Source organism: Bradyrhizobium sp. WBOS07 (genome assembly GCF_024585165.1).
Taxonomy (GTDB): Bacteria; Pseudomonadota; Alphaproteobacteria; order Rhizobiales; family Xanthobacteraceae; genus Bradyrhizobium; species Bradyrhizobium japonicum_B.
In genome coordinates this window covers 282,349-339,833 of record NZ_CP029008.1, presented here as the reverse complement: position 1 = coordinate 339,833, position 57,485 = coordinate 282,349, and the positions used below count along the sequence as shown (strand labels likewise).

Here is a 57,485-nt window from a genome sequence, read left to right as displayed (position 1 = left end):
GCGCCGCGGTGCGACAGCGTCGTGGCGCAAGCCTCGTTGGTGCGCTCAGCGCTTGTCAGCCCGCCATCGTAGCTGAAGGCGCAGCTTCCGCGTCGCGAGGCGGGCTGCTATGGTTCGGCCATGTCCTGGTCCTTCCTGCTCACCTCGCTCATCGTCGTCGCCTCGCCCGGCACCGGCGTGCTCTACACGCTGGCTGTGGCGCTGACGCGCGGCTCGCACGCCAGCCTTGCCGCCGCCTTCGGTTGCACCCTCGGGATCGTGCCGCATATGTGTGCCGCGATGTTGGGGCTCGCCGCCGTGCTCCACACCAGCGCGCTCGCCTTCGCCGCGCTGAAATGGGGCGGCGTCGCCTATCTGCTCTACATGTCCTGGCAGGCGCTGCGCGAGAGCGGGGCGCTTTCGGTCGAGGGCGGGATCAGCGAGCGTTCGAGCGGCCGCGTCGTCGTCACCGGCTTTCTGATCAACATCCTCAATCCCAAGCTGTCGATCTTCTTCCTCGCCTTCCTGCCGCAGTTCATCGCCGCGGACGAGGCCCATGTGCTGGCGCGCATGCTGGAATTGAGCGGCGCCTTCATGGCGATGACCTTCGCGGTGTTCGCCGTCTACGGCCTCTGCGCCGCCTCGGTGCGCGAGCGCGTCATCTCGCGCCCCCGCGTCATGGCCTGGCTGCGCCGCAGCTTCGCCGCCGGCTTTGCCGCACTCGGCGCCAAGCTGGCGTTCGCGGAGAGGTAGCCTCCCGGCCAATAAAAAAGCGAGCTCGCGCCCGCCACATCAAACCCTCACCCGACGCCCGGGCGGAGCGAGGCTCCACCCGGGCAAAGAACAAGCCTCGTTACTTCTTCTTCGCCTTCTTGGCCTTCTTCGCCTTCTTCTTCGTCGCCTTCTTCGCTTTCTTAGCCATAGGATCCTCTTAAGGGTTAATGGTGAAACGCGACACGAGGGATGCTCGGCGGAGGGCCAGCCTCGCAACATCCTCAGGCGCAAGCTCAGCAGATTCGCAGGTCTCTGCCCCGCGCTGTCACATCGATGTCATCGCGTTATCCACAGCTCAGATGCATTTTCAGGTGATTTTGCCGCGCGAATCCGCTTCGCACCCCCGCCGCGGCGCGGCCCACGCGTGCGCGGCAGGGCTTGATTAACGATGCCGGAGGCCGCTTTTGGGATTCATCAATCCAAAACCAACGCCGGAGTTTGCGCGATTGCGGTGAGACTCCATTAAGCGCGTCGCGCACATGATCCTCCGCAAGAACACGGGGGCGGGTAATGTACGGACGTTTGCCAAACGAAGAGGGCGGGACCATGCGCGTCCCGCAGTCGCCATGCTGAGCGTGCCGACACTCTGGACCGTCATCGTCATCAACTTCCTGGCGCTGGGCATGGTCTGGGCCTATGTGGCGCGCGCCTATCCCAAATTCGAGGCGGCGCGGTACTGGACGGCGGCCGCGTTTCTGGCCGCATCGGGCGCGGCGATCTCGATGCTGCGCGACGTGATGGACCCGCGCTTCCCGCTGATCGCCGGCGGCGGCATCATGATCTTTTCGTCCTGGCTCGCCTGCATGGGCGTGGCGCGGTTCTATCACCGGCCGGTATCCTGGCCGGCCGCCATCGTCAATTCGCTGCTCGCGACCGCCGGGCTCGCGTTCTTCCTGGTCGTCACCGACAACATGCCGATGCGGGTCGTGATCTACTCGCTGGCCCAATCGACCCCGATCCTGCTGACGCTGCCGCTGCTGATCGGCGAGCAGAGCGGCCGGGAGAATCCCGGCGCCCGGCTCGCGGCGATCGTGGGATTTCTGCTGCTGTCGATTCACGCCGTCCGCTCCGGCGCGGCGCTGCTCGGCTATGGCGGCGCCATCACGGCGATCAACTTCAACGGCTTGCAGTCCATCATGATCCTGCTGCTGGTGTTTCTGGCCATGGGCTGGAATTTCGCCTGCCTGCTGATGGCGATCGAGCGGCTGCGCAACGAGGTCGCCGACCTCGCGCTGCTCGACGACCTCACCGGCGTCGCCAACCGGCGGCATCTGTTGCAGCGCCTGACCGAGGAATGCGCCCGCTCCGAGCGCAGCCATCAGCCGTTCTCGCTGCTGGTGATCGATCTCGACGGCTTCAAGACCATCAACGACACCCACGGCCATGCCGCCGGCGATGCCTGCCTGAAGCACTTCACCCTGATGGCGCAGACGCGGCTGCGGCCCGGCGACATGCTCGCCCGCACCGGCGGCGACGAGTTTTGCGTCGTGCTGCCGTCCTCGTCGCTGCGCGAGGCCGCGATGATCGCCCGCCGCGTGCTCGAGGTCTGCCGCCAGGATGCCGAGGCCTGCACCGGCAACGACATCCCGATCGCGATCTCGATCGGCGTCGCGCAATGGGATCACGGCATCGGCGCGTTCCCGGACCGCCTGATGGCCAATGCCGACCACGCCCTCTACGCCGCCAAGAAGAACGGCAAGAACGACTTTGCCGTCTACGATCCGGCGCCGCCGCTGTCGCCCGAACCGAACGACTCGCGCGAGGCCTCGCACCATTTCGCCTGAGGCCATGCTAGATTGCGGCCGCCCTTGGACCCCGCATGATGATTGCCCGCCTGCTCGCGGCCGCTCTCGCCGCTCTCTGCCTGATCTTCCCCGCGGTCGCTGAGGACGCCGAACTGACAAGGCTCGCGCGCGGCTCCGGCACGCCGGAGATTCCCGGCCTGAAGATGGTCTGGCTGGCGCCGTGGGGAGACGTCCGCGACGCAAGACCCTGGCGCAACATCATCGTGCACCAGACCGAAGGGCCGGCGGGCTCGGCGCGCGGCGGCGCGCTGGCGCAGGCCAAGGCTCCGACCCGCCGCGGCGTCACGGTGTGGGTCGAGACCGACGGCACAGTCTATTGGGCGGTCGCGGAAAACCTGGTGCCGACCCATGGCGACGGCGCCAACCGCAACGACAACAAGTACATCGACAACGGCCCGACCTACCGCCAGGTCGTGCGCGACAATTCGATCGGCGTCGAGTTCGCCGGCAATTATCCCGACGTCGCCGCAGGCCCGACCGAGGCGCAGGTCGCGGCGTGGAAGATCCTCGTGAAGGTGCTGCGCGCGCGGTACGGCATCCCTCTCGACCGCGTCTACGCCCACAACTGGATCGACTACAAGGACGCGCGCTATTGCGAAGGCTGCTGGCTCGCGACCCTGGCGCGGATGTGGGGAGAGTAGAGTTGGCGGCGGCGCTCTTCCTTCTCCCCTTGCGGGAGAAGGTGGCGCGGAGCGCCGGATGAGGGGTATCTCTCCCCATGTACAGACGTTGAGAGTTTCGTTCGCGGAGGGAACCCCTCACCCGTCTCGCCGCTGCGCGGCGAGCCACCCTCTCCCACTGTTCAGACCGGGGAGATGGTGGACGGGTGTTCGGAGACATCGTGGACACTTTCTGGGCTCCCGTCGAGAGGTCGGATGTCGACGGTTGCAATCGTTTGGGTTCTGAACACGACGTCGAAGACGCCAGACAAACTCCAATCTCGCGTCCATCCGAGACACCTCGCGGAACGGCATCCGACAGCCTCCTTACTGAGCTGTCGAAAGTGTCCACGATGTCTCCGAACACCCGTCCACCATCTCCCCGGTCTGAACACCCACAAGGGGAGAGGGAAAGCTCACATCGGCTGCGACATCCAGCCGAACAGCCGCGTCATCAGTCCCGGCCGGCGCGGCAATTCCGGCGGCGCGTCCGCGGCCAGTACGCGCTTGAAGAGGTAGTCCAGGAACACCATGTCGTTCGGCTCGGTGACGGTGAACTGCTCCTCGCCGAAGAACACGCTGTAGCTGTAGAAGAACGGGCCCATCAGCGGGATCGTCGCCGTGCCGGCATAATCCTTCGAGATCACGAACTCCGACGGCTCGAGGCCGTGCTCGCGCATCGCCTGCTCGACCAGCGGCAGCTTGCGCATGAACTCGCCCGAGAAGCCGCCCACGGTGGATTGCAGGATGATCGACACGGCGCTTGTCCACTCGCTGCTATCGGTCCGGTCATTCTGGGTCGGTCGATCGGCAGCGCGGGTTCAAGGCAGGCCGGCAGACGCGGCGTGCTGGATGCCCGGTCAAGCCGCGGCAGGACAGCGGGGGTGGGCTGGCTTCGCGTCCAAACGATGCTCACGCCACAAACAAAAAAGCCGGCGTCACCGCCGGCTTTCTGTCTCTTTCGATCCGCCAATCTCTCTTCGCGGCGAAGCCCCGCTCAGTGCGCGGCTTCCAGCGCGGCCTGTTCGGCCTTTGCGATCGTGCCCTTGACCGCGGACTGCACCTTCTCGAAGGCGCGGACCTCGATCTGGCGGACGCGCTCGCGCGACACGCCGAACTCGGCGGCAAGGTCTTCCAGCGTCATCGGCTCATCGGCGAGGCGGCGGGCCTCGAAGATGCGGCGTTCGCGCGGGTTGAGCACGCCCATGGCGCCGTTCAGCGCTTCACGGCGGTGATCGTACTCCTCGTGCTCCGCCATCATGGCTTCCTGGTTGGGCGTGTTGTCGACCAGCCAGTCCTGCCATTCGCCGGCCTCGCCGTCGTCGCGGATCGGCGCGTTGAGCGACGCGTCGCCGCCGAGGCGGCGGTTCATGTCGATCACGTCCTGATCGGTGACGCCGAGGCGCTTGGCGATGATCTTCACCTGGTCGGGGCGCAGATCGCCTTCGTCCAGCGCGTTGATCTTGCTCTTCGCCTTGCGCAGGTTGAAGAACAGCTTCTTCTGGTTCGCGGTGGTGCCCATCTTCACGAGCGACCAGGAACGCAGGATGTACTCTTGAATCGACGCCTTGATCCACCACATGGCGTAGGTGGCGAGACGGAACCCCTTCTCGGGTTCGAAACGCTTCACCGCCTGCATCAGGCCGACATTGCCTTCCGAGACGACCTCGGAGATCGGCAAGCCGTAGCCGCGATAGCCCATGGCGATCTTGGCGACGAGCCGGAGATGGCTGGTGACGAGTTGGTGCGCCGCGTCGCGATCGTCATGCTCGCGCCAACGCTTGGCGAGCATGTATTCCTGCTGGGGTTCCAGCATTGGGAATTTGCGGATCTCGGCGAGGTAGCGAGATAGGCCGGATTCTCCATTGAGGACCGGCAAAGCAGCGGTACGGGCCATGGTGCGCCCTCCAAAGGTTCAGGCCCCCGATAGCGGCGGGCCAGGCAGACGACCGCTGTGTCAAAGCCGGTCGGGCTGCGATGTTCCGCGTCGGTCATTCCAACGCAGGCGCAATATACTCCATCGCGGGGCAAAAAGGGAAGGATTGCTGACGTCACGTCCCCGTGTGGCCGCTATAACTTTTTGTAATGTAACGCCTTTCTTAAACGGGCTGCGTCATAGCGCCGCTTTCAGGGTGCTTTGCAGGAGAAGCAAATCCTCTGGTAGAGCCGCCTCCCAGTGCAGTAATTCTCCGCTCCTCGGATGCTCCAATACCAGAAGGTAAGCATGTAGGGCCTGCCGTCCGAGCGCGGCCAGGGCGGCCTGCGACTCGGGGCCGAGCTGGTTCGCCTTGGTCTTGAAATGCGGGCCATAGACCGCGTCCCCCATCAGGGGATGGCCGATATGGGCGAGGTGCACGCGGATCTGGTGGGTGCGCCCGGTCTCGAGCTCGCAGGCGAGCAGCGAGGCCACGGGCTTGCCGTCGCGCCCGGCAAAGCTCTCCAGGATCTCCCAATGTGTCACCGCCTCGCGGCCGCCCTGGCGCACCGCCATCTTCTCGCGCGCATGCGGATGGCGGTCGATCGGCGCATCGACCGTGCCGCGGTGCCGGCCGGGCACGCCCCAGGCAAAGGCCATGTAGCCGCGCCGCATCTCGCCGGTGCGGCCGTGATCGGCGAACTGGGCCGACAGCGAGGCGTGGGCCATGTCGTTCTTGGCGACCACCATCAGCCCGGTGGTGTCTTTGTCGAGCCGGTGCACGATGCCGGGCCGGCGCACCCCGCCGATGCCCGACAGCGAGGCGCCGCAATGGGCGATCAGGGCGTTGACCAGCGTGCCGGTTTCGTGGCCGGCGGCGGGATGCACCACCAGTCCCTTCGGCTTGTTGATCACGACGATGTCGTCGTCCTCGAACACGATGTCGAGGGCGATCTCCTCGCCCTTGGGCTCGGCGGGCGCTGCCTCCGGCACGTCGATTGTGATCGTATCGCCGGATGCGACGTGATAAGCGGGGTCGCGGACCGGGGCCGCCTTCAGGCTCACCGCGCCCGCCAGGATCAGGGTCTTGAGCCTTGATCGCGACAGCTCCGGCAGCCGCGCCGCCAGCACGCGGTCGAGCCGGGCCGAACCCTCGTCGCCGGCGACCACGACCTCTAACCTCTGCGCTGAATCCGGGCTTTCCATGACGACGTCTGACACCGCTGTTCCCGAACCGACCCCCGAGCAGGCCGCGCTGTTCGCGCGGGTGCGGCGGATGATGCTGATCGCGGGGTTGACCACGGCGCTGGCGATCTGCGCCGTGCTGATCGCGGTGGGCTACCGCCTTTTCAAGTCGGAGGGAAGGGCGCCCGAGGCGGCCGGCGACGTCACCGCCACCCTGCCGAAGGGCGCCAGGATCGTCTCGACCGGGGTTGCCGGCGACCGTCTCGTGGTCACGCTGGATCTCGGCGGGGTGATCGAGATCCGGACCTTCGACGCCCATACCCTGAAGCCTGTCGGACGGCTGAAATTCGCCAATGAGCCGTAAAAGGCCCGCCGGGGTCCTTGCGGCGGACAAATTTCGAGGCTATTGGCTAGCCCTCACGCTCCCTTCGTCTAGCGGTTAGGACGCGGCCCTCTCAAGGCTGAAACAGGGGTTCGATTCCCCTAGGGAGCGCCAGATACATCCTAAGCCATTGAAAACCTGCATGCTCTAGGCAACCATGTTAGCCTGGAGAAACCGCCTGCTACTTGCGTAGCTCACGAGGCGGTCCGCATTGGTCGTGCAATGGCAATCCTGATCCCCAGCCTCGGCTTCGCGCGCTTCGACAGCCGTGGGGAGCTTCGACTCGCCGAACGCCTCAAGGACTTTCTCGAAGAGAACGCCGTCGTTTGGCACAACCTTCCCGTCGGCCCCCTCAACCGGCATCCGGATTTCATCATCGTTCATCCCGCGAACGGCCTGCTCGTGCTCGAGGTGAAGGACTGGCGTCTGGAGACGATCGTCTCGGCGGACAAGACGCAAGTCGAGCTGCTGACACAGCGTGGCGTCGTGCGGGAGAGCAATCCGCTCGAGCAGTCGCGCAAATACACGTTCGAGGTCTTGCGCACGCTGGAGCGGGACGGGCAGCTGCTGTTTCCGCCCGGTCATCGCTTCGCGGGCCGCACACTGGTGCCGTTCGGCTATGGCGCCGTGTTCACGAACATCACGCGCAAGCAGTTCGACCAGACCGACCTCAAGGAGGTGTTTCCCGAGCAGCTGTGCGTGTTCAAGGACGAAATGACGGAGGGCGTCGATCCCGAGGAATTCCGGTCCAGGCTATGGCGCATGGTCTATCCGCGTCTCGGAGAGCCGCTGTCCATGCCGCAATTCGACCGGCTGCGTGCGCTGCTGTTTCCCGAGATCCGCATCCGGCAGATCGCCCTGCCTCTGGACGATGCGCCCAAGGCCGATCCTTCGGACCGGACGCTTGCGGTCATGGACCTGCATCAAGAGCAGTTCGCGCGCAGTCTCGGGGAGGGACATCGCATCATTCGCGGCGTGGCCGGATCGGGCAAGACCCTGATCCTGGCGTTTCGAGCCGAGTATCTGGCGCGCGCGGCGGCCAAGCCGGTGCTGATCCTGTGCTACGCCAATGGCATCGCAGGGCGCCTCGAAGATGCCATGCAGAGCCGGGGCGTGGAGGACCGCGTTCAGGTTCTCACCTTTCACTCCTGGTGCTACCGGATGCTGCGCACCTACGGACTCCCCGCGCCCTCCGAGCGGGACTATCCGGATTACGCCGAGCGGCTGGCCGCCAGCGTTGCCGCGGTCGTGGCGGCGGTCGATCAGGGCCACATCCCGCCGGAGCAATATGACGCCGTCCTCATCGACGAGGCGCACGATTTCGAGCCGCGTTGGCTCGCGCTGGCGGCCAAGATGGTGAACCCCCGCACCAAGGCGCTGATGGTCGTCTACGACGACATCCAGGCGATCTACAAAGGGCGCGAACGCCCGGTGTGGAGCCAGCTCGGGATCGAAGCCAAGGGCAGAACCACCGTGTTGAAGGTCAACTACCGCAACACCGCGCAAATCGTCGCCTTCGCGAGACGCTTCGCTGCGGACGTCATTGGCGCTCCCGGCACGACGGCCGATGACGAGCACGCCATCCTGCTGCCCGAAGATGCCGGCCGGCAGGGACTGGAGCCGGACGTGCGTCGATGCGTGAGCATCGACGCGGAAGCGCACTGCGTCGCCGAGTGGTTCCTGGATCGGAAAAAGGCCGGCTACGAGTGGTCGCAGATGGCGTGCCTCTACCCCGAGCACTGGATCGGGGGGAAGGTCGCACAGATTCTGGCCAAGCATAAAGTGCCGATCGATATGGCCAAGGACAACCGCAACCGGGTCTCGATCAAGCGCGTGGCCGTGCGATTCCTGAGCATGCATTCCGCCAAGGGTCTCGAGTTTCCCTGCGTCGCCATGGCCGGCCTCGGCCTGCTCGGCCGCCATGGCGAGACCGTCGAGGAGTGCGTGCGACTGACCTATGTCGGCGTGACCCGCGCGACGCACGAGGCGCTGCTGACGTACTCGAGTGAAACGGCGCTGGTGCAGCGTTTGATCGCGTGAGCCTGTTGCTCTCCCTCACGCCGTCGTGCCGTCGATTAAGCGGCGGATCACCTTCTGCACCTCCGTGAAACTCGGCTTTGTGATCGGGAGGCGATGGGCGCAATGACAACGCTTGCCCGCCGCCGGCAGATCAAAATGTGCCTTTCGCTTGATCTACCTCAAGACGAAATTGCGCTCAGCTTGCAACTTATAGCTTATTAAGAGAAGTCCGGCCATGAAATATTTGTCGCATGCAGCAGTATGCCTAGTTGCCGCCGCCTTCATGTTTCTGCCATTCGCATCTAAGGCGCATGCCGCTAACTGTCAGACATTAACTGCACCCGGCTCGTGCGTTGGTGGCGTGTGGTACGAGTGCGAAAGGACACTATGCTGTGAGTGGGTGGTAGTGAGTTCGCCATGGCCTCCACACTACGAGAACCGATGCACTTCAGACATTTCTTGTTCGCCAATCGGAGGTTCCTGCAAAAAGACCCGCGGCCATCGGCGAGCACCTCGACCGTAAGCAGCCTCACCTAACCAGCGCCGCGCCGTGCGATTCCTGAGCATGCATTCCGCCAAGGGTCTTGAGTTTCCCTGCGTCGCCATTGCTGGCCTCGGCCTGCTCGGCCGCCATGGCGAGACCGTCGAGGAGTGCGTGCGACTGACCTATGTCGGCGTGACCCGCGCGACGCACGAGGCGCTGCTGACGTACTCGAGCGAAACCGCCTTGGTGCAGCGTTTGATCGCGTAGACTGACGCCTTCAGCCTCTCTCTTACGCCGTCGTCCCGTCGATCGACCGCCGGATCACCTGCTGCACTTGCCCGTTCGACAGGAACAGGTCGTGGTTGACGATGCCCCAGCCTTCCGCCGAGGCATCGACCACGCGGACGCCGAGGCGGGCGATGGCGGCCTTTTCGGCGGCGCCGACGCGGGTCATGCCGCCGGCGAGCTGGCCTGACAGCGCCAAAGCGCGATCGTTGGTCGCGGCGATCACGGTGATCTTGCCCGCCAGCGGGCCGATGCGCTGCACCGCCGACGAGAACACGTCCATGTCGATGTCGGGGGCGGCAAACACCACCGCGCCGATCTTGCCCGTGACCGTCTCGCCGTATCGCGCATGGAGCTGGCGCAGGCTCTCTAACGTCAGCATGGTTCCCATGCTATGCGCAACGATGTGGACGCGGCCCGTCCCCGGCGCCGACACCAGCGCAGAGAGCACCCGCTCGAATTCGTCGCGCGACCACATCGCGCTGTCGCGGTCATAGGCGTAGTCGAACAGCCCGGCCTTGGACGGCCATGCGAACACCATGGTCCGGCCGCGGAACCTGATCGCATCGGAGAGATAGGCGCCATCCAGCACCGCCGTCTCGAACGTCTGCTTGAAGCCGTGCACATAGATCAGCACGTCGCCGCCGCCGGTCTGCGCGGCGAGGTCGCCGGCGTCGGCCGGCACCGGTTCGATCCGATCAAGACGCCAACCGCCAAGTCCGACCGAGGCGAGCGACAGGCGGCTCTCGTCGGGCGCCGCCAGCTTGGCCCGCGCCACGGTCATGCTGGTCGCGCGCTCCGGACCGAACCAGGGTTTGCTGCGCGCCCCGTTCGCGGGCTTGCGCGTGGTGGCGACGAGCAGAGTGGGATCGACCGAGAGCGACGAGGCATCGTAGCGCGCGCCGGTCGCGCCGAGGCCGGCGCAGCCGCCGAGCGCGAGGGCGCTGCCTGCGGACATCAGCCCGCCGAGCAAAGCGCGGCGCGATATGGAAGGATTTGTTTGTAGAGGACGTCGGCTTATCACAAGGAACCCATGGGAACTTTGCCCCCGACGGCGCCGCCCCATCTGCTCTCTGAATGACAATGGGGGCGAGATAGCGGCGGAGCGGCGTCGCGTACCTCGTGGCGTTCAGGTGAATGCCAAGGTCAGTCGACGATCTCGATGGAATGGACCTCGCACCAATCGCGCAAGGCCCGCTCCGTCGCCTTGTTCCGGTAGTCATGCCAGGCACCGATCGCTCTTCGTCGTGACAGAAGGGCCTTGAACTTCTGGTAGGCGCCGCGTTTGCTGAAGAAATAACGAACCTCGTCCAAATCATCGGGCAGCAGCTCGCGGACAAAGGCGATCACAAGAGGCTTGCCGAGGTCGAAATCTCGAGAGTTCGGGATCCGTAAGTACTTGGCCTCGTCTTCGATATCGTCAGGCAGTTCGTCTTCCTCTAGGTCTTGCAGACTGTCGTCGTCGAATTGGTAGTAGATCTTTCCCGTCTGCCTGCAGACGAAGGTGTGGCACTCCCCCATGCCGCCGCTGACGTCGGCGAACTCGAAAGCCTGGAGGATGTCTTTGAACGTGACGGGCATTGGGTGCACACGATCCTATCGCAGTTGCAGTTCCTTCAAACGGCCTCGTAAGATGCGATCTTCTTGATCTGAGGTGCGAGCGCGTCTTCCGCCGTTTCGAGGTCGAAGCGGGTTTGAATACTCATCCAGAACGCCGCACCCGTCTTGAAGAATTTTCCCAGCCGCAGCGCGGTGTCGGCCGTGACGGGCTTTTCTTCGCGCGCAATGCGCTCGATCCGCGTGCGCGGCACATTCAGCGCGGCGGCGACCGTGTAGGGTGTCAGCTTGAGCGGAACGAGAAATTCTTCGCGCAGGATCTCGCCGGGATGAATCGGCGGAAGTTTCCGTGCCATCTGCGAACTCCTTTTCGGTTGGCAACACTTGGCCCGTCGAACTAATGATAGTCCATGATCTCGACGTCTTCTGGGCCCGCGTTCGTCCATCTGAACACGATCCGCCACCGATCGTTGATGCGGATCGAGTGTTTGCCCGCCAACTCGCCCTTGAGGGCTTCGAGACGGTTGCCGGGCGGCGACCTGAGGGCTTCGAGAAAATCGGCGGCGTATCTTGTTGGGATACCAATTCCGACCCTTCGTCAGGTCGGCCTGGGGCCCCGTCGGGCAAAACACCCCAATTCCCTGTCAACCCCTCTCGGCAAAAATATTCCACTTTACCGAAATTCGGATTTGTCGTATGTGTCGGCCATCCCAGCCCACCAAAGGGGCGGTCGTACGTCGTTTCGAGCGCGGGCTGGGAGTTGCGATGGACGCGGGCGGCGTTAAAGGCGGAGCTTGCGCGTGCAGGGCGAGATCAACCTCGTGAGCAGGCGTGACCCGCAAAGACGAACGGCGCTGCTTGCGTACGGCGAAACCGTGTGGTCCTGGCCGTCGTTGCTACGGTCAAGCTTTCGCGGAGATGCCGGCGAGCCCAACCGGGCAGGCTGCATCATCCAATTCGCGGGGCGAGGGAGGCCAGAAGGAAAGTTCGGCTCCCGGGAGAGCGCGGCATAGGCCGTCAAACCATCGCGCAGGGAAGGCCTGGTTTCGGCTGCCCTGTGTCTCCCCTGTGCATTGCGTGTGCATCTGTTCAGCACGGGGGTCTTTACGGGTGCCGGCCGGCGCCCGGCCTTCCCTGCGCCCTTTCCGTCGAAAGGGTGTGAAGAGAAGCACAGCTCGGGCAAATCATGCCGCGAGAGCGCGAACGCGTGCCCGATCGACCTGCGACAATCGTGCAGGGTTCACGGGCCGGTTTCAGCCTGGCGCAACCGAATCTCAACCGTACCCGTGTAGGCCTCTCTTTTGTCATCCACGGTCTCCTACCACGGGTCTCTTGCATGAAATCGGCTTGGCGTTTCTCTCTCCTGCTTGTCGTCCAATTCCTCATGGCGGTTTCCGCCCATGCGCAGGAAGGCCAGGTCGTCAAATTGTCGGCCGGCATCGAATACCAGCGCATCGCGCGCTGGGATGCCGATCAGCTCAACAAGATCCTGCAGGTGGGTACGCCTGCTTTTGCCGGCATCACGACGGCCTACAGCCCGGCGCGCAATGCCGTTCGCCTCTATCGCGTAACCTATTCGTCCGTCGTGCCCGAGCGCGGCAACAAGCCGACGATCGCGTCCGGACTGCTCGCGATCCCCGAGGACAGCGGTACCTCGTTCCCATTGGTGTCGTATCAGCACGGCACCGTCTACGGGAAGCAGGAGGTTCCCTCCTTTCCGCAGCAATCGCCGGAAACGCAATTGATGATCGCCCAGTTCGCAGGGCAGGGATACGCCGTGATCGGCGCCGATTATTTCGGGCTCGGAACGTCGTCGGAGCCGGAAGGCTACATGGTGAAGGCGAGCCACCAGCAGGCAACCTACGACATGTTGATGGCAAGCCGCGCCGTGCTCGATCATCTCAAGCTCGCCACGACCAAGCTGTTTCTCGCGGGCTGGTCGCAAGGCGGGTTCGTGACCATGGCCATGCTCGAAAAGCTCGAGCAGGCCGGGGTCAAGGTCGACGGGGCCGTGACCGCGAGCGCGCCGGCCGACGTGTTCGTCGCGTTGAACGGCTTTCTCAATTTCCCGCGCAAGAACGATGCGAGCTGGGTCAACTCGCTGTTCATCCTCTCGGCCTTTTCCTTCGAAAACTATTACGGCGTGCCGGGACTGGCGCGCTCGCTGATCGCCGAACCCTATTATGAGCTGGCGCGCAAGGCCTACATGCGCGAGCCCTTCAATCCCGCCGACGTGCCGGCCGACCTGCACAAGCTGCTGCGGCCCGATTATTTCGATCCGCAGTTCTTCGCCGCCTCCGCCTATGGCCGCCTCGTGGCGCAGACGCAATCCTATCGCTGGCTGATCAAGAGCCCTGTGCGCAACTATTATGGCGAGAGCGACGAGGCCATCAGCGTCGGCCTCGGCCAGCTGCCCATGACCTACCAGCGCGCGATCGGCAGCGGCAACCCGGTGGTGGAGGCGGTCTCGACCGGCAAGACCAGCCATCGCGGCACCTTCGCCACCGCCGTGCCGCAATGGAAGACGTGGTTCGACGGGCTGTAGCGCGGATCGTCGGGCCTTCATGGTTTGAGACGCCCGCGTTGCGGGCTCCTCGCCATGAAGGTCGATGATCTCTCGCAACACTCACTGCCCTCGTGCTGAGAAGACTGCGCAGCAGTCGTCTCGAAGCATGGCTGCACACGATGATGCATGCCGCACGAGCGTCTCCGGAACTAGTCGTTGCCGCATAAATCTGCCTTGATGGGCGACGTTCCGATTTTCTGGAGTGACGACATGAGCGGCTTGGTGATCTCTGGCGGCCGGGTGGTGGACCCCGCAAGCGGCATGGATGCCGTGGCGGATGTGGCGGTGGTGGACGGCAGGATCGCCGCGGTCGGCGCATCGCTCGGCAGCGCCGAGCGGGTGATCGACGCCACCGGGCTCGTGGTCGCGCCCGGCTTCATCGATCTGCACGCGCACGGCCAGTCGATCCCCGCCGACCGCATGCAGGCGTTCGACGGCGTCACGACCACGCTCGATCTCGAGGCCGGCGTGCTGCCGGTCGGGTCCTGGTATGAGCGGCAAGCGAGGAAAGGCCGCGTGCTGAACTACGGCGCCGCCACCAACTGGGCCTTCGCCCGGATCGGCGCGATGACCGGCTCCAATGCCGAGAGTTCGCTGGAGGCGTTCGGCAATGCCATGCGCGACCGCCGCTGGATGGACAATGTCGCGACCGACGCCGAGGTCTCGGGCATTCTCGAGCGCCTCGGGCGAGGACTCAACGAAGGCGGCATCGGTATCGGCATCCTCAATGCTTACGCGCCGGGCGCCGGCGTGCAGGAGCTGACCGCGGTCTGCCAGCTGGCCGCGGCCAGGAACGTGCCGACCTTCACCCATGTCGCCTTCATGTCGCGGATCGACCCCGAGAGCGCGGTGGAAGCCTATGTCCGCCTGATCGGCTATGCCGGCGCCACCGGTGCGCACATGCACATCTGCCATTTCAACTCGTCGAGCAAGACCGACGTGGAGCGCTGCCGCGCGCTGATCGAAAAGGCGCAAGGACATGGCCTGCCGATCACGGTCGAGGCCTATCCTTACGGTACCGGCTCGACCGTGCTGGCCGCCGCCTTCTTCAGCGACCCCGAATTCGTCGAGCGCAACGGCACCGGCTACGATTCCGTGCAGCGCGTGACCGACGGCTATCGCTTCCACGACCGCGAGGAGCTGCTGAAGGCGCAGGCCGAGGAGCCGTCCTCGCTGGTGCTCTGGCATATCCTCGACACCGAGCACAATGCGCATCACCGCGACCTGCTCGACATGTCGGTGCTCTATCCCGGCGGCGCCATCGCCTCCGACGCGATGCCGTGGACGACCTCTGACGGCAAGACCTACACCGGCGATGCCTGGCCGCTGCCTGACGATGCCACCTCGCATCCGCGCTCGGCCGGCTGCTTCACGAAATTCATCCGCGAATGGGTGCGCGAGCGCAAGACGGTGTCGCTGCTGGAAGGCGTGCGCAAATGCGCGCTGATCCCGGCCGAGATCTTGTCGCAGAGCACGCCGGCGATGCGCAGCAAGGGCCGGCTTGCTAGAGATGCCGATGCCGACATCGTCGTGTTCGATTACGAAAAGCTCTCGGACCGCGCCACCTTCACGGCGATGAACCGTCCCTCCGACGGCGTGCGGCACCTGATCGTCAGCGGCGAAGTGCTGATCAGCGACGGCATTCTCGACGTCGCGGCGCGGCCGGGCAAACCGGTGCGCCGCCCCGTCGTCGAGGGCTGACCCATGCCGGTCCCCATTCTGCTGGTCACGGGCTTTCTGGGGGCGGGCAAGACCACTGTCGTGAACCATCTGCTGGCGCATGCGCAAGGACGACGCATTGCCGCTGTCGTCAACGATTTCGGCGCCATCAACATCGATGCGGAGCTGATCGCGGGCGCCAGCGACGGCGTGGTCAGCCTCGCCAATGGCTGCATCTGCTGCTCGCTGGAGGGCGATCTCTTGCGCACGCTCTCGACGTTGCTGCGGCGCGATCCGAAGCCCGACTATATCGTGATCGAGACCAGCGGCGTCGCCGATCCCGCCGATATCGTCCGCAATCTGATGGATCCGGTGATCCTGCGCGAGGCGCTGCTGGAGACGGTGCTGTGCGTGATCGACGCCGGCACACCGCCGGCCGCCCTCGACGATGCCCTCCAGCGCTCGCAATTGCGCGTCGCCGACATCGTGGCGCTCAGCAAGCTCGATCTGGCGGACCAGGGCGCGGCGACGCGGATGCGCGCCGCCATCCGCGCGCAACGCGTTCCCGCCGTGGTCGTCGATGCACCACACGGCGCAATCCCGTCCGCGCTGCTGTTTCCCACCCATGTCGACCGCGCGCCAACGCCGCGCAGCCCCGGGCCGAAACGGCCGGCGGAGGACCGTTTCGAGACGCTGAGCTGGACCTCCGAACGCCCGCTCTCGCTGCCGCGCCTGCAGCAGGCGATCGCCACGCTGGCGCCGAAGCTGGCGCGCGCGAAAGGCCTGTTCGAGACGGTCGAGCAGCCCGGCCGCCAGATGGTGTTTCAATTCGCCGGCGGCCGCGCCACGCTGGCCCCCGGCGATGCGCCCGCGCCGGACGTGCCGCGCGCGCGGATCGTCTTCATCGCCGAGCTCGGGGTGCTCTCGCGCGCCGAGCTCGACGGGATCATGGCGGCGTGCGTTGCGAACGAGTAAGGCTCTGAACGCGGATCAGGATTCGGATGAATCGATGCAGGCCGAGAATGTGCGTCCAGGGCCCGTCGAGGCCTCAGCACAGCGCAAGCGCGTTGACCGCCCGTGTCGCCGCGTCCTCCTTGCCGGAGCCGACCAGCTGGCAGACAATGGATTCGAGCTCGCCCGGCTGCGTGCGGCGCGCGACTGCCAGCAATTGCATCAATCCGGCCTCGTCCTTCGACAGCCGCCGGCAGGACGGCGGCATGAAGCACAGCTCGCATGGCCGGCCGCTGCGCAGGATTCGGACCAGCGCGGCAGCGCGTGCCACCAGCAGCGGACTGTCGGAGACGCCCGGCGCCTCGTCGGCAAAGCGATAGGCCGCTTCCCAGCAATCGGACGCGCCGGTCGTATAGGCCGCCCCGATAAACCGGAACAACGACAGCGCGACCCGGCAGAACTCGTCGCAGCTTTCGACGCAAGGGTGTGCCGCAAGTGCGGCCCTGAGCGGACAGAGCCGCGGCTGGCCGCCGTCCGGGGCCGTCGCAGAACCGCAAATATCGGAGCTCATGAACAATCTCGTCAGTGCAGCGTCGGGCTTCCGACCAGCCAGCTCTTCATCGCCATGGTCCGGTCATGGTCGAAAGACCTCACCTGGCGGTCGGGCAGGATGAGGCCGGCCATGCGGAAGATCGTCGCGAGCCCCCGCACGGGCGGTAGGGCCCAATCGGCGCCGACCGGCGGCAGCCAGCTCTCGAACCGCTCGCGCACGATGTCGATGCGTTCCTGTTGTGCGGCGGCGATGGCATGCAGGATTTCCCGCTCGCTGTCCGACACGCGCGGGCAGGTCGGGCAGTGCACCTCGATGGCCGTATGGGCCGTGCAGGCGAATATCTCAATGATGGATTCCAGCGAGGCCACGGCATCGCCCACGCGAAAATGGTTGTACACCTCCTGGATGTCGGTGGCGGTCGGAACGGCACCTCCGCTGCGTGCCTTGGCGCGGAATCCCCAGAGGAAGAGCCGTTCCGCCGCGCTGAGGGCGGGCAGGTCGAGAGACCTTGGTGATGTCGATGGATGCATGGAGCCTCTGGCCCTTGGCTGCTCTCACGCCACGGCTGGCGCTGGTTGTCTGCATCGATCGTTCTGCCAGAGCCCCCGCCAAGTCAACGCGCGGAAGGCCGATATCGAGGTGTTCTAGATTTGAAGAGGTTTACATTCGAATGCAGGGGCCAGGTCGTCGGACGACGACAGCGATGCGCGGCGGCGGGCCCGCGGCGGCCGCCGGCGGAATCGGAATGCTTAAGGCTTTGCTAAGGGGGGCAGGATAAATTGGCATATCTGTACCGCCAATTTTGCGAGCCCCGATGATTTTCTCCCGCATCAGTTTCAAGCTGATCCTCATTGTCGGCATCAGCCTGCTTGGCATGATCGCGCTGGCACCGATCGCGCTGTCGACCCTGCGCGCCCAGATGGTGGCCGATCGCCAGGCCAAGACGCAGCAGATGGTCGACGTCGGCTACGGCATTCTCGCCCATTATCAGAAGCTCGAGAGCGAAGGAAAACTGTCGCGCGAGCAGGCCCAGGCCGCCGCAACGGCCGAGATCAAGAGCTTGCGTTACGACAAGGTCGAGTATTTCTGGATCAACGATATGACCCCCAAGATGGTCATGCATCCGATCAAGCCGGAGCTCGACGGCAAGGATCTGTCCGGCATGAAGGATCCCGCCGGCAACGCCCTGTTCCTGGGCTTCGTCGACGTGGTCAAGAAGCAGGGCGCGGGCTTCTACGGCTATCTCTGGCCCAAGCCAGGCTTCGACCAGCCGGTCGGGAAAATCTCCTATGTGAAGGGCTTTGCGCCCTGGGGCTGGATCATCGGCACCGGCATCTATCTCGACGATGTCGACACGGCGTTCCGCCAGAACGCGATGACGTTCGCCTATGTATGCCTGGCGGTGCTGGTCGTGGTCCTTGCAGCCTCCTTCCTGATCGGCCGCAGCGTCACCGGACCGCTGGCCCGGATCACAGCGCTGACCGAGCGTCTCGCCGCCGGCGACAGCTCCTTCGAGGTGCCCTATATCGATCGTCGCGACGAGGTCGGCGGCCTCGCCAAGGCACTCGCCGTGTTCAAGGACAATGCGTCGGCCGTTCGTCAGATGCATGCCGAACAGGAAGAGATGAAGCGGAAAGCCGATGACGAGAAGCGCAAGGCGATGACCGACCTCGCCGGCAAGTTCGAGGCGAGCGTCCAGGCCGTCGTCCGCGACGTCTTCAACGAGGCGCGCGCGATGCAGCAGGCCGCGCAGGGCATGTCGGAGACCGCGAACAAGGCGAGCGACCGCGCCAGCTTCGTCGCATCCGCCTGCCAGCAGGCATCGACGAACGTGCAGACCGTGGCCTCCGCCGCCGGTGAGCTGTCATCCTCGATCTCGGAGATCAGCCAGCGCGTCGCGCAGGCAGCGACCGTGGCCGACAAGGCCGCCGCCGACGGGCAGCGCACCAACGACACCGTGCAGGGGCTGGCTGCGGCCGCGCACAAGATCGGCGAGGTCATCGACCTCATCAACCAGATCGCCTCGCAGACCAATCTGCTCGCGCTCAACGCCACCATCGAGGCGGCACGGGCCGGCGAGGCCGGCAAGGGTTTTGCGGTGGTCGCGAGCGAAGTAAAATCGCTGGCGAGCCAGACCGCGAAGGCAACCGACGAGATCGGCGCGCAGATCACCGCGATCCAGGCCGAAACCAACCAGGTCGTCGGCAACATCGAAAGCATCCGCGCCACCATCATGGAGGTCAACGAGATCTCCTCGTCGATCGCCGCCGCCGTCGAGGAGCAGGGTGCCGCCACGCAGGCGATCGCCCACAGCGTGCAGGAAGCCGCGTCCGGTACCGACCAGGTCTCGCAGAACATCTCCGGCGTCACCGAGGCCACCGCGGCGACCGGCCAGGCCGCCGGGCTCGTGCTGCAATCGAGCGGGCGGCTGACGCAGAAGCTGCAATCCCTGGAAAACGAGGTCAGCACCTTCGTCGCGGGCGTACGCGCGGCGTAGCGAAACGTACTGCGTGGCGCCTGATATTTCCGCGCCGCGGCATCGGGCCGCGACGCCGGTGCTGTTTTTCTTGACATGACCTCTGCCGTGCTCGACGTGTAACGACGTCGATCGACGGCACCTGCGTGCCATCGCGAGAAGAAAAGCAACACGGGAAGAACGTCATGAACGCGGGCTGCGACGAGAACAATGACCTCGCCATCTTTGCGCGGCATGATCTCGATCCCAATCGTTCCGCTGCGGCCTGAGTGAGAGATACCATGTCGTTCAAGAAGCTCCTGATCGCCAATCGCGGCGAGATCGCCATCCGCATCGCGCGTGCTGCGGCCGATGCCGGCATCGCGACCGCTGCGATCCATCCCGCCGACGACGCGCTGTCGCTGCATGTGCGGGTTGCGGACGAGGCGGTCGAAATCCCCGGCCGCGGCGCGCGGGCCTATCTCGACATCGACGCTGTGGTGACGGCGGCGAAAGGCGCCGGCTGCGACGCCGTGCATCCCGGCTATGGCTTCCTCAGCGAGAACGCGGCATTTGCCAAGGCCTGCGCCGATGCAGGTCTTACCTTCGTCGGCCCGAAGCCGGCGGCGCTCGAGCTGTTCGGCGACAAGGTCGCGGCACGACAATTGGCAAAGCGCTATGGCGTGCCGATCATCGCCGGCACCAGCGGGCCGTCGAGCCTCGAGGAGATCACGGCATTCTTCACCTCCCTCGGCAGCAACGCGGCGATCGTGATCAAGGCGATGGCGGGCGGCGGCGGCCGCGGCATGCGCGTGGTGGAGAACGCCTCCGATCTCGCGGAGGCCTATGCGCGATGCCAGTCGGAGGCCAGGGCCGCCTTCGGCTTCGACGGGGTCTATGCCGAGCGCCTGATCCGGCAGGCGCGCCATATCGAGGTGCAGATCATCGGCGATCGCCATGGCGCCATCTCTCATCTCTGGGAGCGCGAATGCACCATCCAGCGCCGGCACCAGAAGTTGGTCGAGGTGGCGCCGAGCCCCTCGCTGAGCGATCCCCTGCGCGGCCGCATCATCGATGCGGCGAGGCAGCTCGCGGCGGCCGCGGCCTACGACAATCTCGGCACGTTCGAGTTCCTGGTCGACGGCACCGCCGAGGACAGCTTTGCCTTCATCGAGGCCAATCCGCGGCTTCAGGTCGAGCACACCGTGACCGAAGAGGTGCTCGGCCTCGATCTCGTCCGCGCCCAGCTCGCCGTCGCCGCGGGGGCTTCGCTGGCGTCCCTCGGCCTCGCGCAGGAATCCATCCCGAAGCCGCGCGGTCATGCCCTGCAGCTTCGCGTCAACATGGAGACGCTGGACGTGTCCGGCGCGACGCATCCGACCGGCGGTGTGCTCGCCGTTTTCGAGCCGCCCTCCGGGCCCGGCGTCCGCGTCGACAGTTTCGGTTACGCCGGCTACAAGACCAGCGCCGCCTTCGACTCGCTGCTGGCAAAGGTCATCGTGCATACGCCGGGCCAAGCCTGGCACGACGTGGTCGCCAAGGCATCGCGTGCCTTGCGCGAGTTCCGGATCGACGGCGTCGTCACCAACATCGCCTTCCTCCAGGCGGTGCTGGCGCATCCCGATTTCAGGACCAACCGCATCGCGACCGATTTCATCGACCGCAACATTGCAAAGCTGGTCGAGGCCGCCGATGGCGCAGCCAAGCCGCTCTACTTCGCGGCGGCGGAACGAAGCGGCGCGCACGTTGAGGCACATGTCGCGCAAGCGGTGCCCGAGGGCGCGGTGATGGTCGCGGCGCCCTTGCAGGGCACCATCGTCACCATCCAGGTGAAGGAAGGCGAGATCGTGCGCCCGGGCCAGCAGCTCGCGGTGATCGAGTCCATGAAGATGGAGCATCTCGTCATGGCCGAGCAGGGCGGCCGGGTCATGAAGCTCCTTGCCGCCGATGGCGTCACGTTGCTGCACGGCGAGCCGATCCTGTATCTGGAGCCGCTCGACGTCGCGGCTGATCGCACGACGGCCGAAGCCGATATCGATCTCGATCACATCCGCCCGGATCTTGCCGAGCTGATCGCCCGCCAGGCCAACACGCTGGATGCGAACCGCCCGGCCGCGGTCGAGCGCCGCCGCAACACCAACCAGCGCACCGCGCGCGAGAACGTCGCCCAGCTCGTCGACGACGGCTCGTTCATGGAGTACGGCAGTCTCGCGATCGCCGCGCAGCGCCGCCGGCGCAAGCTCGACGATCTCATCAAGAACACGCCGGCCGACGGCCTCGTCATGGGCGTCGCCACGGTGAATGGCGAGAAGTTCGGCCCCGAGGGCGCGCGCTGCATCGTCGTGGCCTATGACTACACCGTGCTCGCGGGCACGCAGGGCCACATGAACCACAAGAAGATCGACCGCATGCTGACGCTCGCGGAGGATTGGCGCGTGCCGCTGGTGTTCTATGCCGAAGGCGGCGGCGGCCGGCCCGGCGACACCGACCGGCTCGGCATGACCGGGCTCGACGGCCCGTCCTTCGTGCAGTTCGCAAGGCTGTCCGGTCTCGTTCCCGTGGTCGGCGTCGTCTCCGGCTATTGCTTTGCCGGCAACGCCGCGATGCTCGGCTGCTGCGACGTCATCATCGCCACCAAGAACGCCTCGATCGGCATGGGTGGTCCGGCCATGATCGAGGGCGGCGGCCTCGGCGTCTATCATCCGGCCGAGGTCGGCCCCGTCTCGTTCCAGTCGCCGAACGGGGTCATCGACATCCTGGTCGAGGACGAGGAGGAGGCGACGCGTGTCGCGCAGAAATATCTGTCCTACTTCCAGGGCGCGGTGACGGAGTGGGAGGCCGCCGACCAGCGCCTGCTGCGCCGCGCCATCCCCGAGAACCGGCTGCGCGTCTACGACATCCGCAGCGTGATCGACCTCGTCGCCGACAAGGACAGCGTGCTGGAGCTGCGCCGCGACTACGGTGTCGGCATGATCACCGCGCTGATCCGTATCGAAGGCAAACCGTTCGGCCTGATCGCCAACAATCCGCGCCATCTCGGCGGCGCCATCGATGCCGATGCCGGCGACAAGGCCGCGCGCTTCCTGCAGCTCTGCGATGCTTTCGATCTGCCGATCGTCTCGCTCTGTGACACGCCCGGCTTCATGGTCGGCCCGGAGGCCGAGAAGACCGCGATCGTGCGCCACGTCTCGCGCATGTTCGTCACGGGCGCGAGCCTCACCGTGCCGCTGTTCGGCATCGTGCTGCGCAAGGGCTATGGGCTCGGGGCGCAGTCCATGATCGGCGGCGGCTTCCACGCCTCGTTCTTCACCGCGGCGTGGCCGACCGGCGAGTTCGGCGGCATGGGCCTGGAAGGCTATGTCCGCCTCGGCTTCCGCAAGGAGATGGAGGCGATCTCCGATCCCGAGGAGCGCGAGGCTTACTACCTCAACAAGGTCGCCGAGCTCTACGCCAACGGGAAGGCGGTCTCGATTGCCTCGGTGTTCGAGATCGACAACGTCATCGACCCCGCCGAGACCCGGCGCTGGATCATGGCCGGCCTGCGGACGGTGCCGAAGCCGCCGGCGCGGACGGCGAAGAAGCGGCCGTGCATCGATACGTGGTGAGGGCGGTGCAGCAATCGGTTCTGCCTGAGCATCTAGGCATTCTGCTTCGATACCATCCACGTTCTTTCGCAGGCGCGGCAATACGTGGATGGCCGGGACGAAGCCCGGCCATGACGGCGTTGAGGCAGTGTGCCTTCATTCCCCAAACCGGTTCCCGATTGACATCCCCGCCTGTGGTGCCAGACTTTGCACAATAATACAGGGTGGAGACGTCCGCGATGGCCAGCCTGTCGGCCTCGAACCATGTCGCCCGTGTCTTGTCCGTCGCCAATCATGTGGCCGACGTCGATGCCTCCTCGCGAATTGCCAGTTCCTGGCGGCGGTGCCTCGTCAACCACAAGCTCGATCCGGCGCGGCAGGGACCGCCGCAGACCTTCACCGAGGCCGAGGTCCGTCATGCCGCCGAGCCGATGGAGGAGACGATCAGGCTCGTAACACCCGAGCTCGATGATCTCGCCTGTGCGCTGCGCGACGCCGGCTATTGCGTCAATCTCGCTGATGCCAACGCAACCATGCTGTTCAGCCGCCTGCCGGGCGAGGCCGACGCCAGACAGTTCCTCGACTGGAAGATCTACACCGGCTCGAATTTTGCCGAAACCTTTGAGGGCACCAATGGGCTCGGCACCGCGCTCGCGGAGCAGAAGCCGATCCTGGTGCATCGCGACGAACATTTTCGCGCGCAGTGGCACATATTCTCCTGCGCCGTGGCGCCGCTGTTCGACCAGGCCGGCCGGCTCGCTGGCGCCGTCAACATCACCTCCTGCCGCGAGGATCTGGAGCGCACCGCGCACCAGCTCGCGCTCGCGGTGACGATGCAGGCGACCCGGCGAATGGAGGGCGCGATCTTCCGGACCCATTTCCGCAGCGCCTGGATCGCCACCGTGCCCGGTGACGGTGGCAGCGGCCTCATCGCCTATGACGACGACCGCCGCGTCGTCGGCGCCTGCCGCTCCGCCCGTGCGCTGCTGGGACTCACCGACGGCATGATCGCCTCCGGCATCGATGTGTCCCGCTACGTCCGTTTCGATCATCAGGCCGTGCGCGGCACGGACGAGCTCGTCGAGCTGCGTCGGGCGGATGGCAGTCCGTTGGGCCAGGGGCATCTGGCGCCGCCCATGCGCGCAAGGCCCATCGCACCGCGCCGTGACGCGCCCGTCGATCGCTTCGACGCACTGCATCGTCTCGCCGGCCGCGATCCCGAAATGGTCAAGAGCGTGAAGCGGCTCGGGGCCGTCATCGATCGCGATCTGCCGGTGCTGCTGCAAGGCGAGACCGGCGTCGGCAAGGACGTGTTCGCGCGCGCCATTCACGCAGGCAGCAACCGGGCGCGCAGCAATTATATCGCGCTGAATTGCGCGGCGATGCCGGAGAGCCTGATCGACGCCGAACTGTTCGGCTACGAGGCCGGCGCCTTCACCGGTGCGCGCCGCGACGGCTCGAAGGGACTGATCGTGCAGGCCCATGGCGGCACGCTCTTCCTCGACGAGATCGGCGACATGCCGATCGCGTTGCAGACGCGGCTGCTGCGCGTCCTGGAAAACCGCGAGGTCTGGCCGCTCGGCGCGCTCAAGCCGGTCGCGGTCGACATCCGCCTGATCAGCGCCACCCACCGCGATCTCGGCCGCATGGCCGAGGAGGGTGCCTTCCGCGCCGATCTCTACTTCCGTCTGCGCGGCATCGCGGTGCGCCTGCCGGCCCTGCGCGAGCGGGCGGACAGGGACGATATCATCCGCCAGATCGCGCGCGAGGAAGCGCCGGGCTGCAGGCTATCGGATGAAGCATGGTCGCAGCTTGCGGCCTATCCGTATCCCGGCAACATGCGCCAGCTCCGCCACGTGCTGCGGCTCGCCGGCTGCACCGCGGAAGACGGTGTCATCACGGATGCGGATCTCGATTTGCCGCCGTTCGGTGGACGGGCGGCGGAGTCCGATCTCGCGGCCGCCGAACGCGCCACGATCGTCGGCGCCCTGCGCGCGCATGGTGGCCGCGTCGCCGAAGCGGCTCGCGCCCTGAAGCTCAGCCGCGCGACGCTGTATCGGAAGATCAAGCAATTGAAGATCGAGTCCGTCTGATCCTTGGCCCGGCGCGACGTCCCACTTCCGCCGAAACAGGTTCGGAACGTGGGCGGCGCTTGAAACGCCCGCGCCGGATCGGTCGCCGCGAACGGGCATTGCCGCAAATTGCGAGAGAGGAGACGGCTCGATGGAGGAGATCGAAGTCTTTCTGGCTGTCGTCGAGGCCGGCAGCCAGACCGCGGCTGCGCGGCGGTTGGGGCGCTCGCTCCAGTCGGTCAACCGGGCGCTGGCTGCGCTGGAACGCAGCGTCGGCGTCGAGCTGGTGCGGCGGACCACGCGGCAGTCGGTGGCGACGGAGGCGGGGCTTGCGTTCTATCGCCGCGTCAAGCCAGCCTTTGCCGAGATCGGCGAAGCGCGTCTGGAGGCGGCCAACCGGCGTATCGAGCCGTCGGGGTTGCTCAGGATCGCCGCGCCGATCCAGTTCGGGGCCACCCATGTCGTGCCGGCGATTGCCGAGTTCATGGCGCGCTTTCCGCAGATCGAGGCTGACGTCAACATGTCCGACCGGCCCGTCGACGTCGTCGGTGACGGCTTCGACCTCGCCGTCCGGATTAGGGAATTGCCGGACTCCTCGCTCAAGACTCGGCGGCTGGGAGAGTTGCGCACGGTCGTCTACGGTGCGCCCGATTATTTCAAGCGCCACGGCCGCCCGCGCCAGCCCAATGATCTTGCCGATCATCAATGCATCCTGCGCAGGACTACCCAGGGCGAAGCCGATATTTGGCGGTTTCGGATCGACGGCCGCTTGACCACCGTGCAGGTGAATGGCCGATTTCGCACCGACAGCACCACGGCGGCGCATGCTGCCGCTCGTCATGGCATCGGTGTCGGATATGGTCCGTTCTGGCAGATCCGCGATCTCGTCGACCAGGAGGCTCTCGAAATCGTGCTCGCGGATTTCGAGGCACCGCGAACGCCGGTGCGTGCAGTGTTTCCACCCAGCGCGATACCGCCGGCCAAGACGCATCTCTTTGTCGATCTCCTGGCCGAGAGGCTGAAGCTCGAGCGGCTTTGAGCGACGTCCGGAACGCATTCTACCGATTGGTGGGAATGTCTATCTCGCGCCGCGCCCGTTGTCCCGGCGCCGGGGCCATCGCAGCTTGACGCGCAAGGGCACTTTCGCCCTGCGAGAAGGACTGCGCCATGACTCCCAACAGACGGACACTGCTCCATGCGGGCGTCGGCGTCACCGCGACGCTGGCTTCCGCTGCCATTGCCGGACAGCCGTCCGGCACGCGCGATTCGCAATCGCCCGAGCCCTTGCTCGCGAACGACGCAGAATCTCGCGCGGCGGCCGCGCAGGATTTCGGCCACATCGTGGATAGACGGCCGCGGGCCGTCTGCAAGCCTGCGGCGGGCGGCGAGGTCGCCGACATCGTGCGCTGGGCCAAAGACCAGGGGCTGAAGGTTGCGGCGCGCGGACAAGGGCACGCAACCTACGGCCGGGCCATGGCCGAGGACGGCATCGTGATGGATCTTGGCATGTTGGCCACGATCCATCGGATCGAGCCGGATCGCGTCGTGGTCGATGCCGGTGCGACCTGGCACAAGGTGGTGGATGCGACCTTGGCCAAAGGGCTCGTTCCGCCGGTCCTGACCAATTACCTCGAACTGTCCGTCGGCGGCACGCTTGCCGTCGGCGGAATCGGGGGATCCTCATCCCGGCACGGTCTCCAGACCGATCAGGTTCTGGAACTCGACGTCGTCACCGGCGAAGGCGTGGAACTGACCTGTTCGCCGACCTCGCATCCCGAGCTCTTCGATGCGGTTCGAGCCGGCCTTGCGCAATGCGCGATCATCGTCAGAGCGACGCTTCGCTTGATGCGCGCGCCCGAGCGGGTCCGCCGATTTCAGCTGTCCTATCCCGATCTTGCCTCACTCACGGCAGATCAACGTCGCGTTCTGGAAGAGGCGCGCTTCGATCAGTTGCAGGGGGCTGTCGTGCCCGACGGCACAGGCGGCTGGCGCTATCAATTGGAGGCGGGCGTCTTCTACGACGGCAAGTTGCCTGACGACGAGGCCTTGCTCAAGGGACTGGCGGACAAGCGCGAGACCGTCTCCGACCTGACTTTCGGCGAGGACGCGAACGCGTTCGCCAAGCTCGAGAAAATCCTGCGGGCGAACGGCCAATGGCTCAATCCGCATCCCTGGCTCCTGACTTATCTGCCGGGCAGCAACGCGCTGAAGATCGCGAGCGATGTCATTGCCGAACTGAACAGCGATGATCTGGGCCCGTTCGGGCGCATCACCTACTATCCGATCTTCACCGACCGATGCCGCACGCCTCTGCTTCGGCTTCCTGACGAACGCGTTGTGTTTCCGTTCAATCTGATCCGTATCCCGGCGTCGGCAGACAGGGCGAATGCGGAGCGGCTGGTCATGCGAAACCGCGAGCTCTATGAGCGTGTTCGCAGCGCAGGTGGGGTGTTGTATCCAGTGAGCGCGTTTCCGATGTCGTCCAGCGATTGGACGGATCATTTCGGTGCGCGATGGTCGCTCTTGCGCGAAGCCAAGGGTAGGCATGACCCTGGCAGCCATCTCACTCCGGGCTATGAGCTGTTCTAGATCGCCGGATCCGGCATCGTCAGGAGAAATCCGTCCAGCTCAGATGCCGCGCGTCGAGGTCGCCGATCGTCACGCCCTCGCGCATCTCCCGCGGCGTATGGAAGTTGCTGCGCAAGTACACGAGCGGCGTCGCCATGGCCGAATGCGAGACGTCGCGCACCTCGCCGACGAAGATCGAATGCGTGCTGGTCTCGAATTCCTGCGCCAGCACGCAGTCGAACGCGGCGACCGCGTCGCTCAGCACCGGTGCGCCGGTCGCGCCGCGCCTCCACTGCCCGAAGGCGAAGCGGTCGTCGCCGTTGACGCCCTTCTGACCGCTGAAGGTAAGCGCGAGCAGCGCATGATCCTCGTGCAGGAAGTTGATCGCAAACGCGCCTTCCTCGCGGATGCGCGCATGGGCGCTGGCATTGCGGTTGACGCAGACGATCAGCGAGGGCGGATTGTCCGACAGCGAGCAGGCCGAGGTCACCGTCAGCCCGGTGCGCTTGCCGTGCTCGGCCCCCACCGTCACCAGTGCCACCGCGCCTGCGCATTGGCGCATCGCCTGCTTGAAGTCCTTGGCATCGACCGTCACGCCGACATCTCCGAAATGAATGCGGGTGCGGCACGATCGCGCCGCACCCGCGATGCGTCAAGCCGCCTTCTTCGCCGAGCCGAGATGCGTAAGGCGCGGCATCACCTCGTTCTTCAGCAGCGAAAGCGAGTGGTGCCAGGCTTCCGGCTTGTGCTTGTAATCGAAGCCGAACACGCAGAGCACGCCGAAGCCGCCGACCTCGTCGTAGATCTTCTCGATCTTCTCGGCGACCGTCGCGGGCGAGCCGACGATCCAGTTCCGCTTGGCGCAATATTCGACCGTGACGTCGCTGTCGGGCACGTCGGGCGCGTGCTTCAGATAGTCCTTGAAGCCGAAATGGCCGAGCAGCGGCAGGAAGTACTCGCTCATCATCCGGCCCATCATGTCGCCGGTCGAGAGCTTCCAGGCCTCTTCATCGGTATCGGCAACGAACACCTCGCGTACCAGCCGCCAGTCCTGCCGGTTTGGCTTGCGCCCGGTCTTGGCGGCCCCGATCTCGACCGAGTCCCAATGGCTGGAGACATAGGCCGGGTTGAGGTTGAGGCTCATCGGGATGAAGCCGCGCTCGCCGGCGAGCTTCAGCGTGTCCGAGTTCTTCGACAGCCCGGCGACGCCGATCGGCGGATGCGGTGCCTGCAGCGGCTTGATGTGCGGCTTGAGGAAGTCGAACATCGTGTCCGGCTTGGAGACCGTCCAGAACTTGCCTTTGTAGGTCCAGGGCGCGGGATCGCTCCACATCTTCAGGATGATCTCCAGCGCCTCGCGCGTCATGTCGCGGTTCTGCCCGCTCATGCCGTCGACGTTGAACATTGCCCAGTCGCTCGGCAGGCCGGATGCGGCGACGCCGAAATTGAGCCGGCCCTCGGAGAGATGGTCGAGCATGGCGACGCGGTTGGCGAGCTCGGCCGGGTGATGATAGGGCAACAGGAAGCCGCCCGGTCCGATGCGAAGCTTCTTGGTCTGCATCAGCGCCTGCGCGATCAAGAGGTCGGGCGTGGGATTGGGTTCCCAGGGCGCGGTGTGATGCTCGCCGATCCAGGCTTCCTGATAGCCGAGCTCGTCGAGCCAGCGCAGGACCTGCAGATCCCAATCGTGTCCTTCCTTCAGGCCGCACTCCGGCGGATGCGAAGGCATCGTGAAATAGCCGATCTCCATGGGTTTCCTCATCTGATGTTGACGCGTCTTGTCGCGCGTTGACGGAGTTGAGCGGAGAGGCTTCAGCAAGCGCTGTGCCAGCGCCATGGAGGCTCGAATTGGAGAGAAAGGGCTGGTTTGCCCGCTCAATAGCCGGTATCTCGATCAAGGCCCGCACGAGATCGTCTCATTGTCGCGAGACGTCGTCTTGCAGGTGAGACAAGAACTTGTAGATGAGACAAGAACCTGACCGTGGACGAGGGCAGTTTCGCATGACCGAACCCGCTTATGTCGCGGTGGACTGGGGCACCAGCAGTTTTCGCCTGTGGCTGGTCGATCGTGCCGGCCAGGTGCTGGCCGAACGCCGCAGCGATGAAGGCATGCTGGCCGCCGCCAAGACCGGCTTTCCCGCGGTGCTGCAATCGCATCTCGCGGCGGTCGAGGCGCCGGATCATCTGCCGGTTCTCGTCTGCGGCATGGCCGGCGCCAAGACCGGCTGGGTCGAGGCCGGCTATGTCGACACGCCGGCGCCGCTTTCCGCCGTCCTGAATCAGGCCGTGCGCGTGCCCGGACAGGCGCGCGACATCCGCATCCTGCCCGGCATCGCCCAGCGCGATGCAGCCGCGCCCGACGTCATGCGCGGCGAGGAAACGCAGCTGCTCGGCGCGCTCGGCCTCGATGCGGTGGGCGAGGCGCTGGTCTGCATGCCCGGCACGCATTCGAAGTGGGTGCGCGTCAGGGGCGGCATCGTCGAACGCTTCTCCACTTTCATGACCGGCGAGCTGTTCGGCGTCATCGCGCGCGAGACCATCCTGTCGCTCGCGATCGCGGGCGCCGACGAGGCCGAGGATGTCGCGAGCCTCAAGGCCGCGGTCAAGGCCGCGTACGCGGCGCCCGCCTTCGCCGCGAATCTCCTGTTCACGGCGCGCTCGCGCCAACTGTTGTTCGGTGGCACGCCGGCTGCGGCGCGCGAGACGCTGTCGGGCACGCTGATCGGCGCCGAGCTGGCCGCCGGCCTCTCCGGCGCGGTGCCGCAAGCCGGTGTTGCGCTGATTGCCTCGGGCCGGCTTGCGATGCTGTACCGGCAAGCCTTCGATGCGCTGTCGGTCGCGGTGCAGCCGGTCGATGCGGATGAAGCCGTCCGCCGCGGCCTGTCGATGGCGGCTGCTGCGATCTGGACGAAATAGAAGGATACTCGAGATGAGCGTTGCCTTTCCGTCGATGAAGCGGCCGCTGGTGGCGATCTTGCGCGGCGTCAAGCCCGAGGAGACCGAGGCCGTCGTCGGCGTGCTGATCGAAGCCGGCTTGACCGCGATCGAGATCCCGCTGAATTCGCCCGATCCGTTCCGCTCCATCGCAACGGCGGTGAGGCAGGCGCCGTCAGGCGTGTTGATCGGCGCCGGCACGGTGCTGTCCACCGCGGATGTCGATCGCCTCAACGACGTCGGCGGCAGGCTGATGGTCTCGCCGAACGTGGACACGCAGGTGCTGGTGCGTGCACATCAATATGCCATGGTCACGCTGCCCGGCGTGTTTTCCCCGACCGAGGCGCTGCTTGCCGCGCGCTCCGGCGCGTCGGGCCTGAAATTCTTTCCGGCGAGCGTATTAGGGGCCGCCGGCATCGCCGCGATCCGCGCCGTGCTGCCCTCGGGCGTGATGATCGCCGCCGTCGGCGGCGTCTCCGACCAGAATTTTGCCGAGTACATCAAGGGCGGCGTGACCGCGTTCGGGCTCGGCTCCAGCCTCTACAAGCCCGGCATGAGCGCCGCCGATGTCGCCGCGCGTGCCAAGGCGACGGTCGAAGCCTACGATCGGGCGACTGCGAAAGGCTGAGCCGCAATAAACCAGCTGTGAACCCGTCACCGCCTATTGTGCTTCATATTGCCGCAATGCCGATGTTGAGGCATCGCGCAGTGTGACCGGCGCAGCAGGAGACGACATGGCGATCAACAACGTGGCCGATCTGTTCGTGGCAACGCTCGAGCAGGCCGGCGTCAAGCGCATCTATGGCATCGTCGGCGACAGCCTGAACGCGCTGACCGAAGCGCTGCGCCGCCGCGGCACGATCGAATGGGTCCATGTTCGCCACGAGGAGGTCGCAGCCTTCGCCGCCGCCGGCGAAGCCGAGATGACCGGCAGCCTCGCGGTGTGCGCGGGCTCCTGCGGTCCCGGCAATCTGCATCTGATCAACGGGCTGTTCGACGCGCATCGCAGCCGCGTGCCCGTGCTGGCGATCGCGGCGCAGATCCCGACCGCCGAGATCGGCGGCGGCTATTTCCAGGAGACGCATCCGCAGAACCTGTTCCGCGAATGCAGCCATTATTGCGAGCTGGTGTCCGACCCCAGCCAGCTTCCTTTCGTGCTGGAGAACGCGATCCGCGCGGCGGTGGGCCTGCGCGGCGTCGCCGTGGTCGCCATGCCCGGCGATGTCGCATTCCGCAGCCCGCCGAAGCGCGCGCTGTCGACGACGCGCGGCCTTGGCGTGGTGGCGCCGAAGGTGGTGCCGCAGGCCGATGAGCTCAACGCGCTCGCCGATCTCCTCAACGGTGCCGAGCGCGTCACCCTGTTCTGCGGCCGCGGCTGTGCCGGCGCGCATGCGCCCCTGATGCAGCTCGCCGAGGCGCTGAAGAGCCCGATCGTGCATGCGCTGGGCGGCAAGGAGCACGTCGAGTACGACAATCCCTACGACGTCGGCATGACCGGCTTCATCGGCTTCTCCTCGGGCTATGCCGCCATGCACGCCTGCGACACGTTGGTGATGCTCGGCACCGATTTTCCTTACAAGCAGTTCTTCCCGACCGACTGCCAGATTGCGCAGATCGACATCCGCCCGGAGAACCTTGGCCGCCGCTGCAAGATCGATCTCGGCCTTGTCGGCGACGTCAGGCTCACCATCGAGGCCCTGCTGCCGCTCTTGAAATCGAAGACGCAGCGCAGGCATCTCGACGACGCCGTCGCGCACTACAAGAAGGCGCGCGAGGGCCTGGACTCGCTCGCCAGGGGCACGCCAGGGAGCAAGCCGATCCATCCGCAATACCTCGCCAAGGTCATCAGCGACCATGCCTCTGGCGACGCGGTGTTCACCGCCGATGTCGGCACGCCGACGGTGTGGGCCGCGCGCTATCTCGACATGAACGGCCGCCGCCGGCTGATCGGTTCCTTCGTGCACGGCTCGATGGCCAACGCGATGCCGCAGGCGATCGGCGCGCAAGCCTCGCAGCCCGGCCGGCAGGTCATCTCGCTTTCCGGCGACGGCGGCTTCACCATGCTGATGGGCGACCTGATCACGCTGACGCAGGAGAAGCTGCCGGTGAAGGTGGTCGTCTTCAACAACGGCGTGCTCGGCTTCGTCGCGCTGGAGATGAAGGCGGCCGGCTTCGTCGACACCAATGTCGACCTGAAGAATCCAGATTTCGCGGCGATGGCGCGTGCGATGGGGATCTTTGCCAAACGCGTCGAGGATCCGGGCGAGCTTCCCGGTGCGGTCAAGGAGATGCTGGCGCATGACGGGCCGGCTTTGCTCGACGTCGTCACCGCCAAGCAGGAGCTGTCGATGCCGCCGACCATCACCGCCGAGCAGGTCAAGGGCTTCAGCCTCTGGGTCTTGCGCGCGGTGATGAACGGCCGCGGCGACGAGGTGCTGGATCTTGCGAAGACGAATCTGCTGCCGCGCTGATCTCAGCTGATGCGACTTGGTTCACCCTCTCCCGGTCGGGGAGAGGTGAAGGTCTGCCAATGCAGCACGCCGCCGACCACCAGCGCCGGCACGAAGCCGAGCACGATCAGGAAATGCGGCAAAACCTCCGACGAGACGAAGGCGATCGCGATGTCCGAGATCAGCCAGAGCGCCGCGAACATCACCGCGAAGTCCGTTCGCGGACAGCGCAGGTAGTACAACACGGCGGTGATGAATATCGCGGGACCGATCGCGGCCGCGAACATGATCGCGGTCAGCTCCTTCGGCGTCACCGCGTCGAGCATCATCGAGGCGAGCAGCCAGAGTGCGGCGAACATGGCGACGATGTCGAGCGGATGCCGCAATCCAATACCTCTCGCGGTGACGCGCTATCGTTGTGGCCGCAGCCGCGGCCGTCAAGTTAAAATGCGTTCATTCGTCGTCACTTCCCGGCGTCGGACGCAGCATGAAATGACCGAAGGCGGTGGCGATCGGCTTCGCCGCATCGTCCTGCCATGCGCGCGCCTCGAAGGCGACGATACGCCGGCCCTGCTTCACGATCGAGACGTTGGCAAACGTATCGATCGCGCGCCCCGATCGGAGGTAATTGACGGTGAGGCCGATCGGCCTGGGCAGCGCGGCGGTACCGAGCTCGCGCGCGACGCCGGTGACGGCCGTAGTCTCGAGGAAGGCGCCGGTCATGCCGCCGTGGATCGCAGGCAGGATCGGGTTGCCGATGATCTGTGGCGAGAACGGCATCGTCAGCGTGCCGTCGTCATTGACCCGGATGCCGAGTGCGCGCGCGAACGGGCTGCGCGCGAACGGCCCGTCCGGATCCTCCGGCGCCTCCAGCACCGGGATGCTGCGTGCATCCATCTGGCGATCGGCAAGCATGTTGGTACGGTTGGCGCCGATCATGAAGCAGGCGGTCGCGGTCGCGACCGGATCGTCTTCCGAGTCCTGATAGGCGGTGGAGCGCACGAAGGCGATCGAGCGCGTGGTGCGGTAGCAGACCGAATGCGCCTTGATGTCGAGGCCTGGCGTCGCCGGCTTCTGGTAGTCGATGCGCAGGTCGAGCGTCGCGATCGCGCGCGTACCGTCGAGCGCAAGCTGCACCGCCATGCCGCAGCTCTCGTCCAGCATCGCGGTGACGACGCCGCCATGCAGCACCCCGGTCTCGGTGTCGCCGACGAAGACGGGCCGATAGGGCAGGCTCGACCAGGCTTCGGCCGGCGCGAAGCGGTCGAGCTGGAGCCCGCTGATATGGCCGTAGTCGGAGCGGCGACCCTTGACGGCCTCGGCGAGTTCCTCGAACGGGAGCGTGGTCGGTGTGGTGCTCATGGGGACGTTCTAGACCAGTGTCGGGCGCCGCGCAAAAGCCCCGGATGGATCCCCGCACCGCAGGCGGTTTGGCCTCGACAGAGCGGGCCGAAGCGCCGATGGTGGGCGCTTCGTACGCCAACGAACTGCAAGGAGCGCCCATGGCCGACCCCGAAACGCCCGCCGCCAATCAGGGGCCCGTCACCATATCGAGCTCCAGCGCGGAGCGGGCGCCGATCGTCTATTTCGACGGCGCGTCCTGCTTCGGCCATCACAACGGCGCGATCCAGATCGAGCTCGCCGCGAACCTGTTGATGCCGGTCGGCGCCGCCGTCAGGGTCGACGTGGTCCAGACCGCGCACCTGCGTTGCAGCGTCGCCGCGGCGCTGGCGCTGCGCGAAGCGCTCGACAAGGCGCTGGCGATGTACCAGCAGGGCCAGAAGCAGCCGATGGCGGAGGAAATCCCGGCGGTGAAGAACTGAGATAGCATTTTTGGAGCGCGTAGCCCGGATGGAGCGAAAGCGAAATCCGGGAGTCTTCGCCGCCGCGCCCCGGATTGCGCTGCGCTCCATCCGGGCTACCAAGCGGCGCGGAACGGCTCCGCCTCAGCTGACATGCACCTTCGGCTTCCTGCCACCGTTCCACTTGCCGTCGAGCGCGCGCTCGATCTGGGCGGCGAGTTGCAGCAGCAGGCCGTCATTGGCCTGCTTGGCGATGGCCTGGATGCCGAGCGGCAGGCCACGGTCCTGCGTTGCCATCGGCATCGAGATCGCCGGCATGCCGCAGAGATTGGCGAGCGGCGTGAAGGCGAAGAAGCGCCAGAGATTGCCGAACCAGTCCAGCACATCGGGATTGTCGGCGATGGTGAGATATTCCCTGGTGCCGACCTTCGGCGTCGGCAGCGCGGTGATCGGCGTCAGGATCACGTCCCACTGCTCGAAGAAGGCGCCGAAGCCGCGCGAGGTGGTGTTGAACACGCCCTGCATCTTCGCGCGCTCGGCGAAGCTGGTGTGGCGGCCGGCCTCCCAGATCCGGATGTTCATCGGCTCGATCAGATCTTCCGGCGGCTTTTCCAGCCCGCGCGCGGCGAGCATGTTGGAGATCACCACCGCGAAGTTCGAGATGTAGCAGGTGGTCTGCGCGGCGAAGGCGGCGCGGAAGTCGAGCTCGGGCAGCGCATGATCGACGTGATGGCCGAGGCCTTCGAGGAAGCGGCCGGCCTTCTCCAGCTCGGCGGCGATCTCGGGCGTCGCGGTGTAGTCGCCCCAGCTGTGCGAAAGCGCGATGCGCAGCTTGCCGGGATCTCGCTTGATCATCTCCGAATAAGGCTGCGCCGTGGTCCAGAACGGCATGAACTCGCCGGGCGCAGGTCCCCTCGCATGATCGACGAAGGCGGCGGTGTCGCGTACGCTGCGCGACTGGCAGCCCTGGATCGAGACGAGGCCGGTCAGGTCCGACATGTGCGGCGCCAGCGAGAACACGCCGCGCGAGACTTTCAGGCCGATATTGCCGTTGACGCCGGCGGGAATGCGGATCGAGCCGCCGCCGTCGGTCGCGTGCGCGATCGGCACCACGCCGGCGGCAACCATCGCGGCGCTGCCCGCGGACGAGCCGCAGGTGGTGTAGTCGGTATTCCAGGGATTGCGCGTGACATAGACGGCCGGGTTGTCGGCCGAAGAGCACACGCCGAATTCCGGCGTCGTGGTGCGTCCGATCAGGTTGAGGCCGGCCTGGCGGAATTTACCGGTGAGGAACGTATCGGCAGCGGCGCGATTGCCGCGCATCAGCAGCGAGCCCATCTCCTGCAGCCGGCCCTTCATAGTCGGCCCGAGATCCTTCATCAGGAAGGGCAGGCCGGCGAACGGACCTGCGAGATTGGCGCCGTCCTTGGTGGGATCGGCGATCACGTCCTCGAACAGCTCGACCACGCCCGAGAGCGCCGGATTGACCTTGGCGACGCCCGCGGCAGCCTGGCGCGCCAGATCCTTCGCCGTCAGCTCGCCCTTGCGGACGCGGCCCGCCAGCGCGACGCCATCGTGCTGCGCCCATTCACTCCAGCTCATCGGCAACGTCATGAAATCCAAATCCCCTCAAGGTGTGCCGCCAGCTTTTTCGCAAGGGAGGGCCTGAATCAACTGAGCCGGCGCGAGGGGCAGGGTTGCGCGGGGCGGAGGGGTCGCGGGGGCGCCGTCTCAATCCGGCAGCGGTGCGAGAATTGCAGCCACACATTCGCTGCCATCGCCGGCCGGGTTGCGACGAATGATGGCGGAAGTCGAAGAACCAAGTGCTGTCTCATATTCCGTCATTGCGAGGGGCCGTTGCGACGAAAGCAATCCAGAATCTCTCCGTGGAAAGACTCTGGACTGCTTCGCTTCGCTCGCAATGACGGCGCGGAGAGAGCAGGCGCACGCTCCGCTCGTGCCCCGGACGCAGCGCAGCAGCAGTCACGCGCCTCCCCACGAATGTGGCGAGATCGCATCGGTTCGAGAAAAAATCCCTTGTCGACGGCCCTCCGCCGTACCTTGATGAATCAGCCCCGGTTGGTCCATAAGCGGCGTCCCGTGGCGGTGCTTCGCCGCCGCACCACGGGCTTGGATAGAGGGAATCTCGCGTGGCAAATATCAACCAGAAAATTGCGCAGGAGCTTGGGGTCCGCAGCGAGCAGGTCGAGGCGGCGGTGACGCTGCTCGACGGCGGCGCCACGGTTCCCTTCATCGCGCGCTACCGCAAGGAAGCGACCGGTGCGCTCGACGACGCGCAATTGCGCACCCTGGAGGAGCGTCTGGTCTACCTGCGCGAGCTCGAGGACCGCCGCAAGGCCATCCTCGAATCGGTCCGCGAGCAGGGCAAGCTTGATGCTGCGCTCGAAGCCTCGATCATGGCTGCCGACAGCAAGGCGCGCCTCGAAGACATCTATCTGCCGTTCAAGCCGAAGCGCCGCACCAAGGCGGAGATCGCCAAGGAAGCGGGCCTCGAGCCGCTCGCCAATCAACTGCTCGCCGAACCCGGCAACGATCCGAAGATCGTGGCCGAAGGCTTCATCAATGCCGAGAAGGGCGTTGCCGATGCCGCCGCTGCGCTCGACGGCGCCCGTGCCATCCTGGTCGAGCGTTTCGACGAGGACGCCGACCTGATCGGCGCATTGCGCGAGGAGATGTGGACCAACGCGCGCATGGCCTCCAAGGTGCGCGACGGCAAGAAGACCGAGGGCGAGAAGTTCGCCGACTATTTCGACTTCTCCGAGCCGCTGACCAAGCTGCCCTCGCATCGCATCCTCGCGATGTTCCGCGGCGAGAAGGAAGAGATCCTCGACCTGCAAATTCAGGCCGAGGCCGAGGCGCCGCCGCCGGGCGTGCCCAGCGCCTATGAATTGAAGATCATGAAGCGGTTCGGCATCGCCGACCTCAAGCGCCCCGGCGACCGCTGGCTGGTCGATACCGTGCGCTGGGCCTGGCGCACCAAGATCCAGGTGCATCTGAACATCGATCTTCGCATGCGGCTGTGGAACGCGGCCGAGACCGAAGCCGTGCGCGTGTTCGCCTCCAACCTGCGCGACCTGCTGCTGGCGGCGCCAGCCGGGACCCGCGTCACCATGGGGCTCGATCCCGGCTACCGCACCGGCGTCAAGGTCGCGGTGGTCGATGCGACCGGCAAGGTGGTCGATACTGGCGTGATCTATCCGCACGAGCCGCAGCGGCAGTGGAACGAGTCCCTGGCGACGCTTGGGCGCCTGGCGATGAAGCACAAGGTCGAGCTGATCGCGATCGGCAACGGCACCGCTTCGCGCGAGACCGACAAGCTCGCGACCGAGCTGGTCAAGGGGCTCGCCGAGCTGAAGATGTCCAAGATCGTGGTGTCCGAAGCCGGCGCGTCGGTCTATTCGGCCTCCGCCTTCGCCTCCGAGGAATTGCCTGATCTCGACGTCACGCTGCGCGGCGCGGTGTCGATCGCGCGTCGCTTGCAGGATCCGCTCGCCGAACTCGTCAAGATCGAGCCCAAGGCGATCGGCGTCGGCCAGTATCAGCACGATCTCGGCCAGGCCAAGCTCGCCAAGTCGCTCGATGCCGTGGTCGAGGATTGCGTGAACGCCGTCGGCGTCGACGTCAACACCGCGTCCGCACCGCTGCTGGCGCGCGTGTCGGGCGTCGGCTCAGGTCTGGCGCAGAGCATCGTGGCGCACCGCGACGCCAACGGCCCCTTCAAGTCGCGCAAGGCGCTGAAGGACGTGCCGCGGCTCGGGCCCAAGGCGTTCGAGCAGTGCGCAGGCTTCCTGCGCATCCTCGGCGGCGAGGACCCGCTCGATGCTTCCGGCGTGCATCCGGAAGCCTATCCGGTGGTGCGCCGCATCCTCGCGGCCACCAAGAGCGACATCAAGGCGCTGATCGGCTCGAGCGAGATCGTGCGCACCTTGAAGCCGAAGGATTTCGTCGACGAGACCTTTGGTTTGCCGACCGTCACCGACATCCTGCGCGAGCTGGAAAAGCCGGGACGCGACCCGCGTCCGGCGTTCAAGGCCGCAGTGTTCAAGGAGGGCGTCGAGGAGATCAAGCACCTCAAGAAGGGCATGATCCTCGAAGGCACCGTCACCAACGTCGCCGCGTTCGGGGCCTTCGTCGACATCGGCGTGCACCAGGACGGCCTCGTGCACATTTCGGCGATGTCCAAAACCTACATCAAGGATCCGCGCGAGGTGGTCAAGCCCGGCGACATCGTCAAGGTCAAGGTGCTGGACTTCGAGGTCGCGCGCAAGCGCATCTCCCTGACGCTGCGCCTCGACGACGAGGTCGGGCCCAAGAAGGATGCCCCCGGCATGCAGCGCGACAACGGCGCACGCAACCCTTCGCGCATGACCTCGTCGGCCCCGCGCAAGCAGGAGTCCTCTTCCGGCGGGGGCGCCCTCGCCGAAGCCTTGCGCCGCGCGGCCGAGAAGAACGGCGGCAAGCGGGTGTAGCAGCCGAGCAGCCCGACATAGGCCAACCTCCATCCACGTCGTCATTGCAGGTCGGCGACAACGTCGCCCGCCGCGCAATGGATTTGGCCTCAGCTCGTCGCCGCCGTCGCGCGCGCCTCCACGGTGCGGAGAGCGCGCTGGGGGACAACGGGCCGGGACTGATGTGCAGCTACGGTTTCCGTCGCCCAGGAGCTAGAGTGGAGGTGCGTTGATGCCGATCGACGTCTCGATATCGCGGGGTCATTGAGCCACCTCAATATGGGCCGAGGCGGATCGGCCTAGCCTTCGACCGCAATCTTGCTGCCTCAGATTGCGGGGGGACGATGCGCATCGAATTTCCAGCCGGCTGGCGAAGGTATAGTGCGGTGGTCGTCGCCGCGATGCTGCTGCTCGCGTCACCGGCGCGCGCGGGGTGCAGCCTCGAGGATCTCGCCAAGTCTTTCTACGGCACGCTCAAGGCAACATATGATTGCGAGTCGCTCTGTTCTGACAGCGAGACAAACTGCGACATCGCGATCGCGCTGGATCTGGCCCTCGCCGGCGTGGCGATCCAGGGCTCGGACACGGGCAAGGGACAAGACCTCGTCGATCAGTTTTGCGCACAGGCGACGGGCTCCGGCGACGTGATCGCCGACAAGCTGCAGGCGATATTCGGCAGCTCCATTCCGGCCGACATCTACAAGAAGCTGAAGGAGAACAGCTCGGCTCAAAAGATCGCGAAATGCTCCTGCGAAACCGAGCAGAGCACGAATTCCATTGGTTTCGACCTCGGCGAATGCGCTCAGGATTTGCTGTGCGGCGGGTTGGGGATTGGGTGCAACTGCACGCGGCCGCCGCCGCAGAAGGCTTATTGCGGGTCGGTCGACGTCAAGCATTGCCAACCCATGGGTCACTTCGACCAGATGAAGGATCCGGCCTGCATCCCGTACAGCTCCATCTCCAATTGCAATCCGAACTGGCAGAAGTGCGGATACGGCGACAACATCCCGACGGTCGCGAAAGCGGACACGCCGGACGGAACACTGGCCATCTGGCTGCCGCCGACGCAGGAGAATACCGGCTGCGACCCTGTCCAATCCTGCTTCTGTCCCAAGCCGATGGTCCCGGCTTGGCATGAGGTGCCAAATCCAGGGACCGACGTGCATCGCTGGCTGTTCGCCTGCGATTGTCCGTATGAAGCCGATAATCCGGATCGCCAGACGCATCCCGGCCCGATCCTGCCGAGTGGCCTGTCGCAGTGCCTCTGCGACAACACGAATCAGCCGGCAAATCTCGGCTTCGCGCCGTTCGGCATGTGCCCGCCGCCGGCATGTCCTGCGGGACAGATACGCATCGGCCAGAGCGGCGAATGCGTGAAGCCGTGCGCGGATCCGACCCAGGGCATGGCGTTCGACGGCAGCTGCTGCAACCCGGCGCAGATGACGACCTGCGGGCAATGCTGCCCGCCAGGGACGATACCCGATTCGAACAGCGGCACCTGCGTGCCGAAGCCAATCGTGAAGTGAGGGGCTGCAATCATGAAGCCTCGCTCACACAAATCGTTCGTCGTCTCAGCGATGCGCTGCATCGCCATCGCAGCGGGCCTGGTTCTAACGATGAGCAGCGCGGCCTCGGCCCAGGCGCCGCGCGGCATTTATGCGCCCGGCCAGGCCGTGGTCACTGGCTTCTCCGGCGGGCTCCGGCCCTTCGAGATCGAGCCCGGTCAGGACGCCGATGCGCGCTCGTTCATCAATCCCGACGGACCCTCGCTGCGCGTCGTCGATCTCAGCCGTATGGGCGGTCCACCGGAGGCGCAACTCGTCGGAGCGCCAAAGCCCTTCACAGTGAGCGCGAAATGGATCGGGCAGGTATTCGGCGTCGCCTTGGACGACCAATCGCCCGCCAACATCTATGCCGCGGCAACCTCGGCCTACGGGCTGTCGATCGTTGCGCCCGGAAGCGATGGCAAGCCGCAGCACGTCAGGTTCGGGACAAACGGTGCGGCTTTCATGCCGGCGCAGTGGGGACCCGGAGGCGGGCCCGGGTCGATCTGGAAGATCAACGGCCTTACCGGCGAGGTGAAGCTGTTTGCGAATGTCGTCACCGCCGGAAGGGCGAACTCGGGCGCAGCGCTCGGCGGACTGGCCTACGATCCCGCTACGAAGTCGCTGCTCGTCGCCGACCGCGAGACGGGTCTCATCCATCGTTTCGGCATGAATGGCGCTGATCTCGGCGTCTACGATCACGGCACAACCGGCACCGCCGCCGTCGGGATTGCGCCCTTGCCGGCAGCTGCCGGGCCCGGCATCAATCTGACCAGCCCGCAATTCGACAGTGCGCGGCCCCAGACCTGGGGCTACGCAGAGCCGGGACGGCGGGTGTTCGGCCTCGCGGTGCGCGATCATCGTCTCTACTACGCGGTCGCCGAGGGATCGCGGATCTGGTCGGTCGGCCTCAACGCCGATGGTTCGTTCGGCCCGGACATCAGGATCGAGGTGGCGGCGCCGCTCGCGGCCGGCGCCACCGAGATATCGCGCATCACCTTCGATGACGCAGGGCGGATGTATCTCGCCGAGCGGCCGGCGCCGACCGGCGCCCAGGATTTCGAAGCGCTGTCGGTGCCGTCGATCGGCCGCGTGCTGCGCTATACGGTGATCGGCGCCACGGAGGCAAAGCAGCCGATCTGGCAGGCCGTGCCGGACGAATATGCGGTGGGCTTCCCCGAGACGTTCCGCAACGACAATGGCGGCGTCGCCATCGGTTACGACTACGACCAGCACGGCAACATCAATCCGCGCTCCTGCGGCGGCTTCGTCTGGACCACCGGAGAGCAGTTGCGGCACGCCACCGATCCCAAGCTCGTCACACAGATCGGTCAGAGCGATATGCTTGCAGTCGACGGGCTGCAGGGGAATCCGGCCTGGCGCATCCGCCGTGACGACGCGCCGCCGCGGCTCAGCTATTTCATCGACTATGCCGACGCGCCGCCGGATCTGTCCGCACGGGGACATCTGGGAGACATCGCCATCCTGCGCACCTGCGCCGAACAGCCGGCGCAACTTCTGCCGGGCTTGCGCCCCGTCGGCGTGCCGCTGCCGCCGCCGCCGCCGAGCTTCCGGGCCTGTCAGACCCATGTGTGCGGCCCCGGGGGCAAGCCCGTATGCCCGATCAATCAAGTGTGGAGCAACGGCGCCTGTGCCTCGGACTGCGCAAAGTCCGAGACTCTGGTCAACGGCAAGTGCTGTTCAGCGGTCGATCTTCGGCCCGGCGGCGCTTGCGGCAATCCCTCGACCGACATCGGCAAGCCGATGTGCGGAACGACGCAAACGGCGATCGGTCCCAACCACGAGTGCTGCGAGAACGATCGCATCTATACCGGCTCGGGCGGGGCCCAGCTTTGCTGCGCGGGTGCTCTGGTCAACGGCAAGTGTCAGCAATTCATTCCCAAGATTCCGGGCGGGATATGTCTGGACTGCTGTTCGCCGGGTTACGTGAAGATCGCGGGCAAATGTTGCCTGAAGAGCCAGGCGACCTCGAAAGGTGTGTGCTGTCCGGTCGGCCAGACTCCGAGCGCCGACGGAACACAATGCCAACCGAAGTTCAAGATTCCGAAGATCTCGCTTTGTTGTGCCGCCGGCTATGTGCCAACCGCGGCGGGAAAGTGCTGCGCGGCCGGAAACCTGACGTCGAGCGGCGAGTGCTGTCCTGCCCCGGTCAATCCGAACGATCGCTCGCAGTGTGTCGCACAGAGCGGCAAGAAGTTTTCGCCGCAGGAACCCTGCGCGGCAGGCGAAACGCGTGACGACAAGGGCACCTGCGTGGCGCGCACGCCGAAGCCTGTGCCGGTCAAGCCTTCGCCCGTTCCCGTGCCGCGTCCGTCGAAGCCGAAGGCGCCTGGAGAACGTGAGCCTTCTACGAGCCGTCCGATCAGCTGTCCGGCCGGAACCGTCCCAGGGCCGTTTGGGAAACGCTGCTTGCCGGCCGGACCTCGCCGAGTTGCGCCGCCTCAGCCTAGCCGGGTTGCGCCGCTTCAGCCCGGCCGCGTTGTGCCGCCTGTGCGGCAACGGGAGCGCTAGGATGCTCTTGAGAGGTAAGTGGAGGAATTCGGCAATGCCAACAATGATCGACAGACCAAGGCTTGCGTTACACCGGCTCCACGGAGCCGCGCTGGGCATATTCGTCGCTGCCGCAATTGCGGTGCCGAGCACGGCGTACGCAGAGATGCAACGTAGGGACGTCGACGAGGCCATCCAGCAATATCTCGCCGCGCACCCGGAAGCCCTCGGCCCGGCAATCGAAAAATACCTGGCCGATCACCCCGAGGCGGTGCGCAATGCGCTCGTGGCCCTCATTGCCAAGCGCAACGCCACCGCGCAGACCGCCCCGACGCCTGCGGCGGGCAACATCAGGCAGGTGATCAGTGACAACGCCAAGGCGCTGTACACCGCGCCGCTGCAGACGACCCTCGGCGCCGCCGAAGGCGCCCGCACTTTGGTCGAGTTCTACGACTTCAACTGCGGCTATTGTCGCAAGGCCCTGGGCGACACGCTGGCGCTGATCGCCGACGAGCCGAACGTACGCATCGTGCTCAAGGGGCTCCCGATCCTGGGCCCCGACTCCGTCGAAGCCGCCAAGGTCGCGATCGCGCTGCAGATGCATCATCCCAGCGCCGCCGAAACGCTCGAGTTTCATCGCCGCCTGATGGCGACGCAGGGCCGGGTCGATCGTGCCGCGGCGCTTGCGGTCGCTGCCGATCTCGGCTTCAACGCCGGGGAGATCGAGAAGAATGCGGCCAGCGCCGAGGTGAGCGAGGCCTTGCAGCAGAACATGCGCCTCGCCTCAGCGCTCGGCATCAACGGAACGCCCGGCTATGTCGTCGGTGACAGCGTGATCCCCGGCGCGGTCGGCGCCGCAGCCCTGAAAGCGCGCATTCAGGCCGCGAAGGCGCCGTGATCGCCTGAGTGCGCGCCGATCCTACAGCTCGATCACGCCGCGACGGGCGGCGTGAGCCACCGCATCGGTGCGGCCGGTGGCATCGAGCTTGTCGAGCAGCGAGCCGACATGGAACTTGACGGTGTGCACGGAGATGCCGAGCCGGCGCGCGATCATCTTGTTGGAGGCACCCTCCGCCATCAGCGCCAGCACGTCGAGCTCGCGCTGCGTCAGTGCGATGTCATCAGGCATGATGCGCGGATCGCGCGCGACGATCGTCGCCGCGGCAGCTTCGCCGGGCGCGGCAAGGCGCAGCCCCGGGACGTTGCCGAGCAGCTTCGCCAGGCGGTCGGCGAGCGCGGGATCGTCGATCTCCAGGGACAGCACGATCTCCGGGGAGCTGTCCTCACTCACGTCTCCGGCCTCTCGCCGACCGTGACCTTGAAGCCGGCCGGCTCGCCGCCGCGGCGCGCCGCGAGATCGATCACCGTGCCGACGCTCGAAGGTCCAAGCGTCCGCGACAGCGCGCGCACGCCGGACAGCTTCTGGCCGTTGACCGCGACGATCACGTCGCCCTGACGGATGCCGGCCGCGGCCGACGGTCCGGCCTTGTCGACATGCATCACCATCGCGCCGACGCCGTCGTCGAGCCGCACCGGCTGCAGTCCGAGGCCGAGATAGCCGCGCGCGATGCGGCCGCGCGCCTCCAGCTGGGAGGCGACCCGCTCGATCGTCGCCGTCGGGATCACCAGCACGCGCCGCGGGCCGAGCACCGCCATGCCGAAGGCTTGTCCCGAGGCATCGAGCGCAAGGCCGCCCTGCTGGCTGTCGCGCAGGCGGACGTCGAGCTCGATCCGCGCATCGATCTCGCCGCCGCGCAGAGAGCGCCAGCTCTTGCCGGAGGCCGACACCATTCCGAGCGCCGCGCTCGGCGTGTCGCGGTTGGTGGCGACCACGATCGCCAATGCGCCCAGCGGCGGGACAATTGCCGCGAGCTTGGCCGGGTTCGGAGCGATGTCGGCGCGCAGCAGCGCGATGTCGGTGGTGTGGTCGCGGCCGGCGATCGTGGCTGGGCTCGTGCGGCCGTCCGGCAGGCCGATCTCGACCTCGCCCTCGTCGGCCAGCGCCTCGTCCGCGGTGACGATCAGGCCGCTCTTCCAGACGAAGCCGGTCGAGCGAAAGCGATGCGAGCGCACGGAGACGATCGAGGGTGCGGTGCGCGCCACCACGTCCGCGAGGGCGGATGACAGTGACGACAGGGGGCTGGGATCGGTCATGGCGTGCTCCTGTGACTGCCCTCAATCTGGGATGTCGCGGGGAATTGCGAAACTGGCCGGGTGGCCAGGACAGGGACGGCCTCGTCAAGACAATGGCCGACGAACATGTGATTGGGAGGGCCTCACGGGAACGTGTAGCAATCCCGGAATTACGCCCCGTGGCCCCAACAATTGCGAGCCGTCATGATTGTCGACCTCACCCGCCGCACCCTGCTGCAACTCGCCGGCGCCACCTCGCTTGCGGCGGCCGCCGCAGCTGCGGCGCGCGCCGAGGGCACGCCGCAGGGCGGCGGGCCGACCTATGCCAGCCGCACGCCGTTGCGGGTTGGCATGGTGACGCTGCGGGTGAAGCACCTCGACACGATCGCGGATTATTATCGCGATGTGATCGGCCTCACCGTGATGGAGCGGTCGGCGACTGCGGCAAGGCTTGGCACGGCTGGCGTCACGCTGGTGGTGTTGGAGGTCCGGCCCGATGCGGCGATCGAGCCGCGCAACGCCGCCGGCCTCTATCACACCGCCTTCCTGATGCCGACCCGCAAGGACCTGGCGCGCTGGCTGGTCCACGCCGCCTCGCACCGCGTGAAGCTGTCGGGCTTTGCCGATCACCTCGTCAGCGAATCCGTCTATCTCGACGATCCCGAAGGCAACGGCATCGAGGTCTATGCCGATCGCGATCCCTCGCAATGGCAGTGGAGCGAGGGCAGCGTGAAGATGGCGGCCGACGAGCTCGACATTCCTGACCTGCTGTCGCTAACCAATCCGCGCGTGCCCGATTATGCCGGGGCACCCGAGGGCCTGCGCATCGGTCACATGCATCTGCGGGTCGGCGATCTCGCGCAGGCTGGCAATTTCTATCATGGCGCGATCGGTCTCGATCCCACCCGCAGCCGCAGCGGCGCGGCGTTCCTGTCGTCCGGCCGCTATCATCATCACCTCGGCATCAACGTCTGGCAGAGCCAGGGCGCGGGCCAGCGCGACGATCAGACGACCGGCCTTGCCTGGTTCTCGCTCGTGACGGAAAAGCCGGACATTCTCGCCGCCCAGGAGCAGCGCCTGCGCAAGGCCGGCGCGAAGGTCACGGCGCTAGCGGGTGGCCTGGAGGCGGTCGATCCCTGGGGCACGCGGATACGCTTGCTCAAGGTTTGATAGTTGTTCAGCCTGCCGCGCGCTGGACGCCGGCGTATTCGTCCGACCAGACGCAACGTCCGCCTCCCGCACGCTTTGCCGTATAGAGCGCACGATCGACCCGTTCCAGCAATTGCGAGGCCGAGCCCGCAGTGATGGTCCCGGTACTGACGAGAATGCCGGCGCTTGCGCCAATGCAGACCGGAATGTCCGTCAGCAGGAACGGCATCGACAGCTCGCCAATGGCCTGACGCGCCAGCGCGAACGCCTCCTCACGACCGGCTTCGCCGGCCCTGACAGGTCTGAGCATCATGAATTCGTCGCCGCCAAAGCGTGCCGCGATGCCGGTGTTGCCGACGCACGACGCCAGCCGCTCGGCCACTTGGCGCAGCAGATCGTCGCCGGCCTGATGGCCGTGACGGTCGTTGATGGGCTTGAAGCCGTCGAGATCGATGGCGACGATCGCGAAATCGCTCCGCGTCTCGGCCAGGGCCTGGAAGAACGCGGCGCGGTTCGGCAATCCCGTGAGAAAGTCGTGCGTGGCCTGCCGCGCCAGCCGATGCTTGGCCTCGACGCGTTCGACGAACGCGGCAGACAGATGCTTGGAGGCCTCGCGCAGGGTCAGCCAGAAGAACGCCAGCATGATCGCGCCGATCTTGTAGGCGAATTCGGGTCGGAGCAGGCCGCCGACGATCGTCGGCAGCAGGAGGATGGCGGCCGTGTTCAGGATGATCCAGGGGCGGATCGCGGCGCGCGAGACCATGCCGACGCAGAACGACATCGAGAGGCCGAACGCGATCCACGCGCCTGGGTCGTCGTCGAGTTCGAGCGCACGATAGGAGAGCAGGCCTAGCGCAAGGCCGAATGCCGACGCGCCGGCGCCATAGAGCCGCTCCCAGCGAACCACGTCTGCGTCCGACAATTGCGTGGCGCGAGATTTGTAGCGAAGCAGGGAATAGACGCGGGCGGCCGCGGTGATGAAGATTAATCCCGAAATGACGGCATAGCCTATGTCACCGCTCATGGCCGTCAGCGCCACGGCGCCCGTTACGGATGTCACGCCGATGGCGGACACTTGCGGCAATGACGTGTACAGGAGATCGACGAGCTCGCGCCGGATGCGCGGATCGGGATGCAGATACCTGGACAGCATTGTGAGAGGCATGCGGGCACCATCGTCATCACTCCCTAATACGGAGTAGGGCGATGGGCGCGGCATCATGGCTAGTTCGCAACATCCTTAAGAACTGGTCAATGCCCGCCTTGCTGGCGATTTCCTCACATGTTAGCAGCAATCAACGGGGTCTTTGGCGGGCCCCGATGCTTGGACCATCGACCGACATGCCCGGATTCCACGGCGTCTTCCCCTATCTCGTCTCGCCCGTCGATGCCGGCGGCAATGTGCGCACCGAAGTCCTCGGCAGGCTTTGCGACGACCTGATCGGCGCCGGCGTGCACGGGTTGACGCCGCTGGGCTCGACCGGCGAGTTCGCCTATCTCAATGCCGCCCAACGCGCCTCTGTCGTGCAGTCCACGATCGAGGCCGCCAAGGGCCGCGTGCCGGTGATCGCCGGCGTCGCCTCGACCTCGACGGCGGACGCGGTGGCGCAGGCGAAGGCCTACCAGAAGTCTGGGGCCGACGGCATCCTCGCGATCCTGGAAGCCTATTTCCCGCTTGCCGATGCCCAGGTCGAATCCTATTTCCGCGCCATTGCGGATGCCGTCGACATTCCCGTCGTCATCTACACCAACCCGCAATTCCAGCGCTCCGATCTCACCCTCGACACCATCGCGCGCCTCGCCGAGCATCCGCGCATCGGCTACATCAAAGACGCCTCGACCAACACCGGTCGGCTGCTCTCGATCATGAACCGCTGCGGGGATGCCTTGCGGGTGTTCTCGGCCTCCGCCCATATCCCGGCCGCGGTGATGCTGATCGGCGGCCTCGGCTGGATGGCGGGCCCGGCCTGCATCATTCCGCGCCAGAGCGTTGCGCTCTACGCGCTCTGCAAGGCCGGTCGCTGGAGCGAGGCGATGGTGCTCCAGCGCAGGCTGTGGCGCATCAACGAAGCCTTCGCGCGCTTCAACCTCGCCGCCTGCATCAAGGCCGGGCTCGCGATCCAGGGCTACGATGTCGGCGACCCCGTGCCGCCGCAGGCACCGCTGACCGCCGAGGCGCGCAAGGTCGTGGAGACGGCTTTGCGCGAGCTGACCTAGCGTTTGCCACGCGGCAATTTGCCCCGGCGACCTGTCGGGAGCAAAATGGCTCTTACCTGACAGAGAAACTTCCGTGCGCTTGCGGCGTTGCCGCGTGAGCGACCTCTGTCGCCCACGCATGTGCACCTCAGAGCCCGCATCCAGCACAAGATACGGTGATCACTTATGAACCGTCGCTATGCGATTGCCGCGGCAGCCTTCGCCGCCCTGCTGCTCGCCGTCACGGCCGCGAAGATCCTGCATGTTCCGATCTCCTATGTCCCGTGGGCGGCGCCGTCCGCGCGCGCCATCGAGCAGCGCGGGCCGCTGTCGGATGGCGAAAAGGCGACCATCGACATCTTCGAGCGCGTGTCGCCCTCGGTCGTTCAGGTCGCCGTGAAATCGGCCGCCAGTCCTCTCATGGGCGACGAAGGCCAGGGTGGCGGCGGCGCGTCCGGCACGGGCTTCGTCTGGGACCGCGAGGGTCATCTCGTGACGAACAATCACGTCGTCGCCAATGGCAGCGAGATCGCCGTGCGCTTTGCGTCGGGAGAGGTCGCGCAGGTGGACCTCGTCGGCAGGGCTCCCAACTACGATCTCGCGGTGCTGCGGATCCGCAGCGTGCGAGAGCTGCCGGCGCCGGTGGGACTCGGCAGCTCGAGCGACCTGAAGGTCGGCCAAGCCGCCTTTGCGATCGGCAATCCGTTCGGGCTGGATCAATCGATGACCTCCGGCATCATCAGCGCGCTCAAGCGCAGGCTTCCGACCCATGGCGGCCGGGAGATCGCCAACGTCATCCAGACTGATGCCGCGATCAACCCCGGCAATTCAGGCGGTCCCTTGCTGGATTCCGCCGGGCGTTTGATCGGCGTCACGACCGCGATCATATCGCCGTCCGGCTCGAACGCCGGCATCGGCTTCGCGGTGCCGGTCGACGTCGTGAACCGGATCGTCCCCGAACTCATCCGCAGCGGCCGGGTGCCGACGCCCGGCATCGGCATCGTGGCCGCCGGCGAGGATGTTTCCACCCGGCTCGGCGTCGAGGGCGTGATCGTGGTGCGGACGGCCCCCGGCAGCCCGGCCGAGCGGGCGGGGATTCGCGGCGTCAACTTTTCGACAGGAGCTGTCGGAGACATCATCACCGCGGCCGAAGGCAAGCCGGTGCGGCGCCTCTCCGACCTGACCGACGCGCTGGAGCAGGCCGGGGCGGGGAAGACCGTCCGGCTCACGGTCAAACGCGGCTCGGACAGCCGTGATGTGGATGTAGGCATCATCGATATCGACAGGTCCTAGCCGGCCGATCCGCAAGCAGCCGCAAGGGGTTCGGAGGCGCATTGCAGATGTGCCGGGGCTCGGTTGTCTGGCCCGCAAAATCCGCTAAAACCGCCGCGGTCGTTTTTGCGGATTTCGAGGACACAGCGGAATGAACATTCTTCCCGGCAATTTGCGTTTCGGAGCGGGGCAGCCCGTCAAGCGTTTGGAGGACCAGCGGCTGCTCACCGGGAAGGGACAGTTCATCGACGACAAGCCGGCCGACGGCGCGCTGTGGTTGCACGTGCTGCGCTCGCCGCACGCCCACGCCAGGATCGTCTCGATCGACACCGGCGCCGCAGCCGCGATGCCTGGCGTCACCGCCATCTATACCGGCGCCGATCTCGTCAAGGACGACATCGGCGCGATCCCGACCCTGAACATCTTCAAGCGCCCAGACGGTAAGCCGATGACGGTGCCGCCGCGCCGGCTGCTGGCCCATGAGGTTGTGCGCTATGCCGGCGAGGCCGTCGCCGCGGTGGTGGCGTCCTCGCGTGTGGAGGCGCAGAGCGCGGCCGAAGCGATCGTGATCGAGTACGACGTGCTGCCCGCGGTGGTCGACCCGGTCGAGGCCGTCAAGCCCGGCGCGCCCGTGGTGTGGCCTGAGGCGCCCGACAACATCGTCGGCGCCATGTCTTACGGCGATGCTGCCAAGGTGGACGAGGCGTTCGCCAAGGCGGCGCATGTTGTCGAGCTCGATCTGGTCAGCCAGCGCCTGGTGCCTTCCGCGATGGAGCCGCGCTCGACCATCGCGGAGATCGACAAGAAGACCGGACGCCTGCTGCTGCACGTGCAGTCGCAGACGCCGGCCTCGACCCGCGACGTGCTGGCGGAAGCGGTGCTCAAGCGTCCCAAGGACAGCGTCCGCGTCCTGGTCGGTGACATCGGCGGCGGCTTCGGCCAGAAGACCAACCTCTATCCGGAAGACGGCATCGTCGCCTATGCCGCAACCAAGCTGAACAAGAAGATCCGTTGGCGCGGCGACCGCACCGACGAGTTCGTCGGCGGCACCCATGGCCGCGATCTCACCTCGACGGCGTCTTTCGCGCTGGATGAGAAGGGCAAGGTGCTGGCCTATCGCGTCAAGTCGATCGGCTGCACCGGCGCCTATTCCTCGGGCGCGGCCAACATCATCCCGCTGGTGCTCGGCCCCTTCGTACAGACCGGGGTCTACGATCTGCCGCTGGTGCATTTCGAGGTGCAGTCGGTGATGACCCACACCGCACCGGTCGGCGCCTATCGCGGCGCCGGCCGCCCCGAGGCGGTGTTCATCGTCGAACGCTTGTTCGATGCCGCCGCGCGAAAAATCGGCATGGATCCGCGCGCGATCCGCAAGGCCAATTACATCAAGCCGGCGCAGCTGCCCTACACCAATGCCGCCGGCCAGGTCTACGATTCCGGCGCCTTCGCCCACATGCTCGACCGCGCGGTGAAGCTCGCCGACTGGGACGGCTTTGCCGTGCGCAAGAAGGCGGCGAAAAAGAAGGGCCTGCTCTACGGCCGCGGGCTCACCTCCTACATCGAATGGACCGGCGGCCGCGCGCATACCGAAAAGGTCACGTTGCAAGCGACCTCGCAAGGGCGGGTCGTGCTGCATTCCGGCACCATGGCGATGGGGCAGGGACTGCAGACCACCTACACCCAGATGATCTCCGACACGCTCGGCATCCCCATGGACAAGATCGACGTCGTCCAGGGCGACACCGATCTCGCCACGGGTTTTGGCAGCGTCGGCTCGCGCTCGCTGTTCGTCGGCGGAACCGCGGTCGCGGTCTCGTCGAATGACCTGATCCAGAAGGCGCGCGAGAAGGCCGCCAACGTGCTGGAAACCTCGATCGAGGACATCGAATATCAGGGCGGCATGCTCACGGTGGTCGGCACCGACCGCCGCATCAGCCTGTTCGATCTCGCCGAGAAGGAGAGCGGCGCCAAGCTCAGCGTCGATTCCGAGGGCGAGGTGGACGGTCCGAGCTGGCCGAACGGCACCCATATCTGCGAGGTCGAGATCGACCCCGAGACCGGCGTCTCCAAGGTCGTGCGCTACACCACGGTCGACGACGTCGGCGTCGCCGTGAACCCGATGCTGGTCACCGGGCAGATCCATGGCGGCGTGGCGCAAGGCATCGGCCAGGCGCTGTATGAAGGCGTGTCCTACGACGCCGACGGCCAGCTGCTGACCGCGAGCTATCAGGACTATTGCATCCCCCGCGCCGACGACGTGCCGCCGATCGTGGTGACGCTGGATGATTCCGCGCCCTGCCGCACCAATCCGCTCGGCGCCAAGGGCTGCGGCGAATCCGGCGCCATCGGCGGGCCGCCCTGCGTCACCAACGGCGTGATGGACGCGCTCGCCGAGCTCGGCATCACCCAGCTCAACACGCCGCTGACGCCGCAGAAGGTGTGGCAGGCGATCCGGGACGCGAAGGCTGCGGGGTAGCGTTGTCGCGCGGGCTGCCACCACACACGCAAGTGTCGTCCCGGGGCGCGCAGAGCGCGAGCCCGGGACCCATAACCACAGGCGTTGTTGTGGCGCGAAGCTGGTAACTCCGAGTCCCCGTAACCACATCTCCCTGTGGCTATGGGTCCCGGATCTGCGCTTGCGCTTGTCCGGGACGACACCGAGTGTGTTGGGGCAGCCGAGCTAAATCCCCAGCACCATCTTCGCGATGATGTCGCGCTGGATCTCCGAGGTGCCGCCGAAGATGGTGTAGGCGCGGCCGTTGAGATATTCCGGCACCATCGTCAGCATCTCCTCGGGGATAACAGGCTCGTGGTTGAGCTTGTAGAGCGGGCGCATCGGCTCGACGGCAAGCGCGTCGTGGCCGATCACGTCGGCGCCGAGCCGCGTGACGGCCTGGCGGATCTCGCTGTTGCGCAGCTTCAGGATCGAGGACACCGCGCCGGGATTTTGCCCGGTCTGCAGCGCCGAGAGCACGCGCAGCTCGGTCATCTCCAGCGCGTCGATGTCGACTTCGACCTCGGAGATGCGCGTTGCGATGTCTGGGCTGTCGATGGCGCGTCCGGTCAGGTCCGACTCGGCAAGGTCCGCGATCGCCCTCAAGCCCTCGCGCAGCTTGGCCGAGGCGATGCCCGCGCCGCGCTCGAACTCCAGCAGATATTTGCCGTAGGTCCAGCCTTTGCCTTCCTCGCCGACGCGGTTGGCGGCGGGCACGCGGACGTCGTCGAAGAACACCTGGTTGACCTCGTGGTCGCCGCCGATGGTGAGAATGGGACGGGTGGTGATGCCCGGCGTCTTCATGTCGATCAGGATGAAGCTGATGCCGTCCTGCTGCCTGGGACCGTCGCTGGTGCGCACCAGCGCGAACATGCGGTTGGCATGGTGCGCGTGCGTGGTCCAGATCTTGGTGCCGTTGATGATGTAATCGTCGCCGTTGCGCACGGCGCGCGTCTTCAGGGAGGCGAGGTCGGAGCCCGAGCCCGGCTCGGAATAGCCCTGGCACCAATAATCCTCGCCGGAGAGAATCCGCGGCAGGTAGAAATTCTTCTGCTCCGGCGAGCCGAAGCCGATGATGACGGGCCCGACCATCTTCACGCCCATCACGTTGACATTGGGGACGCCGGCCCGCGCGCATTCGGTCTCGAAGATCCAGCGTTGCGCCGGGGTCCAGCCCGGCCCGCCATATTCGACCGGCCAGCCCGGCGCGCCCCAGCCCTGGGCGTGCAGCGCGCGCTGCCACGCCTTGCCGATATCGGGGTCGGAGAACACCGACGGCGTCAGCGCGGTCGCGCGCTTCATCTCCTCGGTGAGATTCCTGGCAATGAAGCTGCGCACCTCACTCTGGAAGGCGCGCTCCTCGGCATTGAAACTGAGGTCCATGAGGCTCTCCGGTGTCAGGCCTTGCGGCCGAGTTCGGCGTGGCGGGCATAGTGATGCGCGCTGCCGCCGAACAGCGTGTCGAAGGCGACGAGGCGCTTGAAATAGGCGCCGACCTCCAGCTCCTCGGTGACGCCCATGCCGCCATGAAGCTGGATCGACTGCTCGCCGACGAAGCGGGCGCATCTGCCGATCTTCGCCTTCGCGCCCGACGCCGCCCGGGCGCGCTCGGTCGGCGCAGCGTCCACCTTCAGCGCGGCGCGCAGCGCCATCGAGCGCGCCTCGTCGACCTGCATGGCCATGTCGGCGAGCCGGTGGCGGATCACCTGGTTGGCCGAGAGCGGCCGGCCGAACTGCTTCCGGATCTTGGTGTATTCGAGCGTGGTGTCGAGCAGCGTCTGCATGATGCCGACGGCTTCGGCACCGAGCGCGGCCAGGGCGCGATCGACGGCCCATTCGATCGCCGGCAGCGCGTCGTGGCCGGCGCCGAGCAGGGCGTCTTCGGGCAGTTGCACGTCGGACAGCTCGATGTTGCAGGCGCGCCCGCCGCCGAGGCGCGCGTAGTCGGAGATCGCAAGGCCCGGCGCGGTTGCCGGCATCGCGAACAGGCCGATCCGTCCCGAAGGGCCATGATGGTCGTGCATGAGCGCGGAGACGATGATCTCGTCGGCGGCATGGCCGTCGAGCACCGCGATCTTGCTGCCGGACAGGCGCCAGCCCTGCGCCGTCTTGGTCGCCGATGTCGCGACCTTGGCGAGGTCGAACCGTGCCGCCCGCTCGGAATGCGCGAACGCAAGCTTCAGTGATCCGTCCGCGACCTTGGGCAGGCTCGATTGCTTCTGATCATGGCTGCCGCATCTGGCGATCAGCCCGGCGCCCAGCACCACGGTCGCCAGATAGGGCTCCGACACCAGCCCGCGGCCGAAGGCCTCCATCAAAATGCCGATCTCGACCGCGCCGCCGCCGAGCCCGTCGAATTCCTCGGGCAACGGCAGCGCCAGCCAGCCAAGCTCGGCGAACTGCTTCCACACCGCGGGGCTGAAGCCGAGCGGATCGTTCGCCATCCTGCGGCGGTGAGCGGCATCGTAGCTCCCGGCCACGAAGCGCTCCGCGCTGTCGCGCAGCAGCTTCTGCTCGTCACTGAGATTGAGATCCATGTTGTCTACTCCGCCGCAGCCGGCTTGCGCACGGAGGGATGCAGGCCGGACGGATCGACGATCATGCCGAACTCCTGAAGATTGTGGGCATGGCAGAGCTGATGCAGCGCGAAGGCCTGGTCGATCGCGGCGGGCTGGCCCATCACGTCGACCGAGCGGTTGACGGCTTCCTTGGTCATCTTTAGCGCGAAGGACGGCTTTGTCGAAATCCTGCGCGCCAGCTCCAGCACGCGCAATGAGAGTTCCGCGCGCGGCACGACCTGGTTGACCATGCCGAGCTGGTGCGCCTCCTGCGCGCTCCAATTGTCGGCGGTGAACAGGAATTCCTTGGCCTTGCGCGGGCCCAGCTCCCAGGGATGCACGAACCATTCGACGCCGCAGACGCCCATGGTGACGACGGGGTCGCAGAATTGCGCGTCGTCGCTGGCGACGATGAGATCGCAGGCCCAGGCCAGCATCAGCCCGCCGGCGATGCACTTGCCATGTACCTCGGCGATGGTGGGTTTCGCCAGATTGCGCCAGCGCCGGGTGATCTGGAGATAGATTTCCTGCTCGCGCGCGAAGCGGCCATGGGCGTTCGGCTCGGCAAAACCGCCCCAATTTCCGATCGGCGGGAAATCGACGCCGGCCACATTCTTGCCGCCGGGGCGCAAATCGTGGCCGGAGGAGAAGTGCGGGCCGCTGCCGGCGAGAATGATGACCTTGACCGCATCGTCCTGCACCGCCGCGTCGAAGGCGGCGTTGAGGTCGTAGGTCATCTGCAGGTTCTGCGCGTTGCGCGCCTCGGGCCTGTTCATCACGACCCGGGTGATATCAGGCTCGGGCCGCTCCACGAGGATGGTCTCGAACGAGGTCATCGCGTTCCCTCTGACGATTTTCGTCTTGTTGCGGGGAGTTGACTATGTCGGCCTGTGCGAGGCAAGAGGCTTGCGTCAGTCGGCGCGCTCATCCATGCCATCAATCCGGGGCGCGAAGCGAAATCTCGAGATTCCGGGCTCGATGCTGCGCATCGCCCCGGAATGACGTTGGGATGCTGGCGTCTTGCGGGTCTCATCTGGTAGTTTGCGCCAGATTCCACCGGGAGAAATTTAATGCGCAAGATCCTCACCGTGCTGGCGGCGCTGGCCTCGCTAAGCCTCACCAATTGCGGCTACAACGCGATCCAGAGCGAGGACGAGCAGATCAAGGCCGCCTGGTCCGAGGTCGTGAACCAGTATCAGCGCCGTGCCGACCTCGTGCCCAATCTCGTCAACTCGGTGAAGGGCTTTGCGCAGCAGGAGAAGGACGTGCTGCTCGGCGTCACCAACGCCCGCGCCAAGGTCGGCAGCATCCAGGCGACGCCCGAGGTGCTGAACGATCCCGCCGCCTTCCAGAAGTTCCAGGCGGCCCAGGGCGAGCTTTCCAGCGCGCTGTCGCGGCTGCTGGTCGTGACCGAGAACTATCCGCAGCTGAAGTCCGACGCCCTGTTCAAGGATTTGATGTCGCAGCTGGAGGGGACCGAGAACCGCATCACGGTAGCGCGCAACCGCTACATCAAGTCGGTGCAGGATTACAACGTCACCATCCGCTCCTTCCCGAGCAACCTCACCGCGATGGTGTTCGGCTACAAGGAGAAGCCGAACTTCTCGGTCGAGAACGAGAAGGCGATCTCGACCGCGCCGAAGGTGGATTTTAACACCGCTCCCGCGCCGTCGAAGTAAGCGCGTTCGACTCAGATGCGCGTCCCACACTCCGCCGTCATTCCCCGCGAAGGCGGGGAATCCAGTACGCCGCGGCTCCACGGTTCAAGCACTGCGGCCGCTCGAATACTGGATCGCCCGCCTTCGCGGGCGATGACACCGAGCTTGTTGCGGGCGATGGTGGTCATCGCGCTCTTCTTCGTCTTCGCGCTCCCCGCCTCCGCCGACGTCGCCGTCCCGGAGCTCACCGGCCGCGTGGTCGATGAGACCGACACGCTCTCCAGCAGCGACATCGCCGCGCTGTCGCAGAAGCTGCAGGACTTCGAGAGCCGCAAGGGCAGCCAGATCGCCGTCCTGATCGTGCCGACCACGCAGCCGGAGACGATCGAGCAATTCTCGATCCGGGTCGCCGAGGCCTGGAAGATCGGCCGCAAGAAGGTCGACGATGGCGCGATCCTCGTCGTCGCCAAGAGCGACCGGCAGCTGCGCATCGAGGTCGGTTACGGCCTCGAAGGCGCTCTGACCGACGTCACGTCGCGGCGGATCATCGATGAGGTCATCACGCCGAAGTTCAGGGCAGGCGATTTCGCCGGCGGCATCTCCGATGGCGTCGACCGCATGATGCGGGTGATCGAAGGAGAGCCCTTGCCGTCTCCCTCGCGCACCGCGAACTTCGCCCACAATCTGGACGACCTCGTGCCGGTGTTTGCCGTGGCGCTGTTTGCCTCGATCGGCGTGGGCGGCTTCTTCCGGGCGATCCTGGGACGGCTGCTCGGATCACTGGTGACCGGGGGCATCATTGCGGCGGTGACCTGGGTCATCCTCGGCTCCGCCGCGCTCGCCGCCGCCGTCGGCGTGCTCGG

General features: G+C 66.1%; 47 protein-coding genes, 1 tRNA gene and 1 pseudogene (1 of these 49 running past the window's edge). 29 read left to right on the top strand and 20 right to left on the bottom strand.

The window, feature by feature from the left end:
- Positions 1-120 precede the first annotated feature (120 nt).
- The 3 genes from DCM79_RS01555 (at position 121) to DCM79_RS01545 (ending at position 3,199) form a co-directional block, all read left to right on the top strand.
- Entirely contained in the window at positions 121-732 is a 612-nt protein-coding gene (locus DCM79_RS01555; protein ID WP_257178213.1) for a LysE family translocator, read from the top strand.
- A gap of 587 nt (positions 733-1,319) precedes the next feature.
- Positions 1,320-2,537 carry a GGDEF domain-containing protein gene (locus tag DCM79_RS01550; protein WP_257178212.1) on the top strand — a complete coding sequence of 406 codons (1,218 nt, stop codon included), beginning with the start codon at positions 1,320-1,322 and terminating at the stop codon, positions 2,535-2,537.
- Between the two features lie 35 nt (positions 2,538-2,572).
- Positions 2,573-3,199, top strand: a complete 627-nt coding sequence (locus tag DCM79_RS01545) for a peptidoglycan recognition family protein (RefSeq protein ID WP_257178211.1) — start codon at positions 2,573-2,575, stop codon at positions 3,197-3,199.
- A gap of 434 nt (positions 3,200-3,633) precedes the next feature.
- Here the strand turns inward: DCM79_RS01545 and DCM79_RS01540 are convergent, their stop codons facing one another.
- The 3 genes from DCM79_RS01540 to DCM79_RS01530 all read right to left on the bottom strand — a co-directional run bounded on the left by DCM79_RS01540 (position 3,634) and on the right by DCM79_RS01530 (position 6,338).
- On the bottom strand, positions 3,634-3,975 hold the full coding sequence (locus DCM79_RS01540) for a hypothetical protein (RefSeq protein WP_257178210.1): 342 nt from the start codon (positions 3,973-3,975) through the stop codon (positions 3,634-3,636).
- A 239-nt stretch (positions 3,976-4,214) separates the two neighbouring features.
- Entirely contained in the window at positions 4,215-5,114 is a 900-nt protein-coding gene (rpoH, locus tag DCM79_RS01535; protein ID WP_028134500.1) for an RNA polymerase sigma factor RpoH, read from the bottom strand.
- 216 nt (positions 5,115-5,330) lie between these two features.
- Positions 5,331-6,338 (bottom strand): RluA family pseudouridine synthase, encoded by a 1,008-nt coding sequence (locus DCM79_RS01530; RefSeq protein WP_257180924.1) that lies wholly within the window; start codon positions 6,336-6,338, stop codon positions 5,331-5,333.
- On the opposite strand from DCM79_RS01530, the gene DCM79_RS01525 reads away from it, so the two are divergent.
- The 4 genes from DCM79_RS01525 (at position 6,337) to DCM79_RS01510 (ending at position 9,469) form a co-directional block, all read left to right on the top strand.
- Positions 6,337-6,681, top strand: a complete 345-nt coding sequence (locus DCM79_RS01525; protein ID WP_257178209.1) for a hypothetical protein — start codon at positions 6,337-6,339, stop codon at positions 6,679-6,681. The genes DCM79_RS01530 and DCM79_RS01525 overlap by 2 nt on opposite strands.
- Positions 6,682-6,738: 57 nt before the next feature.
- Positions 6,739-6,813: transfer RNA gene (locus DCM79_RS01520), tRNA-Glu, on the top strand.
- Positions 6,814-6,921: 108 nt separating this feature from the next.
- Positions 6,922-8,739, top strand: coding sequence for a DEAD/DEAH box helicase (locus DCM79_RS01515; protein WP_257178208.1), 1,818 nt, complete (start codon positions 6,922-6,924; stop codon positions 8,737-8,739).
- A 529-nt stretch (positions 8,740-9,268) separates the two neighbouring features.
- A complete protein-coding gene (locus DCM79_RS01510) occupies positions 9,269-9,469 on the top strand; it encodes an ATP-binding domain-containing protein (RefSeq protein WP_257178207.1) in 201 nt (66 codons plus the stop codon).
- 22 nt (positions 9,470-9,491) lie between these two features.
- On the opposite strand, the gene DCM79_RS01505 is transcribed toward DCM79_RS01510, so the two are convergent.
- The 4 genes and pseudogenes from DCM79_RS01505 to DCM79_RS01490 form a co-directional block, all read right to left on the bottom strand.
- Positions 9,492-10,445: an alpha/beta hydrolase gene (locus DCM79_RS01505; protein ID WP_257178206.1), complete on the bottom strand. Its 954-nt coding sequence runs from the start codon at positions 10,443-10,445 to the stop codon at positions 9,492-9,494.
- Positions 10,446-10,633: 188 nt separating this feature from the next.
- Entirely contained in the window at positions 10,634-11,068 is a 435-nt protein-coding gene (locus tag DCM79_RS01500; protein WP_257178205.1) for a hypothetical protein, read from the bottom strand.
- 35 nt (positions 11,069-11,103) lie between these two features.
- On the bottom strand, positions 11,104-11,400 hold the full coding sequence (locus tag DCM79_RS01495; RefSeq protein ID WP_257178204.1) for a HigA family addiction module antitoxin: 297 nt from the start codon (positions 11,398-11,400) through the stop codon (positions 11,104-11,106).
- Positions 11,401-11,441: 41 nt separating this feature from the next.
- Positions 11,442-11,597, bottom strand: a pseudogene (locus tag DCM79_RS01490) (type II toxin-antitoxin system RelE/ParE family toxin); the annotation flags it as partial.
- Positions 11,598-12,428: 831 nt separating this feature from the next.
- On the opposite strand from DCM79_RS01490, the gene DCM79_RS01485 reads away from it, so the two are divergent.
- From DCM79_RS01485 to DCM79_RS01475, 3 genes are all read left to right on the top strand, one after another.
- Positions 12,429-13,589, top strand: a complete 1,161-nt coding sequence (locus DCM79_RS01485; RefSeq protein WP_257178203.1) for a S9 family peptidase — start codon at positions 12,429-12,431, stop codon at positions 13,587-13,589.
- Positions 13,590-13,820: 231 nt separating this feature from the next.
- Positions 13,821-15,311 (top strand): amidohydrolase family protein, encoded by a 1,491-nt coding sequence (locus tag DCM79_RS01480; RefSeq protein ID WP_257178202.1) that lies wholly within the window; start codon positions 13,821-13,823, stop codon positions 15,309-15,311.
- A 3-nt stretch (positions 15,312-15,314) separates the two neighbouring features.
- Complete coding sequence (locus tag DCM79_RS01475) at positions 15,315-16,244, top strand: GTP-binding protein (protein WP_257178201.1); 930 nt, start codon at positions 15,315-15,317, stop codon at positions 16,242-16,244.
- A 73-nt stretch (positions 16,245-16,317) separates the two neighbouring features.
- On the opposite strand, the gene DCM79_RS01470 is transcribed toward DCM79_RS01475, so the two are convergent.
- Together DCM79_RS01470 and DCM79_RS01465 are read right to left on the bottom strand one after the other, a co-directional pair.
- Complete coding sequence (locus tag DCM79_RS01470) at positions 16,318-16,791, bottom strand: hypothetical protein (protein ID WP_257178200.1); 474 nt, start codon at positions 16,789-16,791, stop codon at positions 16,318-16,320.
- Between the two features lie 11 nt (positions 16,792-16,802).
- The gene (locus DCM79_RS01465) at positions 16,803-17,303 is read right to left on the bottom strand and encodes a hypothetical protein (RefSeq protein WP_257178199.1); all 501 of its coding nucleotides are present in this window, start codon (positions 17,301-17,303) and stop codon (positions 16,803-16,805) included.
- A gap of 284 nt (positions 17,304-17,587) precedes the next feature.
- Here DCM79_RS01465 and DCM79_RS01460 point away from each other — a divergent pair, with 284 nt between their 5' ends.
- The 5 genes from DCM79_RS01460 (at position 17,588) to DCM79_RS01440 (ending at position 27,473) form a co-directional block, all read left to right on the top strand.
- Complete coding sequence (locus DCM79_RS01460) at positions 17,588-19,270, top strand: methyl-accepting chemotaxis protein (protein WP_257178198.1); 1,683 nt, start codon at positions 17,588-17,590, stop codon at positions 19,268-19,270.
- Positions 19,271-19,530: 260 nt separating this feature from the next.
- A complete protein-coding gene (locus DCM79_RS01455; RefSeq protein WP_257178197.1) occupies positions 19,531-22,833 on the top strand; it encodes a carboxyl transferase domain-containing protein in 3,303 nt (1,100 codons plus the stop codon).
- Between the two features lie 218 nt (positions 22,834-23,051).
- Positions 23,052-24,905: a sigma-54-dependent Fis family transcriptional regulator gene (locus DCM79_RS01450; RefSeq protein WP_257178196.1), complete on the top strand. Its 1,854-nt coding sequence runs from the start codon at positions 23,052-23,054 to the stop codon at positions 24,903-24,905.
- A 130-nt stretch (positions 24,906-25,035) separates the two neighbouring features.
- Positions 25,036-25,923 carry a LysR family transcriptional regulator gene (locus DCM79_RS01445; protein WP_257178195.1) on the top strand — a complete coding sequence of 296 codons (888 nt, stop codon included), beginning with the start codon at positions 25,036-25,038 and terminating at the stop codon, positions 25,921-25,923.
- A 245-nt stretch (positions 25,924-26,168) separates the two neighbouring features.
- Positions 26,169-27,473: an FAD-binding protein gene (locus DCM79_RS01440; RefSeq protein WP_257178194.1), complete on the top strand. Its 1,305-nt coding sequence runs from the start codon at positions 26,169-26,171 to the stop codon at positions 27,471-27,473.
- A 19-nt stretch (positions 27,474-27,492) separates the two neighbouring features.
- Here DCM79_RS01440 and DCM79_RS01435 read toward each other — a convergent pair whose 3' ends face one another.
- Positions 27,493-28,047 (bottom strand): flavin reductase family protein, encoded by a 555-nt coding sequence (locus DCM79_RS01435; RefSeq protein WP_028134513.1) that lies wholly within the window; start codon positions 28,045-28,047, stop codon positions 27,493-27,495.
- Positions 28,048-28,104: 57 nt separating this feature from the next.
- On the bottom strand, positions 28,105-29,202 hold the full coding sequence (locus DCM79_RS01430) for an LLM class flavin-dependent oxidoreductase (protein ID WP_257180923.1): 1,098 nt from the start codon (positions 29,200-29,202) through the stop codon (positions 28,105-28,107).
- 251 nt (positions 29,203-29,453) lie between these two features.
- On the opposite strand from DCM79_RS01430, the gene DCM79_RS01425 reads away from it, so the two are divergent.
- The 3 genes from DCM79_RS01425 (at position 29,454) to poxB (ending at position 32,857) form a co-directional block, all read left to right on the top strand.
- The gene (locus DCM79_RS01425) at positions 29,454-30,368 is read left to right on the top strand and encodes a 2-dehydro-3-deoxygalactonokinase (RefSeq protein WP_257178193.1); all 915 of its coding nucleotides are present in this window, start codon (positions 29,454-29,456) and stop codon (positions 30,366-30,368) included.
- Between the two features lie 13 nt (positions 30,369-30,381).
- Positions 30,382-31,014, top strand: coding sequence for a 2-dehydro-3-deoxy-6-phosphogalactonate aldolase (locus tag DCM79_RS01420; RefSeq protein WP_257178192.1), 633 nt, complete (start codon positions 30,382-30,384; stop codon positions 31,012-31,014).
- Between the two features lie 106 nt (positions 31,015-31,120).
- A complete protein-coding gene (gene poxB / locus DCM79_RS01415; protein ID WP_257178191.1) occupies positions 31,121-32,857 on the top strand; it encodes a ubiquinone-dependent pyruvate dehydrogenase in 1,737 nt (578 codons plus the stop codon).
- A gap of 2 nt (positions 32,858-32,859) precedes the next feature.
- Here poxB and DCM79_RS01410 read toward each other — a convergent pair whose 3' ends face one another.
- Both DCM79_RS01410 and DCM79_RS01405 read right to left on the bottom strand, forming a co-directional pair.
- On the bottom strand, positions 32,860-33,222 hold the full coding sequence (locus DCM79_RS01410; RefSeq protein WP_257178190.1) for a hypothetical protein: 363 nt from the start codon (positions 33,220-33,222) through the stop codon (positions 32,860-32,862).
- Between the two features lie 67 nt (positions 33,223-33,289).
- Positions 33,290-34,198, bottom strand: coding sequence for a PaaI family thioesterase (locus DCM79_RS01405; RefSeq protein WP_257178189.1), 909 nt, complete (start codon positions 34,196-34,198; stop codon positions 33,290-33,292).
- A gap of 140 nt (positions 34,199-34,338) precedes the next feature.
- Between DCM79_RS01405 and DCM79_RS01400 the strand changes: the two genes are divergently transcribed.
- Complete coding sequence (locus tag DCM79_RS01400) at positions 34,339-34,659, top strand: hypothetical protein (protein WP_257178188.1); 321 nt, start codon at positions 34,339-34,341, stop codon at positions 34,657-34,659.
- A 123-nt stretch (positions 34,660-34,782) separates the two neighbouring features.
- On the opposite strand, the gene DCM79_RS01395 is transcribed toward DCM79_RS01400, so the two are convergent.
- Positions 34,783-36,252, bottom strand: coding sequence for an amidase (locus DCM79_RS01395; protein ID WP_257178187.1), 1,470 nt, complete (start codon positions 36,250-36,252; stop codon positions 34,783-34,785).
- 536 nt (positions 36,253-36,788) lie between these two features.
- On the opposite strand from DCM79_RS01395, the gene DCM79_RS01390 reads away from it, so the two are divergent.
- The 4 genes from DCM79_RS01390 to DCM79_RS01375 all read left to right on the top strand — a co-directional run bounded on the left by DCM79_RS01390 (position 36,789) and on the right by DCM79_RS01375 (position 44,060).
- Positions 36,789-39,128 carry a Tex family protein gene (locus DCM79_RS01390; protein WP_257178186.1) on the top strand — a complete coding sequence of 780 codons (2,340 nt, stop codon included), beginning with the start codon at positions 36,789-36,791 and terminating at the stop codon, positions 39,126-39,128.
- 323 nt (positions 39,129-39,451) lie between these two features.
- Positions 39,452-40,633, top strand: a complete 1,182-nt coding sequence (locus DCM79_RS01385) for a hypothetical protein (RefSeq protein ID WP_257178185.1) — start codon at positions 39,452-39,454, stop codon at positions 40,631-40,633.
- Between the two features lie 12 nt (positions 40,634-40,645).
- Complete coding sequence (locus DCM79_RS01380; RefSeq protein WP_257178184.1) at positions 40,646-43,183, top strand: hypothetical protein; 2,538 nt, start codon at positions 40,646-40,648, stop codon at positions 43,181-43,183.
- A gap of 145 nt (positions 43,184-43,328) precedes the next feature.
- Positions 43,329-44,060, top strand: a complete 732-nt coding sequence (locus DCM79_RS01375; RefSeq protein WP_257178183.1) for a DsbA family protein — start codon at positions 43,329-43,331, stop codon at positions 44,058-44,060.
- A gap of 21 nt (positions 44,061-44,081) precedes the next feature.
- On the opposite strand, the gene DCM79_RS01370 is transcribed toward DCM79_RS01375, so the two are convergent.
- Positions 44,082-44,453, bottom strand: coding sequence for a response regulator transcription factor (locus DCM79_RS01370; protein ID WP_257178182.1), 372 nt, complete (start codon positions 44,451-44,453; stop codon positions 44,082-44,084).
- Complete coding sequence (locus tag DCM79_RS01365; RefSeq protein WP_257178181.1) at positions 44,450-45,316, bottom strand: S1C family serine protease; 867 nt, start codon at positions 45,314-45,316, stop codon at positions 44,450-44,452. Before DCM79_RS01365 ends, DCM79_RS01370 begins: the two co-directional genes overlap by 4 nt.
- A 183-nt stretch (positions 45,317-45,499) precedes the next feature.
- On the opposite strand from DCM79_RS01365, the gene DCM79_RS01360 reads away from it, so the two are divergent.
- Positions 45,500-46,465: a VOC family protein gene (locus tag DCM79_RS01360; protein ID WP_257178180.1), complete on the top strand. Its 966-nt coding sequence runs from the start codon at positions 45,500-45,502 to the stop codon at positions 46,463-46,465.
- Positions 46,466-46,472: 7 nt separating this feature from the next.
- On the opposite strand, the gene DCM79_RS01355 is transcribed toward DCM79_RS01360, so the two are convergent.
- Positions 46,473-47,609, bottom strand: a complete 1,137-nt coding sequence (locus DCM79_RS01355; protein WP_257178179.1) for a diguanylate cyclase — start codon at positions 47,607-47,609, stop codon at positions 46,473-46,475.
- 176 nt (positions 47,610-47,785) lie between these two features.
- Between DCM79_RS01355 and DCM79_RS01350 the strand changes: the two genes are divergently transcribed.
- From DCM79_RS01350 to DCM79_RS01340, 3 genes are all read left to right on the top strand, one after another.
- Complete coding sequence (locus DCM79_RS01350; RefSeq protein WP_257180922.1) at positions 47,786-48,661, top strand: dihydrodipicolinate synthase family protein; 876 nt, start codon at positions 47,786-47,788, stop codon at positions 48,659-48,661.
- A 165-nt stretch (positions 48,662-48,826) separates the two neighbouring features.
- Positions 48,827-49,933, top strand: coding sequence for a S1C family serine protease (locus DCM79_RS01345; protein ID WP_257178178.1), 1,107 nt, complete (start codon positions 48,827-48,829; stop codon positions 49,931-49,933).
- Between the two features lie 130 nt (positions 49,934-50,063).
- A complete protein-coding gene (locus tag DCM79_RS01340) occupies positions 50,064-52,388 on the top strand; it encodes a xanthine dehydrogenase family protein molybdopterin-binding subunit (RefSeq protein ID WP_257178177.1) in 2,325 nt (774 codons plus the stop codon).
- A gap of 204 nt (positions 52,389-52,592) precedes the next feature.
- Here DCM79_RS01340 and DCM79_RS01335 read toward each other — a convergent pair whose 3' ends face one another.
- The 3 genes from DCM79_RS01335 to DCM79_RS01325 are packed head-to-tail and all read right to left on the bottom strand — an operon-like array spanning position 52,593 to position 55,800.
- Positions 52,593-53,789 (bottom strand): acyl-CoA dehydrogenase family protein, encoded by a 1,197-nt coding sequence (locus DCM79_RS01335; RefSeq protein ID WP_257178176.1) that lies wholly within the window; start codon positions 53,787-53,789, stop codon positions 52,593-52,595.
- A 14-nt stretch (positions 53,790-53,803) separates the two neighbouring features.
- Positions 53,804-54,943, bottom strand: coding sequence for an acyl-CoA dehydrogenase family protein (locus DCM79_RS01330; RefSeq protein ID WP_257178175.1), 1,140 nt, complete (start codon positions 54,941-54,943; stop codon positions 53,804-53,806).
- 5 nt (positions 54,944-54,948) lie between these two features.
- The gene (locus DCM79_RS01325) at positions 54,949-55,800 is read right to left on the bottom strand and encodes an enoyl-CoA hydratase (RefSeq protein ID WP_257178174.1); all 852 of its coding nucleotides are present in this window, start codon (positions 55,798-55,800) and stop codon (positions 54,949-54,951) included.
- A gap of 234 nt (positions 55,801-56,034) precedes the next feature.
- Here DCM79_RS01325 and DCM79_RS01320 point away from each other — a divergent pair, with 234 nt between their 5' ends.
- Complete coding sequence (locus DCM79_RS01320; RefSeq protein ID WP_028134535.1) at positions 56,035-56,643, top strand: LemA family protein; 609 nt, start codon at positions 56,035-56,037, stop codon at positions 56,641-56,643.
- Between the two features lie 132 nt (positions 56,644-56,775).
- Positions 56,776-57,485: the 5' portion of a YgcG family protein gene (locus tag DCM79_RS01315; protein ID WP_257178173.1), read on the top strand. 184 nt of this gene lie beyond the right edge of the window; only the first 710 of its 894 coding nucleotides appear in the window; its start codon is at positions 56,776-56,778; the stop codon falls past the right edge of the window.

Excerpts from the sequence above, each read along its gene's own strand:
- DCM79_RS01555 (WP_257178213.1), top strand. The coding sequence starts at position 121 with ATGTCCTGGTCCTTCCTGCTCACCTCGCTCATCGTCGTCGCCTCGCCC.
- DCM79_RS01550 (WP_257178212.1), top strand. The coding sequence starts at position 1,320 with ATGCTGAGCGTGCCGACACTCTGGACCGTCATCGTCATCAACTTCCTG.
- DCM79_RS01545 (WP_257178211.1), top strand. The coding sequence starts at position 2,573 with ATGATGATTGCCCGCCTGCTCGCGGCCGCTCTCGCCGCTCTCTGCCTG.
- rpoH (WP_028134500.1), bottom strand. The coding sequence starts at position 5,114 with ATGGCCCGTACCGCTGCTTTGCCGGTCCTCAATGGAGAATCCGGCCTA.
- DCM79_RS01525 (WP_257178209.1), top strand. The coding sequence starts at position 6,337 with ATGACGACGTCTGACACCGCTGTTCCCGAACCGACCCCCGAGCAGGCC.
- DCM79_RS01530 (WP_257180924.1), bottom strand. The coding sequence starts at position 6,338 with ATGGAAAGCCCGGATTCAGCGCAGAGGTTAGAGGTCGTGGTCGCCGGC.
- DCM79_RS01515 (WP_257178208.1), top strand. The coding sequence starts at position 6,922 with ATGGCAATCCTGATCCCCAGCCTCGGCTTCGCGCGCTTCGACAGCCGT.
- DCM79_RS01505 (WP_257178206.1), bottom strand. The coding sequence starts at position 10,445 with ATGTCCGCAGGCAGCGCCCTCGCGCTCGGCGGCTGCGCCGGCCTCGGC.
- DCM79_RS01500 (WP_257178205.1), bottom strand. The coding sequence starts at position 11,068 with ATGCCCGTCACGTTCAAAGACATCCTCCAGGCTTTCGAGTTCGCCGAC.
- DCM79_RS01495 (WP_257178204.1), bottom strand. The coding sequence starts at position 11,400 with ATGGCACGGAAACTTCCGCCGATTCATCCCGGCGAGATCCTGCGCGAA.
- DCM79_RS01485 (WP_257178203.1), top strand. The coding sequence starts at position 12,429 with ATGGCGGTTTCCGCCCATGCGCAGGAAGGCCAGGTCGTCAAATTGTCG.
- DCM79_RS01480 (WP_257178202.1), top strand. The coding sequence starts at position 13,821 with ATGAGCGGCTTGGTGATCTCTGGCGGCCGGGTGGTGGACCCCGCAAGC.
- DCM79_RS01475 (WP_257178201.1), top strand. The coding sequence starts at position 15,315 with ATGCCGGTCCCCATTCTGCTGGTCACGGGCTTTCTGGGGGCGGGCAAG.
- DCM79_RS01470 (WP_257178200.1), bottom strand. The coding sequence starts at position 16,791 with ATGAGCTCCGATATTTGCGGTTCTGCGACGGCCCCGGACGGCGGCCAG.
- DCM79_RS01465 (WP_257178199.1), bottom strand. The coding sequence starts at position 17,303 with ATGCATCCATCGACATCACCAAGGTCTCTCGACCTGCCCGCCCTCAGC.
- DCM79_RS01460 (WP_257178198.1), top strand. The coding sequence starts at position 17,588 with ATGATTTTCTCCCGCATCAGTTTCAAGCTGATCCTCATTGTCGGCATC.
- DCM79_RS01455 (WP_257178197.1), top strand. The coding sequence starts at position 19,531 with ATGTCGTTCAAGAAGCTCCTGATCGCCAATCGCGGCGAGATCGCCATC.
- DCM79_RS01450 (WP_257178196.1), top strand. The coding sequence starts at position 23,052 with ATGGCCAGCCTGTCGGCCTCGAACCATGTCGCCCGTGTCTTGTCCGTC.
- DCM79_RS01445 (WP_257178195.1), top strand. The coding sequence starts at position 25,036 with ATGGAGGAGATCGAAGTCTTTCTGGCTGTCGTCGAGGCCGGCAGCCAG.
- DCM79_RS01430 (WP_257180923.1), bottom strand. The coding sequence starts at position 29,202 with ATGGAGATCGGCTATTTCACGATGCCTTCGCATCCGCCGGAGTGCGGC.
- DCM79_RS01425 (WP_257178193.1), top strand. The coding sequence starts at position 29,454 with ATGACCGAACCCGCTTATGTCGCGGTGGACTGGGGCACCAGCAGTTTT.
- DCM79_RS01420 (WP_257178192.1), top strand. The coding sequence starts at position 30,382 with ATGAGCGTTGCCTTTCCGTCGATGAAGCGGCCGCTGGTGGCGATCTTG.
- poxB (WP_257178191.1), top strand. The coding sequence starts at position 31,121 with ATGGCGATCAACAACGTGGCCGATCTGTTCGTGGCAACGCTCGAGCAG.
- DCM79_RS01405 (WP_257178189.1), bottom strand. The coding sequence starts at position 34,198 with ATGAGCACCACACCGACCACGCTCCCGTTCGAGGAACTCGCCGAGGCC.
- DCM79_RS01400 (WP_257178188.1), top strand. The coding sequence starts at position 34,339 with ATGGCCGACCCCGAAACGCCCGCCGCCAATCAGGGGCCCGTCACCATA.
- DCM79_RS01395 (WP_257178187.1), bottom strand. The coding sequence starts at position 36,252 with ATGACGTTGCCGATGAGCTGGAGTGAATGGGCGCAGCACGATGGCGTC.
- DCM79_RS01385 (WP_257178185.1), top strand. The coding sequence starts at position 39,452 with ATGCGCATCGAATTTCCAGCCGGCTGGCGAAGGTATAGTGCGGTGGTC.
- DCM79_RS01380 (WP_257178184.1), top strand. The coding sequence starts at position 40,646 with ATGAAGCCTCGCTCACACAAATCGTTCGTCGTCTCAGCGATGCGCTGC.
- DCM79_RS01375 (WP_257178183.1), top strand. The coding sequence starts at position 43,329 with ATGCAACGTAGGGACGTCGACGAGGCCATCCAGCAATATCTCGCCGCG.
- DCM79_RS01365 (WP_257178181.1), bottom strand. The coding sequence starts at position 45,316 with ATGACCGATCCCAGCCCCCTGTCGTCACTGTCATCCGCCCTCGCGGAC.
- DCM79_RS01360 (WP_257178180.1), top strand. The coding sequence starts at position 45,500 with ATGATTGTCGACCTCACCCGCCGCACCCTGCTGCAACTCGCCGGCGCC.
- DCM79_RS01355 (WP_257178179.1), bottom strand. The coding sequence starts at position 47,609 with ATGCCTCTCACAATGCTGTCCAGGTATCTGCATCCCGATCCGCGCATC.
- DCM79_RS01350 (WP_257180922.1), top strand. The coding sequence starts at position 47,786 with ATGCCCGGATTCCACGGCGTCTTCCCCTATCTCGTCTCGCCCGTCGAT.
- DCM79_RS01345 (WP_257178178.1), top strand. The coding sequence starts at position 48,827 with ATGAACCGTCGCTATGCGATTGCCGCGGCAGCCTTCGCCGCCCTGCTG.
- DCM79_RS01340 (WP_257178177.1), top strand. The coding sequence starts at position 50,064 with ATGAACATTCTTCCCGGCAATTTGCGTTTCGGAGCGGGGCAGCCCGTC.
- DCM79_RS01335 (WP_257178176.1), bottom strand. The coding sequence starts at position 53,789 with ATGGACCTCAGTTTCAATGCCGAGGAGCGCGCCTTCCAGAGTGAGGTG.
- DCM79_RS01330 (WP_257178175.1), bottom strand. The coding sequence starts at position 54,943 with ATGGATCTCAATCTCAGTGACGAGCAGAAGCTGCTGCGCGACAGCGCG.
- DCM79_RS01325 (WP_257178174.1), bottom strand. The coding sequence starts at position 55,800 with ATGACCTCGTTCGAGACCATCCTCGTGGAGCGGCCCGAGCCTGATATC.
- DCM79_RS01320 (WP_028134535.1), top strand. The coding sequence starts at position 56,035 with ATGCGCAAGATCCTCACCGTGCTGGCGGCGCTGGCCTCGCTAAGCCTC.